54 protein-coding genes (2 of these 54 only partly in view) are annotated in these 57671 nt (G+C 61.7%); 17 read left to right on the forward strand and 37 right to left on the reverse strand.

Going from position 1 to position 57671, the window contains the following annotated elements:
* From AC5ZG5_RS04960 to AC5ZG5_RS04985, 6 genes are all read right to left on the reverse strand, one after another.
* Positions 1-185, reverse strand: partial view of a phage holin family protein gene (locus AC5ZG5_RS04960; RefSeq protein WP_456641251.1) — the 5' end (the start) only. 208 nt of this gene lie to the left of the window's left edge; only the first 185 of its 393 coding nucleotides appear in the window; the start codon lies at positions 183-185; the stop codon falls past the left edge of the window.
* Positions 169-792 (reverse strand): YtxH domain-containing protein, encoded by a 624-nt coding sequence (locus AC5ZG5_RS04965; protein ID WP_456641252.1) that lies wholly within the window; start codon positions 790-792, stop codon positions 169-171. The genes AC5ZG5_RS04960 and AC5ZG5_RS04965 overlap by 17 nt, the downstream gene beginning before the upstream one ends.
* Entirely contained in the window at positions 785-1999 is a 1215-nt protein-coding gene (locus AC5ZG5_RS04970) for a hypothetical protein (RefSeq protein ID WP_456641253.1), read from the reverse strand. The genes AC5ZG5_RS04965 and AC5ZG5_RS04970 overlap by 8 nt, the downstream gene beginning before the upstream one ends.
* 481 nt (positions 2000-2480) lie before the next feature.
* On the reverse strand, positions 2481-2948 hold the full coding sequence (locus AC5ZG5_RS04975; RefSeq protein ID WP_456641254.1) for a metallophosphoesterase family protein: 468 nt from the start codon (positions 2946-2948) through the stop codon (positions 2481-2483).
* Positions 2949-3157: 209 nt separating this feature from the next.
* Complete coding sequence (locus AC5ZG5_RS04980; RefSeq protein WP_456641255.1) at positions 3158-5113, reverse strand: APC family permease; 1956 nt, start codon at positions 5111-5113, stop codon at positions 3158-3160.
* A gap of 254 nt (positions 5114-5367) precedes the next feature.
* Positions 5368-5646 (reverse strand): hypothetical protein, encoded by a 279-nt coding sequence (locus AC5ZG5_RS04985; protein WP_456641256.1) that lies wholly within the window; start codon positions 5644-5646, stop codon positions 5368-5370.
* A gap of 315 nt (positions 5647-5961) precedes the next feature.
* On the opposite strand from AC5ZG5_RS04985, the gene AC5ZG5_RS04990 reads away from it, so the two are divergent.
* Positions 5962-6180: a hypothetical protein gene (locus AC5ZG5_RS04990; RefSeq protein ID WP_456641257.1), complete on the forward strand. Its 219-nt coding sequence runs from the start codon at positions 5962-5964 to the stop codon at positions 6178-6180.
* A 350-nt stretch (positions 6181-6530) separates the two neighbouring features.
* Here AC5ZG5_RS04990 and AC5ZG5_RS04995 read toward each other — a convergent pair whose 3' ends face one another.
* The 16 genes from AC5ZG5_RS04995 to hutI all read right to left on the reverse strand — a co-directional run bounded on the left by AC5ZG5_RS04995 (position 6531) and on the right by hutI (position 24631).
* Positions 6531-6743, reverse strand: coding sequence for a hypothetical protein (locus tag AC5ZG5_RS04995; protein ID WP_456641258.1), 213 nt, complete (start codon positions 6741-6743; stop codon positions 6531-6533).
* A 64-nt stretch (positions 6744-6807) separates the two neighbouring features.
* Positions 6808-7278, reverse strand: a complete 471-nt coding sequence (locus tag AC5ZG5_RS05000) for a hypothetical protein (RefSeq protein ID WP_456641259.1) — start codon at positions 7276-7278, stop codon at positions 6808-6810.
* 227 nt (positions 7279-7505) lie between these two features.
* Complete coding sequence (eutC, locus tag AC5ZG5_RS05005) at positions 7506-8264, reverse strand: ethanolamine ammonia-lyase subunit EutC (RefSeq protein ID WP_456641260.1); 759 nt, start codon at positions 8262-8264, stop codon at positions 7506-7508.
* A gap of 1 nt (position 8265) precedes the next feature.
* Positions 8266-9657, reverse strand: a complete 1392-nt coding sequence (locus AC5ZG5_RS05010; RefSeq protein WP_456641261.1) for an ethanolamine ammonia-lyase subunit EutB — start codon at positions 9655-9657, stop codon at positions 8266-8268.
* A gap of 9 nt (positions 9658-9666) precedes the next feature.
* Complete coding sequence (hisN, locus tag AC5ZG5_RS05015) at positions 9667-10455, reverse strand: histidinol-phosphatase (RefSeq protein ID WP_456641262.1); 789 nt, start codon at positions 10453-10455, stop codon at positions 9667-9669.
* On the reverse strand, positions 10455-11390 hold the full coding sequence (locus AC5ZG5_RS05020; protein ID WP_456641263.1) for a phosphotransferase: 936 nt from the start codon (positions 11388-11390) through the stop codon (positions 10455-10457). The genes hisN and AC5ZG5_RS05020 overlap by 1 nt, the downstream gene beginning before the upstream one ends.
* A gap of 34 nt (positions 11391-11424) precedes the next feature.
* Entirely contained in the window at positions 11425-12390 is a 966-nt protein-coding gene (locus tag AC5ZG5_RS05025) for a phosphotransferase family protein (RefSeq protein ID WP_456641264.1), read from the reverse strand.
* Positions 12387-13676 carry a Zn-dependent hydrolase gene (locus AC5ZG5_RS05030; RefSeq protein ID WP_456641265.1) on the reverse strand — a complete coding sequence of 430 codons (1290 nt, stop codon included), beginning with the start codon at positions 13674-13676 and terminating at the stop codon, positions 12387-12389. Before AC5ZG5_RS05030 ends, AC5ZG5_RS05025 begins: the two co-directional genes overlap by 4 nt.
* Entirely contained in the window at positions 13669-14430 is a 762-nt protein-coding gene (locus tag AC5ZG5_RS05035) for a DeoR/GlpR family DNA-binding transcription regulator (RefSeq protein ID WP_456641325.1), read from the reverse strand. Before AC5ZG5_RS05035 ends, AC5ZG5_RS05030 begins: the two co-directional genes overlap by 8 nt.
* Before the next feature lie 68 nt (positions 14431-14498).
* On the reverse strand, positions 14499-16340 hold the full coding sequence (locus tag AC5ZG5_RS05040) for an ABC transporter ATP-binding protein (protein WP_456641266.1): 1842 nt from the start codon (positions 16338-16340) through the stop codon (positions 14499-14501).
* Positions 16337-17257: an ABC transporter permease gene (locus tag AC5ZG5_RS05045; RefSeq protein WP_456641267.1), complete on the reverse strand. Its 921-nt coding sequence runs from the start codon at positions 17255-17257 to the stop codon at positions 16337-16339. Before AC5ZG5_RS05045 ends, AC5ZG5_RS05040 begins: the two co-directional genes overlap by 4 nt.
* On the reverse strand, positions 17257-18237 hold the full coding sequence (locus AC5ZG5_RS05050) for an ABC transporter permease (RefSeq protein WP_456641268.1): 981 nt from the start codon (positions 18235-18237) through the stop codon (positions 17257-17259). The genes AC5ZG5_RS05045 and AC5ZG5_RS05050 overlap by 1 nt, the downstream gene beginning before the upstream one ends.
* 72 nt (positions 18238-18309) lie before the next feature.
* Positions 18310-19893 carry an ABC transporter substrate-binding protein gene (locus AC5ZG5_RS05055; RefSeq protein WP_456641326.1) on the reverse strand — a complete coding sequence of 528 codons (1584 nt, stop codon included), beginning with the start codon at positions 19891-19893 and terminating at the stop codon, positions 18310-18312.
* A gap of 270 nt (positions 19894-20163) precedes the next feature.
* Complete coding sequence (gene hutU, locus AC5ZG5_RS05060) at positions 20164-21834, reverse strand: urocanate hydratase (RefSeq protein ID WP_456641269.1); 1671 nt, start codon at positions 21832-21834, stop codon at positions 20164-20166.
* A complete protein-coding gene (hutH, locus tag AC5ZG5_RS05065) occupies positions 21831-23420 on the reverse strand; it encodes a histidine ammonia-lyase (protein WP_456641270.1) in 1590 nt (529 codons plus the stop codon). Before hutH ends, hutU begins: the two co-directional genes overlap by 4 nt.
* Positions 23417-24631, reverse strand: a complete 1215-nt coding sequence (gene hutI / locus AC5ZG5_RS05070; RefSeq protein WP_456641271.1) for an imidazolonepropionase — start codon at positions 24629-24631, stop codon at positions 23417-23419. The genes hutH and hutI overlap by 4 nt, the downstream gene beginning before the upstream one ends.
* A gap of 83 nt (positions 24632-24714) precedes the next feature.
* Between hutI and AC5ZG5_RS05075 the strand changes: the two genes are divergently transcribed.
* The 5 genes from AC5ZG5_RS05075 (at position 24715) to AC5ZG5_RS05095 (ending at position 29529) form a co-directional block, all read left to right on the forward strand.
* Complete coding sequence (locus tag AC5ZG5_RS05075; protein WP_456641272.1) at positions 24715-26073, forward strand: formimidoylglutamate deiminase; 1359 nt, start codon at positions 24715-24717, stop codon at positions 26071-26073.
* Complete coding sequence (gene hutC, locus AC5ZG5_RS05080) at positions 26070-26813, forward strand: histidine utilization transcriptional repressor HutC (protein ID WP_456641273.1); 744 nt, start codon at positions 26070-26072, stop codon at positions 26811-26813. The genes AC5ZG5_RS05075 and hutC overlap by 4 nt, the downstream gene beginning before the upstream one ends.
* Positions 26814-26939: 126 nt before the next feature.
* On the forward strand, positions 26940-27884 hold the full coding sequence (locus AC5ZG5_RS05085) for an ABC transporter substrate-binding protein (RefSeq protein ID WP_456641274.1): 945 nt from the start codon (positions 26940-26942) through the stop codon (positions 27882-27884).
* An 89-nt stretch (positions 27885-27973) separates the two neighbouring features.
* Entirely contained in the window at positions 27974-28747 is a 774-nt protein-coding gene (locus AC5ZG5_RS05090; protein WP_456641327.1) for an ABC transporter permease, read from the forward strand.
* Complete coding sequence (locus AC5ZG5_RS05095) at positions 28744-29529, forward strand: ABC transporter ATP-binding protein (protein WP_456641275.1); 786 nt, start codon at positions 28744-28746, stop codon at positions 29527-29529. The genes AC5ZG5_RS05090 and AC5ZG5_RS05095 overlap by 4 nt, the downstream gene beginning before the upstream one ends.
* A 105-nt stretch (positions 29530-29634) precedes the next feature.
* On the opposite strand, the gene AC5ZG5_RS05100 is transcribed toward AC5ZG5_RS05095, so the two are convergent.
* The 5 genes from AC5ZG5_RS05100 to AC5ZG5_RS05120 are packed head-to-tail and all read right to left on the reverse strand — an operon-like array spanning position 29635 to position 34687.
* Positions 29635-30660 carry an aromatic ring-hydroxylating dioxygenase subunit alpha gene (locus AC5ZG5_RS05100; protein WP_456641276.1) on the reverse strand — a complete coding sequence of 342 codons (1026 nt, stop codon included), beginning with the start codon at positions 30658-30660 and terminating at the stop codon, positions 29635-29637.
* 14 nt (positions 30661-30674) lie between these two features.
* Positions 30675-32036, reverse strand: coding sequence for an amidohydrolase family protein (locus tag AC5ZG5_RS05105; protein ID WP_456641277.1), 1362 nt, complete (start codon positions 32034-32036; stop codon positions 30675-30677).
* Positions 32033-32833, reverse strand: a complete 801-nt coding sequence (locus tag AC5ZG5_RS05110) for an ABC transporter permease (RefSeq protein WP_456641278.1) — start codon at positions 32831-32833, stop codon at positions 32033-32035. Before AC5ZG5_RS05110 ends, AC5ZG5_RS05105 begins: the two co-directional genes overlap by 4 nt.
* A complete protein-coding gene (locus AC5ZG5_RS05115; RefSeq protein ID WP_456641328.1) occupies positions 32830-33636 on the reverse strand; it encodes an ABC transporter ATP-binding protein in 807 nt (268 codons plus the stop codon). The genes AC5ZG5_RS05110 and AC5ZG5_RS05115 overlap by 4 nt, the downstream gene beginning before the upstream one ends.
* Positions 33637-33691: 55 nt before the next feature.
* Positions 33692-34687: an ABC transporter substrate-binding protein gene (locus tag AC5ZG5_RS05120; RefSeq protein ID WP_456641279.1), complete on the reverse strand. Its 996-nt coding sequence runs from the start codon at positions 34685-34687 to the stop codon at positions 33692-33694.
* Positions 34688-34929: 242 nt separating this feature from the next.
* Between AC5ZG5_RS05120 and AC5ZG5_RS05125 the strand changes: the two genes are divergently transcribed.
* Entirely contained in the window at positions 34930-35328 is a 399-nt protein-coding gene (locus AC5ZG5_RS05125) for a RidA family protein (protein WP_456641280.1), read from the forward strand.
* On the opposite strand, the gene AC5ZG5_RS05130 is transcribed toward AC5ZG5_RS05125, so the two are convergent.
* The 5 genes from AC5ZG5_RS05130 to AC5ZG5_RS05150 are packed head-to-tail and all read right to left on the reverse strand — an operon-like array spanning position 35325 to position 39363.
* Positions 35325-35909, reverse strand: a complete 585-nt coding sequence (locus tag AC5ZG5_RS05130; RefSeq protein ID WP_456641281.1) for an NAD(P)H-dependent oxidoreductase — start codon at positions 35907-35909, stop codon at positions 35325-35327. The genes AC5ZG5_RS05125 and AC5ZG5_RS05130 overlap by 4 nt on opposite strands.
* 1 nt (position 35910) lies before the next feature.
* A complete protein-coding gene (locus tag AC5ZG5_RS05135; RefSeq protein WP_456641282.1) occupies positions 35911-37266 on the reverse strand; it encodes an FAD-binding oxidoreductase in 1356 nt (451 codons plus the stop codon).
* On the reverse strand, positions 37263-38093 hold the full coding sequence (locus AC5ZG5_RS05140; RefSeq protein WP_456641283.1) for a cysteine hydrolase family protein: 831 nt from the start codon (positions 38091-38093) through the stop codon (positions 37263-37265). Before AC5ZG5_RS05140 ends, AC5ZG5_RS05135 begins: the two co-directional genes overlap by 4 nt.
* Positions 38094-38096: 3 nt before the next feature.
* Positions 38097-38516, reverse strand: a complete 420-nt coding sequence (locus AC5ZG5_RS05145) for a cupin domain-containing protein (RefSeq protein ID WP_456641284.1) — start codon at positions 38514-38516, stop codon at positions 38097-38099.
* Between the two features lie 19 nt (positions 38517-38535).
* The gene (locus AC5ZG5_RS05150) at positions 38536-39363 is read right to left on the reverse strand and encodes a creatininase family protein (RefSeq protein WP_456641285.1); all 828 of its coding nucleotides are present in this window, start codon (positions 39361-39363) and stop codon (positions 38536-38538) included.
* A 189-nt stretch (positions 39364-39552) separates the two neighbouring features.
* Between AC5ZG5_RS05150 and AC5ZG5_RS05155 the strand changes: the two genes are divergently transcribed.
* Positions 39553-40455 carry a LysR family transcriptional regulator gene (locus AC5ZG5_RS05155; RefSeq protein WP_456641286.1) on the forward strand — a complete coding sequence of 301 codons (903 nt, stop codon included), beginning with the start codon at positions 39553-39555 and terminating at the stop codon, positions 40453-40455.
* A 132-nt stretch (positions 40456-40587) separates the two neighbouring features.
* Here the strand turns inward: AC5ZG5_RS05155 and AC5ZG5_RS05160 are convergent, their stop codons facing one another.
* From AC5ZG5_RS05160 to AC5ZG5_RS05175, 4 genes are all read right to left on the reverse strand, one after another.
* Positions 40588-41661, reverse strand: a complete 1074-nt coding sequence (locus AC5ZG5_RS05160; RefSeq protein WP_456641329.1) for a BMP family ABC transporter substrate-binding protein — start codon at positions 41659-41661, stop codon at positions 40588-40590.
* Positions 41662-41735: 74 nt separating this feature from the next.
* Positions 41736-42656: an ABC transporter permease gene (locus AC5ZG5_RS05165; protein ID WP_456641287.1), complete on the reverse strand. Its 921-nt coding sequence runs from the start codon at positions 42654-42656 to the stop codon at positions 41736-41738.
* Positions 42653-43759 (reverse strand): ABC transporter permease, encoded by a 1107-nt coding sequence (locus AC5ZG5_RS05170; RefSeq protein WP_456641288.1) that lies wholly within the window; start codon positions 43757-43759, stop codon positions 42653-42655. Before AC5ZG5_RS05170 ends, AC5ZG5_RS05165 begins: the two co-directional genes overlap by 4 nt.
* The gene (locus AC5ZG5_RS05175; protein WP_456641289.1) at positions 43746-45326 is read right to left on the reverse strand and encodes an ABC transporter ATP-binding protein; all 1581 of its coding nucleotides are present in this window, start codon (positions 45324-45326) and stop codon (positions 43746-43748) included. Before AC5ZG5_RS05175 ends, AC5ZG5_RS05170 begins: the two co-directional genes overlap by 14 nt.
* A 363-nt stretch (positions 45327-45689) precedes the next feature.
* Between AC5ZG5_RS05175 and AC5ZG5_RS05180 the strand changes: the two genes are divergently transcribed.
* From AC5ZG5_RS05180 to AC5ZG5_RS05215, 8 genes are all read left to right on the forward strand, one after another.
* Positions 45690-47030, forward strand: a complete 1341-nt coding sequence (locus AC5ZG5_RS05180; RefSeq protein ID WP_456641290.1) for an 8-oxoguanine deaminase — start codon at positions 45690-45692, stop codon at positions 47028-47030.
* A gap of 245 nt (positions 47031-47275) precedes the next feature.
* Positions 47276-48760: a 4-hydroxyphenylacetate 3-hydroxylase family protein gene (locus tag AC5ZG5_RS05185; RefSeq protein WP_456641291.1), complete on the forward strand. Its 1485-nt coding sequence runs from the start codon at positions 47276-47278 to the stop codon at positions 48758-48760.
* Positions 48761-48785: 25 nt separating this feature from the next.
* Entirely contained in the window at positions 48786-49970 is a 1185-nt protein-coding gene (locus AC5ZG5_RS05190; RefSeq protein WP_456641292.1) for an amidase, read from the forward strand.
* Positions 49967-50884 (forward strand): polysaccharide deacetylase family protein, encoded by a 918-nt coding sequence (locus AC5ZG5_RS05195; RefSeq protein ID WP_456641293.1) that lies wholly within the window; start codon positions 49967-49969, stop codon positions 50882-50884. Before AC5ZG5_RS05190 ends, AC5ZG5_RS05195 begins: the two co-directional genes overlap by 4 nt.
* Positions 50881-52386: an amidohydrolase family protein gene (locus tag AC5ZG5_RS05200; protein ID WP_456641294.1), complete on the forward strand. Its 1506-nt coding sequence runs from the start codon at positions 50881-50883 to the stop codon at positions 52384-52386. The genes AC5ZG5_RS05195 and AC5ZG5_RS05200 overlap by 4 nt, the downstream gene beginning before the upstream one ends.
* Positions 52387-52390: 4 nt before the next feature.
* Entirely contained in the window at positions 52391-53848 is a 1458-nt protein-coding gene (locus AC5ZG5_RS05205) for an FAD/NAD(P)-binding protein (RefSeq protein WP_456641295.1), read from the forward strand.
* Between the two features lie 40 nt (positions 53849-53888).
* Positions 53889-54950: a hypothetical protein gene (locus tag AC5ZG5_RS05210; protein ID WP_456641296.1), complete on the forward strand. Its 1062-nt coding sequence runs from the start codon at positions 53889-53891 to the stop codon at positions 54948-54950.
* Complete coding sequence (locus AC5ZG5_RS05215; RefSeq protein WP_456641297.1) at positions 54931-55908, forward strand: substrate-binding domain-containing protein; 978 nt, start codon at positions 54931-54933, stop codon at positions 55906-55908. The genes AC5ZG5_RS05210 and AC5ZG5_RS05215 overlap by 20 nt, the downstream gene beginning before the upstream one ends.
* 505 nt (positions 55909-56413) lie before the next feature.
* Here AC5ZG5_RS05215 and AC5ZG5_RS05220 read toward each other — a convergent pair.
* Positions 56414-56797 (reverse strand): winged helix-turn-helix transcriptional regulator, encoded by a 384-nt coding sequence (locus AC5ZG5_RS05220; protein WP_028161869.1) that lies wholly within the window; start codon positions 56795-56797, stop codon positions 56414-56416.
* Positions 56798-56900: 103 nt separating this feature from the next.
* On the opposite strand from AC5ZG5_RS05220, the gene AC5ZG5_RS05225 reads away from it, so the two are divergent.
* A protein-coding gene (locus AC5ZG5_RS05225; RefSeq protein ID WP_456641330.1) for a zinc-binding alcohol dehydrogenase family protein crosses the window boundary here: on the forward strand, positions 56901-57671 show its 5' portion. 252 nt of this gene lie beyond the right edge of the window; only the first 771 of its 1023 coding nucleotides appear in the window; the start codon lies at positions 56901-56903; the stop codon falls past the right edge of the window.

Raw genomic sequence — 57671 nt, forward strand, 5'->3', positions numbered from 1 at the left:
AACACCAGGGCTGGAATGAAAATGACCGCCCCGGCGCCGATCATCGCTCCTGCCCGACCCGCCTGGCTAATTTTTTCCGAGAATTCAGCCCGGGCAAGCTCGAACTCATTGCCGATCAACTTTGCAAGCTGGCTGACGGCATCACCGACAAGATCTGGAATCGAACGGCTAACTTGAGATGCCATCGCGATACCCTCGAGTTTCGGACTGACGGCTTATTCCATCCCGTTGACCAACCCCGGACGTTACGCGCGGGCCGGTGTCCCCTGAATGTTCGGCTGAGCTTTTCAGAAACCGCACCATGCCGAATCCCGCAAGCGCGGCTATTCCGAGGAATGCCGTCGGCTGCCGGCGTGCAAAAGTCCTCGCGTTGCGCAGGAGATCATCGAAATCGCCGTTCTTCAGCGAGGCCGACACGGTTTCGACCTGCGACGCCGCCTTGCGCATGTAGGTGCCGGCAACTGGCAGTTCGCCGTCAAATTCGCTGGCTGCCCTTCGCATCGCTTCGGCAATGTTGCTGACGTATTGAGCGCCGGCATCTTTCCGATCGTCAACCGTTTCCTTGACCCGATCGGCAGCCTGCGATCCCAAATCCTTGGCGGCCTCGACGAACTCCGAGGCCTGGTCCTTGATGGCATCCGCCGAGGAACTTGCCATCTCCGCTGCCCGATCCTTGAGGTCGCGCCCCGCAGAGGCAGCTTGCTCGCCCGCGCTCTTTGCGGCGCGACCTGCTTCCTGGAAATCCTGTTCCGCAGGATCGAAACTCTTTTCGGTAAAAACCTGGTCAGCCATGACTATCTTCTCCGTGGAAACCTGATGATTGACTGTCCTCTGGTGGTTCGAAGGCTGTGGTCACTGCAGCCTCTGCCACTCGGCGGACGCGTTGCCCCAAGTCATTCGCTCCCTCACGCACGCCATCCGCGCTGAGCCCCTCCGCTTCGGCCTGGTCCGCCGCGCGCCGGGCGGCTTCTCCGGCAGCGTCTTTTGCGGCTTCGAAACCGTGGGACGCAGCGGTTTGTACGCGACGCTTGACCGAGCTGCTGGTCTCACCGACCATGTCGTCCTCCAGCTCGGTTCGCGGAAGCGCGCTAGCGATCACGCCGCCGATGAGCAGCCCGATGCCAGCGACCAGAAGCGGATTCTGCTCAATCGTCTCGCGGAACGTTTTCGTTGCACGATCTCCCAAATCGGAGGCGGTCTCCCGTCCCGATCTCAACGTCTCGCTTGCCGAATCCTTGGCCGCCCCTGCAAGCCTCTGACCTGTCGAGGTCGCGCCGTCTGCAATGTCCCTCACGGAACCAGCAGCAGCGCCGATCTTTCCGGCCATGTGATCTCTCAGTTCGGCTCCGCTGCTCCTGACCGAGGCGCCGGTCGATTCTGCTGCCCCGCGTAGCCGCTCAGAGCCCGACATCAGCGCGGTCTGAGCGGAGCTGCCCGCCTCGCGTTCGTGCTCGGCTCCGGCGGAGGTCACCCGATCAAGACCGCCCATGACGGCTTCTTTAGCGCTATTAGTGGCATCGGCGATTTGGTCGCTGAAGCCGCGTGCGCGACGGACAACGTCGTCAGACAAATCAGCGGCGATGGCCGAAGCCTTCTGCGTCGCTGCCTTGCCGCTGTTGGAACTCGCCAGGTAGAGGCCGGCGCCGATCATCCACACCGGGAACGGCACCGTTCGAGCAAGGCGAAACAACGGATAGGCAAGACTGGCGCCTACGGCGACTGCCTGCATCGGGTTCTCCCGTGCCGTGGTGGTGACATCGCCGAGCAGTTGCTCACCGCGGGAGCGGACGAAGCCTGAAACCTCGGCTTTGATAGCGGCCGGACTGATGCGCCCCCGTATGTCCTGAGCCGTGTCCGTGACGCTATGGCGAAGCTGTTCGACCGTCTGCGTAAGGCTGGCCCGAGTCTGCTCGGTCTCCTGCCTGATCTGTTGAAGCGAACGCGCGTCAGTTTGAGTCATGTTTGTACACCTAAATTCATCTAGAAGCCGAACCTGCATTCACCGCGTTGGTTCCTCGATCCGCAGCTTCATCTCGTCGCAAGCGAAACGACGATGGACAGGCAGATGCTGCGGTACGAGGAAAAATCATTGACCAGCTCGCTTACCCCAGACAGTCCCGCCAAGGTGGCAGAGACTGTCTGGTCGGATAGACTCTTGGCAATAAGAATACCGAGAGAACGACCTTACTCGTTGCCGGCCCTTTCGTTCCTATGGGTACGATCGTGGGAGAGGATCACGTTGAGGGTGCCTGCGCGCAAGTTCGTCCAGCGCCTCGCAGGCTCTCCGTTGCTACGTCAGATCGGCCTGATGCTCCGTTGAGCCGCCGCAAGTGACAGCAGCGTTGTCCCAAGAGCGCACGGTCCTCTTTCCTAGGAACTCCGGATGGTCCTCACAAATTTGAACCTACGAGCTTGATTGGAGGAGAGGACCTCGTTGGAGGAGACGACAGTGACGTTTGGCAGAGGCGCTTTGCTGGCGATTAGTCCGCACAAGCGAGACGGTGAATCACAGGCCGAAGGCCACTTGCGGTCAGCTCAAGAATGGCCAGGGTCACAGGCAACTTAAAGCGCCGGGGCCCAGCGCTTCCGGGATTGAGATAAAGCACTCCGTCAATGGTCTCGATCTGCGGTCGATGCGAGTGGCCGAAAACGACCACGTCAATTCCGCACAAACCAGGATCGAGCCGTAATTCCTGGAGGTTGTGCAGGATGTAGATGGACCGCCCGCCGAGCCTTATCGTCTGGGTGTCAGGATAGCGCTCCGCCCAGTCGCCGGTATCGACGTTCCCTCTGATCGCAGTCACAGGCGCAATCCGGCGGAGCCGGGCGATCACGTCTGGGCGACCGATATCGCCGGCATGGATGATATGCGCGACCCCGGCGAGCCGTGGCTCAACCTCGGGACGCAGCAGGCCGTGGGTATCCGAGATGACTCCGATCCTGAGCAATGCGTCAGTGTCCTCGTGCGGTACCCCTGTTCGGGTCGAATGACGTGGCGCTATCCTTGCCGTTATAGAACAATGCGACGCCAACGACAGCCAACACAAAGCAACCGCCCGCCTCGCTCAGCTTCGTCGCCAGCCCATTATGATCGATCGGAACGAGCATCGCACCTGCCGTAAGAGTGCGAACGAAAAGCATCTTGCTTGCCGCATGCTCAAGCGGACCGATCACCTCTGGCGGCGCTTCGCTCCTTGCCGGGCTCATTGTCCAGGTCCAACCGCCACGGAAGGTTGATCACGGTCACATCAGGCTGTCCGAGTCCGATTAGTCGAGAGCGCAGCCGGAGGGCGCGATGCGTATGCAGCAGGTGTTGGTACCAACGTCGTTTAACCACTTCTGGGATCAGCACCGCGAGTCGCCTACCGGGAAATTTGTCTCTGATCTCATCGATCACCCTCAACATCGGCTGCTGAATCGCGCGGTATTGCGCCTGGAGAACGACAAGGCGTGGAGGCAGGAGTCCCGCTTGCTCTGCCGGCACCTCGACATCTCTTCGCCATTGGTCGCGAAGAATTCGCTGTTCATCCGCGACATCTGGACCCGATAGCTGTAGGAGATGAACGGCGACGACTTCCGGCGAGATGCTCAACGCAAATTTCAAAGCGTTGTCGCTCAGCCTGTTCCAACTCTCGAACGCGACAACGACAATAGGCGGAGCCAATCCGCTGAGATCCAAAGGGGCGGGATCGCGGAGCTGGGTGGCAAGCTCGTCATAGTAGGCGCGTATCGTTTTGAGCAGAACGATGACGAGCGGAAGCACCAAAATGGTGATCCAAGCTCCCTCTATGAACTTGGCCGCGATGATCACGATGAGAGCAGTACCTGTCGTGATCGCGCCGATCGCATTGATCACGAGATGGGCTTTCAGTTCCTTCTTGGGTGCTTCCTCCTCGGCAATGGCTCGGCGCCAATGCCATACCATGCCAGTTTGCGAGATGGTGAAGGTGAGAAATGCACCGATCGCAAACAGTGGGATGAGCCTGTCGGTTATGCCGCCAAAGACCGTCAGGAGAAATCCCGATGTGAACGCCAGATATAGGATGCCGACGTCGAAGACCAATCGTCGGCCCGCAACTGCGAAGGATTTGGGCAGGAAGCCGTCTTGGGCGACTACGCGGCAAAGGCGAGGGAAATCCACGAAGCTCGTATTGGCCGAAAGAGCCAGCACGCACAGCAGTGAACCGATCGCGACATAATAGAGAGCGCCGTTTCCCACAATGGCGGCCGCAAGCTGGGACAGAACACTGCGGTAGCCCTCCTGCTCCTGATCCATAGCGCCGATGCCATAGGCGCGAGTGAGAAAGGCGATGCCGATCAGCAGCGTGCCGAGGATGACGACGATCGCCGTCAACGTACGGTGACCGTACTTAATCGTCGGCTCACGAAAGGCGGTCATGCCGTTGGACACAGCCTCCACTCCCGTCATCGCCGTGCAGCCGCTTGCGAAGGCGCGCAGCAGTAGCCAGAGACTCGCGGTTTCGATTGCGTGTCCCATTGGGGGCGGCGGGACAGCCGGCTGGGGCGATCCGCTGGAGATCATGACTTTATACGCTCCGACAGCGAGAATGATGCCGAAGCTGGCCACGAACAGATAAGTAGGCAAAGCAAACATCCGGCCAGCATCGAGCGTGCCGCGGAGGTTCACAATCGTCACGAGCGCGAGAATACCGAGACACAGCGGGAGAATGTAGGCGTGCAAGGTCGGCGCCGCCGAAACCAGCGCGCCAACTCCCGCCGCGATGCCGACGGCAACGTTCAAGACGTAGTCGACCATCAGAGCCGCCGCGGCGAGCAGACTAGGACTGGTACCAAGGTTGTCCTTGGCAACGACATACGCACCACCGTTGTTCGGGTAGGCTCGGATGGTTTGCCAGTACGAGGCAAACAAGATCGCAAGGAGGACCACGATCGGCGCCATGACCCAGCCGATAAAGGACGTCGCGGCTGCTCCGAGCGGAATGAGGATGGTGAGGGCGGCTTCAGGACCGTAGGCGGATGAGCCAAGTCCATCGAGTCCCATTGCCGGAAGGCCCTCAAAGGCCCCGATCTTGCGCTCCTTGAACTCCCGGTTGGCCAAGCGTCGTCCGAGAAGAAGATCAAGCGCGCTCACACTCGCTATCCCGACCAACAAGATACATCCTACCATTCTTCAGCTTACCCACCGAGGGACACAGCCGAAGTCGAGGGCGCCCCACGGCCTGCCGTATTCGCAAGGTCAGGCGCTCCGAACACCAAGACTTGTAAATTCCGTAGGTTCCTAATGGGTGGAGTGTTGCTGACTCTGAGAAGAGCAGCGCACGAATCTCGAGATGGCGCTTTGCGGCCGTCGCAGGCGAAGACAGCGCTGCTTTTTCGAGGACTTGCTTAGCGAGATTTTTCGCCCGTTCCGGAGGGCGAAGTGCGGCTCGTGCCACTGCTGGATCCCGTCGTCGGCTGGTCGGCGGGTCGTCCAGGGGCGTGGGCGGAAGCACCCGGCTTCTCCTGCTCGCCGACATAGCCCGATTCGCCGGACTGACGGGTCTTGGCGCCCTTGTCCGCCTCCTCCTGCATCTGCGGGTTCGGCACGGTCTGCTGCTGCGCCATGGTCGGCAGCGCGATCACGGCTCCCAAACCGACGACTAGCGCGAGAATTGAGATTCTCATGAGATCTCCTCCCATACTGACTCCACGCTCAAACCCGCAAAGCGGCGATCGTTCCCGGGAGCTGGAGCTATTTGCGACGGCACGGCAGGCCATTTCGACGGCGAATGATCCGGCGTAAACTAGGACCGATCCGCGCCGGAGTTTCCGGACAAAAACCGCATCGCGGCGGGGATCCCGGATCACCTGTCGTCGTCATGTTCTTCAAGCCCAGCGCCGTTGGCCAGCCGCGCGGATGCTCTCAGGAACGGGCGAAACGCGGGTGTGTTGAGCTCCCGTTCTGGGAGTGACGCCCTCAATGGAGGATTGTAGTCGCCCTTGGTACAGGCCGAGAAGTTGATGCCGACGAAGTACGCCGCTGACCGCACTGACGATCCCGGAGAGCCGCTCAACTGGCTTTGCCCCCGGGCACCCACAACATCATTGGAAGAAAAATTAGCGCTGCTCGCTTCGCGCGCGATGCCAGCTAGGAGAGCCGGCGATATCGGCGCAGCATCAGGTCAGACGCTATTTCAGCTTGCCGAGCTTTGCGAATAAGCTGCTCTCTCTCGCTCCCAGCTGGCCTGCTTTCGGCCATTTTCCGCGGATGCTGCACCTCGCCCGCGAGCAACTCTTCCAAGGTGGTGTTCTTAAAACGACGCCGCTTTAACATGGCGCAACTCCCTCGTATGCAGGCGGGAGCGCGATCGGTCTTTCGACCACCGGCGCCCACCATGCGTAGTGTCATGCCAGTGATGGAGGATAACTCGCGAGCCGCCAGTTTGTTCGCATGGCGGTACGCCAAAAGACCGCGCGGCACATCAGCGCGTCGAGCTGGCAACTGAGAGACCCGGGCCCGATCGCGTCTCAACGGTCAAAGATCTCGTTCAACTTGCCCGCTCTTTCATTTACTGCGCCTCGAGCGCGCGCCGCTCATTCGGCGTCAGCTTCTGCGCCTGATCTGCAGTGAGCTTCCCGATGCCGACGAATTGAACCGGATTTCCAGGATCGTAAGCCGGCGACTGACCGCTGCGTTCGCGCGTCCAACGCGACCTCTTGTCATCGTCCTGCCGCCGCTCGCCGTCACCGCCGCCGTAGCCGAGAAACTCAACAATGATCACCGAAGGCCGATCTGAGGGCGTTTGCTGGGTCGCATCCTTGACCGCGTCCGCTGCCGCCTTGTCCTTAGTATCGAGGGTCAGTGGCGCGATCTTGACGTCGTCCTCGGCAAGATTGTCGATGCGGCACGATCTGGCCGTCGACGGTCGTGGTGAAATAGGCGGGCATTGCGGCGACCTTCGCCGGATCGAGATAGGCGGCGACGAACGCCGTGTAGTCCGGGGACTTGCCGTTCAGGCCGGCGATCACGTCGATTGAGGCGCCGTCGGCGGGAAGGCCGCGGATGTCCGTTCCCGTGATCGGGCGGTTGTTGCCGTCGAACCGGCGATTGCCGATGCTCACCGTTCGCGGATTGTAGACGTCGCGTCCGGCGGTCAGCAGCACCGAGCCGGGCCCCTCCACCGAGAGGTCGGCATTGATGATGTCGTTGCCGCCCTCCAGCCATGTCGTGTCGGTTCGGTGAAGGTTACGCAGGTCCAGCGTGACATTGCGGATGTCCTTGCCGGCACGTAGCCAGGTCTGCTCGTTGGCCCACATCGTCGCGCTTCGGGACGTCGTCGTGGTGGCAACCGGGCCGATGATCGAACCCGAGCGGGCACAGATCCGGCTCGGCTCGTAGTCGTTCTCGTTGGGAAGATGCGCCGGATTGCGGAAGCTGGCGAGGTAGAGGTCGTAGGCGCCTAGGCGATTCGATCACGTCATCAACTCGGATAAGATTTTCGGTACACACACCCAACCAAATCCGCACGGCAAGCCCGTCGGCGTTAGCTGGTCGGCAAGCGCGCCACGGCATCCTTCAAGGCGACTCCGCTGGTACCTGCCTTCAGCATATCCAAAACCAGCGACACCACGGCATCCGCGGCGTTGTCGGCGCTCAGCCCGCCGTTACGAATATTCGAGATGCAGTTCCTCCTTGAATCGGGCGTACCCGCCTTCGGCAAGCATGTCATGTAGGCGCCTAGACTATCCGCTGAGGAAAGGCCGGGTCGCTCTCCGATGAGCACAATCGAAACCCGAGCACGGATGATTTCCGCCACGGGATCACCGAGCGCGACGCGCGCGAGCGATGCCAAAATCAGCGGTGCCATGGAAAGCTGCCGAGATGAAAGACGTTCGACGATCGCTTGCACAAGCGGCACGGCATTGATGTTGATGGCGCTGGCCGACAATCCATCCGCCACCACGATCACGACATCACAACCCGGATGGATACCTGCGAGGCGCTCCGCGGACTCCGGAGAGAGTTTTCGGCCCAGATCAGGGCGTCGGATATAGGTGCCGCGATCGACGGCCTGGCTTTCGACATCGACCGTTCCCGGACTTAGATCAGCAAGGTTGGCTCGAAGTGAAGCCCAATCGACTGCAGACCAGACGGCCTGACGCGCGCGTGCATGATCGAGTAGAAACAACTGCGCGGCGCGCGTTGGCAGCCCGGCACCAAATCGACCCAGAAGCACGCGCGCTTCCGTCATGTGCCGCAAGTCGACCGACCCTGCCGTTTCCTTTGCCAGATCATCCTTCACGTCACGCTCCGAGCAGCCTGGCATCCGCAATGCGATCAGCGAGCCTCGGCGGGGCGTCCAAGAGGCGGCCGGCCATGTCGGTCAACCCGATATCCACCAGCCATCGCTCGAACTCCGGTGCCGGCGGACGCTTCAGGATTTCTCGGCAATAGACCGCGTCATGATGCGCGAGTGACTGGTAGTTCAGCATCACATCGTCCGCGCCGGGAACGGTGATGACGAAGTTGACGTTGGCCGCGCAAAGCAGGGTCAGCAGCGCGTCCATGTCTTCCTGATCGGCGTCGGCGTGGTTGGTGTAGCAGACGTCCACTCCCATCGGTAAGCCGAGCAGCTTACCGCAAAAATGATCTTCCAGGCCGGCACGAATGATCTGCTTTCCATTGAAGAGATATTCCGGGCCAATGAATCCAACCACGGTATTCACGAGCAAGGGCCTGAATTCGCGCGCAACCGCATAGGCGCGGGCTTCCATGGTCTGCTGATCGACGCCGAAGTTCGCCTCGGCCGAAAGTGCCGCCCCCTGTCCGGTCTCGAAGTACATCAAATTCGCATCGATCGCACCGCGCCCGAGGTCACGTACAGCCTCATGTGCCTCCTTGAGCAGCGCCAAACTGACGCCGAAACCGTCATTTGCCTTCTGCGATCCGGCGATCGACTGGAACACGAGATCCACCGGAGCCTTCGCAGCGGTTGCCTTGATGGCAGTCGTCACGTGACCCAGACAGCATGTTTGCGTCGGAATCGAAAGGCGCATGCGCAGTTCGTCGAGGAGCGAGACAATGCGCACGTAGTCATCCACGGTGTCGGTTGCCGGATTTACCCCGATCACCGCATCCCCCGACCCCATCAGGAGCCCATCGATTGCGGAGGCGGCAATGCCGTAGGAGTCATCGGTCGGATGGTTTGGCTGATTGCGCGTCGAAAGCCGCCCCTTCAGTCCAATTGTCGACCGGAAGCGGGTGACGACCTCCCGCTTGGACGCCACTGAGATCAGATCCTGCAAGCGCATGATCTTCGAGACCGCGGCCACCATCTCAGGCGTCAGGCCGAACGTCACCGCCTCAAGCTGCCGCTGGCCCGTTTCCGGCTTGAGAAGCCATTCGCGGAATTCACCAACGGTCAGCGACGAGATGATCTCGAAAGCCGCCGGGTCATGGCGATCGACAATCAGGCGCGAGACTTCGTCCCAGTCGGCGGGGATCAATTCCTCGTCGAGGAACGTCTTGAGGGGAACGTCCGCCAGCGTCATCTGCGCGGCAAGCCGCTCGACCGGTCCGTCCGCAGCGATGCCGGCAAGCTGGTCGCCCGATCGCTCGGGCGTCGCCTTGGCCAAGAGATCCTTGAGGTCAGCGAAACTGAAGACCGTTTGCTCGATCGTCGTCTTGTAGGGCATGATCGCTTGCTATCGGTTGATGAGGGCCAGCGCTTCCGCGTGAAGTTTCGGCGTGGCAGACGCCAACACGCGCCCCTCGGAATGAATTGAAAGCGGGCTTCCCTTCCAGTCAGTGATGCATCCCCCCGCCCCCTGCACGATCGGAACCAGGGCCATATAGTCATATGGCTGCAGTCCCGTTTCCAGAACGATGTCACAATGTCCCGACGCGAGCAGACCATAGATGTAGCAATCGCCCCCAAAACGCCGCAGCTTGGCGGATCTCGAAAGCCGCTCGAACACTTCTGCGTCCTCGTTCGCGAACATATCGGGTGACGTCGTATAGAAACGGGCATCTGCGATGGCTTCGCAGGCGCTCGTCCGGACCAATCTGCCGCCGAACAACGTCAGACCGGGCTTCGCCATCCACCGCTCGCCGGTGGCCGGGGCGTCGATCAAACCACAGAAGGGCTGCCCCTCATAAGTCAGCGAGATCAGCGTACCGAACAAGGGAAAGCCAGTGATGAAGCTCTTGGTGCCGTCGATCGGATCGATGACCCATGTGAAGGCGTTGCCGCGCTTGACCCCAATCTCCTCACCGATGATGCCGTGGTCGGGATAACGCGCCTCGATCCGTTCCCTGAGGTGCAGTTCGACGGTTCGATCGGCAATCGTCACCGGACTCGCATCGGGCTTGGAAATGACATCCAGTGGGGTGCGGAAATAGGACAGCACGATGGGCCTGACCGCGTCAGCGAGCTCGGCGGCGAAGGAAAGGTAGACATCCGCATCGTCTACCGCCACGGCAAGTTTGACCATCACAGCGCCTTCAGGAATGACGGCCAGCGCGGGTCATAGATGATGGAACGCGCGCGCATGTGCTTCCATATGCCATATTTGTAGAAATCAAAATCCAACGTCGACATCCGGTTCTGCACCAGCGCCCAGGTGCTCCACTTGATGTCGGCGAGCGCCTTGTGGACGATGAAGCGCGCGTGCCATCGCTTGTCATAGCGGCCGAAATATTCCTCGATGATTTCCTGCTCGACATCCTCCGAGAAGAAGTGCTCGCTGCTCCAGATGGCCAAGTCATAAAGCCGTTCGTTGTTGGATGCATATTCGAAGTCGATTAGCTTGATCGACTTGTCGACCCCGACCAGGAAATTCCCTGGCATTGGATCGTTGAAGCAAGGCACGAGATCGAGCCCGGACGCCTCGAGAGCCGCCCGGGCCTGCTTATACTGACGGTAGAGCCAGGCATGGTCCTCGGGCCAGTAGCCGCCGAGCTGCTTCACCTGCTCATAGTGCTCCTCAATCATGTCGAATACGGTCTTGGTCAGCGGAAGTGGCGGCGCCTCGTGCAAGCGGCGATACATGCTCACCACGGTGGCGCGAAAGGCGGGATCGACGAAGTCGCGATGGGTGGAGGCTCGCCGGTCATCAAGGAATTCGGAAATCTCGATGTCCAGGTGGTCGAGAAAGTCAAACGTCCTCGGCCCGACATCCATTGCCTCGGCCTGCTTGCTTGCCGCCCGCGCCGCGCTGCGATCGATGAACATCTCGGTGCCGCGCCCCGGTATCTTCACAAAGTATCCAACCGGATCGCCATCGACCCGCACAAGAAAATTGGTGTTGCTGATGCCGCCGGAGACCGGCCGATAGGACAGGCGGCAGGGCTTCCAGGCCTCCACCTGAACAATGGCCGCCTCGAGCGTTCGCTCGGCATCTGACCTGGCCGCACCGATTTCAAGCATAACCTTGTCTCACTTTCTCTGGCTCGAAAACGCTCTAGAGAGATCGGACCCGTTCCTCGAAGCCGGGGTGCCCGAGCAGCATCCGGCAGCGCAGGAAACGCCATCCCGCATATTTCAGGAATTCGAGGCCCTGGCGGGGTGACCGTGCATCCTGCAGCAGGCTGCGGAGCGCCCAATAAAAGTCGTCGGCAGCGGCGTAGATCCTGCACCGGTTGAATGCCCTCTCACTGAAGCTGCCGTCATGCATCTCCAAAAGTGGCTTCATCTGGCTTTCGAACTGGTAGAGCTCATTCATCTGCACGCCGAGCTGGTAGTAGGGATCGATGTCACCGGCCATGTCGAAGTCGACCAACATCATCGCTTCGTTCGGACCGAGCATGACATTGGACGAATGGGGGTCTCCGTGCGCTGGTTTTAGTTCGACGCCCGCCGCAGCGATCGCGTCACGCATCGGAGCCATCCATGCCAGCATCCATTCCACATCGCCCGGGAGCATGCTGCCGGCCTCCGAAACCAGCGGCCAAAGCCGATCGATGCCATCGAAGACAGACCAACGTCGCCCGAATGGCTCGCCTGTGGCGATCGTCTTCTGCATCTCGATGAGACGGGCAGCCGCACTCTCGTGCATCAGGTCGTCGATCTTGGCAGTTCGCCAGCCTTCGCCGAGCCGCGCGAACAGCACGGCCCTTTCGTCCGGTACTCGTGCGATAGGCTCCGGCGACAGACCGAGTCTGTGAAGACGACGCGCCGCTGCAAACGCCGCGTCGTCGTCGACCAGCTCTGCGACCTCGTCACCTCCCAGCCGAAGAAAGAAGCTTGCCTCCTGGCCATCAGGCGCTACGTCGAACGAGGTCGATTCGACCGCGTGATAGGACGGCGACGCAACCGGCGACGCAGATGCTGCATAGGTCGCGCTCGCGGCATCGATTATCGGAAAGCTCTGGATGGCTCGCTCGGCGCGCGCCTCCAGGGCCGTCTGCGGCTTCCCGAGCGCTTTCATGCTGCAGCTCCTTTTGGATTAGCCGCCTGCAGCCCTTCGCTGGCAATCGCGTAGAGCATGTCCGCCAGCACCTGCGTCCCAAAAGCCTGATCCTCGGCACTGGTGAACTCGGTCGGATGATGGATCACGCCGTCGCGCGAACGCACTGCCAGGACAATTGAGGGGCAGACACTGGACATTGCCACTGCATCATGGCCACCGATCGTATCCAGATGGCGCGCCGTTTCGCCGTAGTTCGCGACCATTCGTTCGGCCAGCGAAATCAGTCCCGGGAAGAAGCGGCCCGCCTTGCGCCGATCAATCGCCCTGATTTCATAGGTCACACCGGCTTTCTTGGCCGCCGCCTCCATCCTGATCTTCATCATCCGCTCAGCTTCGGCGAGGACGTCCGGCGAGCCCGAACGCAACTCGATGAAGAGAACGGCTTCCGATGGAACGGTGTTTGGGGAGTTGGGAAAGACCTCCAGCCGACCGACCGATGTGTGCAAATCCGACCCGTGCTCGCCGGCAATCTCCTTCAAATCGGCGATCAGGTAGGCGGCGCCGAGCAGCGCGTCCTTGCGCTCAGCCATCGGTGTAGGCCCAGTATGCGCCTGGCGGCCGACGAAAGCGAGACGGTACTTCGTTGCGCCCCAGAAACGGGTGAAGATGCCAAATTTTTCACTCGCCTCAAACAGCACCTTGTCGCCTTCGATATGAAGTTCGATAAGAGCGTCGGGCAGCGCAATTTTATCTCCGCCCGCATAACCGATCTGCTCAAGCGACTGGCGAACGGTGACGCCATCTCCATCCGCCCGGTCGAGCGCCCATTCAAGCTCGGCCGCTCCGGCGAACACGCTGCTGCCCAACAGGCTTGGCTGGAAACGCGCGCCCTCTTCGTTGGTCCAGTTCACCACCCGAAAATTGCAGGCCGCTAGCTTGTTCTCTGCCTTCAGACGCTCTGAGACGGCAAGCACGGCCTCACAGGCCGAGACGACCCCGAGAGCGCCGTCGAAGCGACCACCATTGGGCTGGCTGTCGACATGTGAGCCGACCATGATGACCGGCGCATTCGCGCCGGCAAGCGACAAGCTGCCGAACTGATTGCCTATGGCGTCGACGGCCTGGACAAACCCGTTGCTCGCGAACCAGCGGCCAAGCCAATTACGCGCTGCGCCGTCCTCTTTCGAGAGGGTCAAGCGGTTCATGGATCCATCCGGTCCACCGCCGAACGCCGACAATTCCTCCATCATTGCCTGAAGACGCGATGGATTGATGGGAGCGTGCTTGGAGACAACGTCAGGCATAGATGATTTCCAAGTTGGATTTGAGGAATTGGTCGGAAAAGTCCTTGGTCAGGACGGCCCCGGTGATGACAGCATGTACGTCGCCCAACCCGAATGTATGGATCGAACCGAGGCGGCCGAATTTGGAGCTGTCGGCGACGATTATCGATCGCTTAGCTTGTGCGCGCGCAACGCGCCGCGCGATCGCTTCGTCCTCGCCATAATCCATAAAACCGCGTTCGACATGGACGGCACTGATTGCGATGATCGCGAGATCGAAAAAGTGCTCCTTCATCGCAGTCACGGTTTCTGGCCCAAACGTCGCCTGATAATCAGGGCGCAGCCGTCCTCCAAGCACGCGCACGCTGGGCGTTGACAGATAATAGAAGTGCGCCGCCACCGCGAGCGAGTTGCTCACAATCGTAAGATCCTTGCGAGCCTCAAGGTGCTTCACGCAGGCAAGGGCCGTCGTCCCCTCGTCAACAAAGATCTTCATGCCATCCTTGACCAGAGCCGCGGCTGCTTCACCGATCCGCGCCTTCTCCCTCGCGCCAACGCGCAAACGCTCGGCAAAAGGCTGATCGCTCTCCTGCCGGTCGATCACCGCACCGCCATAGACACGGCGGGCGAAACCTTGCGTCTCGAGCTCCCGGAGATCCCGCCGTATCGACTCCTGACTGACCTTGAGGTGGTCGACCAATTCCCTGACGTGGACCCGCTGCTTCTGGCGCAGCATGTCGCGGATCAATTCAAGACGATGCTCCGTGAAGCTCATGAACGTTCCCCGATTCCCACGGCACTGCTGGCCGCTTCCAAAGCCGACTTGTTGTTCACGACCCCTCATCACACGCTGGCGTGCATCCCTTCGGCAGCGCCGCAGACACCGAGCGACGGCATCACCAGATGACACGCAGCGAAGTCCTGCCGCTCCCGCACCGTCAGGCTCGGATGAAGGCGGCTGCATTTGTCGATGGCCTGCGGACAGCGCGACCTGAAGCTGCAGCCCGCGGGAACGTCGAGCGGGCTTGGCGGCTCCCCCTCCAGCAGACACTCGTCCGGTTCATAGCGACGCCGCTCAAGCGTCGGCATGGCGCTCAGAAGTGCCCTCGTGTACGGGTGTCCCGGGTCGAAGAATAGTCGCTCATTGTCAGCGAGCTCGAAGACCTCGCCGAGATACATCACCGCCACGCGATTGCAGGCTTTCCTCACCATCGCCAGATCGTGCGAGATGAAGATGTAGGTCAGATCGTATTCCTTCTGGAGCGTCTGGAACAAGTCGAGCAGCTTGAACTGCTCGGTTTGATCGAGGGCGGACAGCGTTTCATCCATGATGAGAATTTCCGGCTCCAGCACCAACGCACGGGCGACGTTGACGCGTTGTCGTTGTCCAGCGCTCAATCCCAGCGGAAGCTCCTCGTAAAGTTCGGCCGGCACCCCCACTTCGCCCATCACCTTCAGGACGCGTTCGCGAATCCTGCCTTTGTCGCGCCAGCCATGCGTACGCAACGGATCCTCCAGCATCCTCCCGATCGAGGTCCGGGGCGGCAGCGAGCCGAACGGATCCTGGAGCACCATCTGCAGCTTGCTCCGGAACTCGAGCAGCGCCCGGCCCTTGAGCGTTGCGATGTCCTTGTCCGCGCAGAGGATTTGTCCTGAGCTCGGCAATTCGAGCCTCGACAGAAGCCGCATCAGGGTCGACTTTCCGCAGCCGGACTCGCCGACAATGGCAAAGCTGTCGCCGCGGCGCACGTCGAAGGTGACGTTGCGAACGGCGCGAACCAGGTTGAAGCCACCAAAACCGCTTTTCTTTCTAACCTTGTAGGTCTGCGAGGCGTCGCGCAAGCTGAGAACCACCTCCCGCTGGTCGTCAAGGCGGGGCGTTGCGGCCGCCTCGACCCATATTTTCGGGGTCTGGCGCACCAGTTCGCGTGTATAGGGATATACGGGCCTGCTGATCAGATCTTCTGTCGACTGCTCCTCGACGATGCGCCCTTCATCCATCACCAGGATCCGCGAGCAGGCTTCACGCGCCACTGGCAGGGACGATGAGACGAACAGCACCGCGGTGTTGAAGGTGACCGTCAGCTCCTTCATCAGCCGGATCACCTGAGCAGCGACCGTCACATCGAGCGGCTGCGTGACGTTGTCGGCGACCAGAAGTGCGGGATTGGTCACCAATGCATCCACGATCAGCGCTCGCTGCATCATGCCGCCCGAGAACTGGGAGGGATAGTCGTGAAAGCGATTTCGCGCCGATGGGATGCGAACCGCATCGAGGAGTTCGATGACACGACGTTCGGCATCCCGACGTAATGTTCTGGGCACGACGGCCCGCATCTTCTCGACAATCTGGGCGCCGACCGGCAGGGTTGGATCGAGCGCACCCATGGGATTGGCGCCGACATAGGATATCCGCTGGCGCAACAGGCGCATCTCCGCGCCGCGCATGGCATAGATGTCGCGTCCCTCGAACAGCACCTGACCCGATCGCTTCGTGAGCGGCGGCTCGAGCCAGTTGACCACGGCCTTGGAAAGTACGGTCTTTCCGGAACCGCTGGCGCCCACCACGCCGACGATCTCGCGGGGAGCGAGGCTGAGGGACACATTGTCGAGAATGACTTTGGCCGTGCCGCCGCTACCCGCGGCGACCGTCAGGTTCTTGAGGTCAAGAAGCGGCTGCGTCATGCTTCGGAGCCTCCGTGAATCGCATTCCGTGCACGTTCGAGGGAAGCGCCGATCAGGTTGACGCTGGTGAGTGTCAGGCCGAGGAAGAGACCCGGCATGGTGGCGATCCACCACGCGTTCAGCAGATATTTCCGTCCGTCCGCTATGATATTGCCGAACGTAGGCGTCGGTGGCTGCACGCCGAGGCCCAGGAAACCGAGCGTGGATTCGAAGATCATCATGCGCGCAACGTCGAGCACCGACGTGAACAGGACCGGCGGCAGCAGCAACGGCAGCAGCAGCGCGAGGATGATCCGAAGATCGGTCGAACCGCCGATCTTTGCGGCGCGGACATATTCGCGCTGCCGCTCGGTCATCACGATGCTGCGCATGATGCGGGCATAGACCGGCCAGTTCGAAACTCCGAGCACCAAAACGATCGCGGGGATGGTCGGCCGCGAAACGCCGAGCACGGAAATGGCGAGGATAATCATTGGGATCGATAGCTGGGCATCCGTCAGCCTCATGACGATGGCATCGGTTCGTCCGCCGAAGTAGCCCGAAATCGTGCCAAGCGCGCATCCGATCGCCAACATGACGAAGACGGAGGCGACGCCGATCAGGAAGGAGTAACGCAGACCGACCAGTGAGCGGACGAGCATGTCGCGGCCGATCTGATCCGTGCCGAGCGGGTGCGCCCAGCTCCAGTTTCCGCCCAGAAACAGCGGTGGCAGAAGGCGCGCCTTGACGTCCATCTTCGTCGGGTCGATGCCGCTCAGTTCAGGATAGAAGGCGGTCGCCAGGGCAAGGACAACGAACAGTCCGAGGCCGACGCGAAATCCCGGCGTCGATGCAGCCTTGTCGAAGATGCGTCGGATGACGGAGCGTTGGGCCGGCGTGTGCGCCATTGGTGCGCCGGTGGCGGTAGCGAGAGACATCAATATTCGAGCCTTGGATCCATCGTGGTGGCAATAAGATCGACAATGATGTTGATCAGCACAAAGATGGCGCTGGTTACGATGGCGATCCCTTGAATCAACGGGAAGTCGCGCTGCAACACCGCGTTGATGGTCAACAGACCAAGCCCGGGATAGTCGAAGATGTATTCGACGATGATCACCCCGCCGAGCAGGCTCGAAAACTGCACCCCGAGCAGATTGAGCAGCGGCACCGAGGCATTGCGAAGGGCATGGTTTGCAATGATGCGGCTGCGGCCGAGGCCACGGACATGCCCCACCGCCACGTAAGGCTCCATCATCTGCGCCGAGACGGAACTGACGAGCGTCCGGATCAGGACCGGCGACAATTCGACCGCAAGCACGATGGCTGGGAGAATCGTGTAGGCAAACCCCTGATATCCGATCGCCGGCAGCCAACCGAGCTTGACTGAAAACAGCAGCGCGAGAACGATTCCCAGCCAGAAATTCGGCAACGATATGAACACCGACGAGGTGTAGAATGCCAGCTTGTCCGGCCAACGCCCGACCGCGAGGCCGCCAGCAATCCCTACGATCCCGGAGAAAACGAGGGCAATCGCCAACGTCACTGCGGCAAGCTGCAGCGTCATAGGCAAGGCTTCGAGGATCAGGCTTAGCACCTTGGCCCGTTCACCGCGCGTCGTATCGTTGAAGTTCGCGCCGCCTGTCGCAGCGCCGTTCGCGGGACGAACGAAGGACTGCCCGAGATTGCCCCGAACGACGCTGCTCATATAGCGACCGAACTGAACGATGATCGGGTCTCGCAACCCCATGTCGGTCGCGATCTTCTCGATCAGGGCCTCGGGAGCCATGCCGCCGGCCATCAGTCGCACCGGATCTCCCGGCACCACCCTCAGCAAGGTGAAGATCAGCAGCGAGACAAGGAATATGATGATGACGCCTTGAATCAGGCGCCGCATCAGGAAGTTCAGGACGAACATTCTTCAGCTCCGCGTCGGAGGACATGTCGGACCGCGCACCGCCTGCTCGCGGCGCGCGGTGACCGTCCATGGTCAGGCAACGGGCCTCGAAGCATCCATCGAACCATCCGGATAGATATAGAGACCTTCGAAATTCTTCTGCATCGCGTGAATCATGACGGACGTGAAGAGCGAGAGCGCCGGCATCTTGGAGGCGATCAGGGGCATCGTCTCGGTCTGGAGGATCTTCTTCCGTTCCTCAAGCGTCGGTGCGCTACGCTCCTTGTCGAGACTTGCGTCGATCGCGGTATCCTCGATGCCGCAAATGCGATGCGACGAGGAGTGGAAATGCGTGCGGAGAATCAAATCGGGCTCGGGCGAGCCGGTAGACCATCCGCAGTCCACCATATGACCGGGTCCGCCGCCGGGACGATGGTACAGGCGTTCATTCCAGGCGGCTGGCTCGAGCACGGTCAGGCTGACATTGAAGCCCTGCTCGTTGAGCATCGCGGTGATGATCTCGCCGTATTCCTTGGTCTTGGGATAGAAGCCCACGGACGTGATGTATTCGAGCGGCGGCAACCCCTTGCCGTTCGGGAAGCCGGCCTCGGCGAGCAACGCCTGGCACTTCTTTGGGTCGAACTTCGGATAATTCTCGAGATCGATGTAACCGAACTTGACCGGCGACACGAAGTTGGACGACGCGTGCCCCGCGGATCCAAGCACTTCGAGGATGACGTCACGGTTGATGGCGTGACAGGCGGCGAGGCGGATACGGGGATCATTGAACGGCGGCTTCGAGCAGCGAAACCAAAGATACTTATTCTCGACCGAAACGACCTGGTTGATGCGGATGTTGGGATTGCCCTTGACCGCATCCACCTGCTCTGGCTCAAGGCGTTCGACGATCGAAGCCTGACCATTCATGAGGGAGAGCATGCGCGTCGTGGAGTCGCCGGTGAAAGTGAAATTGATCCCCGCAATGGCCGGCTTGCCCTTGAAGTAGCCATCGAACGCCTTCATCACGGTGTCGTTGCCGCGCTGCTCGACGAATTTGAAGGGACCAGTGCCATTCAGCCGCTGCGAGAGCACGCCCCCAGGTCCGCCCGCGATATCCTTTGCCGACATGATCGGCAGGAACGCCGCAAGGAACATGAAGAGGTGCGCCGGGTAACCGCCTTTCGACGTATCGACGATCACCGTGTAGTCATCAGGCGTCTCGATCTTCAGGGTTTCGGTGGGACCAGGATACCATTGCGCGGGGCGATCCGGCTTGGATCCATATTCGAAAGTGGCCTTGACGTCCTCCGCCTTGAACGGTTTGCCATCATGGAAGACGACGCCTTGACGCAGCTTGATTTGCAGGCGGTTCGGATCGAGCAGCTTGATGTCGGTTGCCAGTTCATAGACGACCTCGCTCGGGTTATCGAGCTTCATCGGTGTGCGGGTCAGAAAACCCATCGCGAAGCCTTCGATGTTTTTCTGCGAAAGCGTGGTGTGAGCGGTTGGATCCCAATTGCCCGTGATGTTCTCGGCCGACAGGAAGGTCATGGTCTTCCCGGCCTGCGCGCGCGCCTGTGAGATGAAAAAGTCTGGACTGATCTGCATGTAGCCTGCGGCGACCGCGGCTCCCGCCGCCCCCTTTAGAAAGTGGCGACGGTCAAATTTCGGATGCATCGACATTCCCCTTTTCCACATGAACCGACAGATCGGTCACAACGGTCATGCAGGAGGCGTGCCATGCGCTTTTCGAGCTATTTTTGACTATCCATGTGTGGATTTTGACCGATTTGACAGCAGATACGTCTCGGCTGCGATGAGCCTGGACGAGATACTTGCCTCTTGGTGAGCGGTTCGCCTACGGCGCAGGCAAGCGGATTTGCCACCTAGCGTGAGGTGCACGACGGCTGCGGTCGCGCTGACTGTTCAGTCAGCACCGATGATGCCTTATGGCGTCACGCTCGGCAGATCGAGCCCATTCGAGCGGGCACATGCAATCGCACGCTCATAGCCCGCGTCCGCGTGCCGCATGACGCCGCTCGCCGGATCGTTCCAGAGCACGCGTTCAATGCGGTGGGCGGCCTGCGGGGTTCCGTCTGCAACAATCACCATTCCGGCGTGTTGCGAATAACCGATGCCGACGCCCCCGCCGTGATGCAGTGAGACCCATGTCGCGCCGCTGGCACAATTCAGAAGCGCATTGAGCAGCGGCCAGTCTGATACCGCATCGGAACCGTCGCGCATCGCTTCCGTTTCGCGGTTCGGACTTGCAACCGAGCCGCTGTCGAGATGGTCGCGGCCGATCACGATCGGCGCCTTCAGTTCGCCGCGCGCCACCATCTCGTTGAAGGCGAGACCCAGCCGGTGGCGGTCGCCGAGACCTACCCAGCAAATCCGCGCCGGCAGCCCCTGAAACTTGATCCGGGCTCTCGCCATATCGAGCCAGTTGTGCAGGTGTTTATCGTCGGGCATCAGCTCCTTGACTTTGGCATCCGTCCTGAAGATGTCATCCGGATCGCCTGACAGCGCGGCCCACCGAAACGGCCCAACGCCTCTGCAAAACAGTGGACGGATATAGGCGGGGACGAAGCCCGGAAAATCGAATGCGTTATCCAGTCCCATATCTTTCGCCATCTGGCGAATGTTGTTGCCATAATCCAGCGTGGGAATACCCTGGGCGTGGAAATCCAGCATGGCCTGAACGTGATCGACCATCGACGTCTTGGCCGCGGCTTCAACCGCCTTCGGATCGCTGGCGCGTCTTGTCTCCCACTCGGCAAACGACCACCCCTTGGGCAGGTAGCCATTGATGGGATCGTGCGCGCTGGTCTGGTCGGTGACGATGTCCGGCCTCACGCCACGCCGCACCAGTTCCGGAAAAATCTCAGCCGCGTTGCCGAGCAAGCCGACCGAGACCGGCTTGTTACCCTGCGCGCTCGCCGCCACGATCGAAAGTGCCTCATCAAGCGTGTTCGCTTGTCGATCAAGATAACCCGTGCGCAGCCGCATCTCGATGCGGCTCGGCTGGCATTCGATCGCCAGCAGCGAGGCGCCCGCCATGGTCGCGGCGAGCGGCTGCGCGCCGCCCATGCCGCCGAGCCCCGCCGTAAGGATCCACTTGCCTGCAAGACTGCCGCCGTAGTGTCGTCGTCCGACCTCGACAAACGTCTCATAGGTTCCCTGCACGATGCCCTGGCTGCCGATATAGATCCAGGACCCGGCCGTCATTTGCCCGAACATCATCAGGCCTTGCCGGTCGAGCGCGTTGAAGTGATCGAGCGTCGCCCAATGCGGCACCAGGTTCGAGTTCGCGATCAGAACGCGCGGCGCGTCCGGATGCGTGCGGAAGATCCCGACCGGTTTGCCCGACTGGACCAGCAAGGTCTGGTCGGCTTCCAGCTTGCGCAAGGAGGTGACGATCCGGTCGAAGCTATCCCAGTCGCGCGCGGCACGACCGATTCCGCCGTAGACGACGAGTTCGCTTGGACGTTCCGCGACTTCCGGATCGAGATTGTTCATGAGCATGCGGAGCGGTGCCTCCGTCAACCAGCTCTTGGCACTGATCTCGCCGCCCCGGGGCGCGCGGATCGTACGGTCGTTGTCTACTCGACGGTTCATGACAGATCGCCCTTATCGGCAAGATTCGAAACAAGGATCGGGAACGGGATGTCCGGCAGCGCGGAGAGCGCCGCAGCCGGCAACGCACCGGATTCGACCAGCGCGGTCGCCTTCGCAAGATCATCGGCCATGTAACGATCAGCGCTCAAAGCCGGCACATGCGCGCGCAATTCAGCAATGACCGCCGCGAGCGGGGCGCTGGTCGAATGCGGCGTGCGAAGCGTGATGCCTTGCGCTGCGACCGAGAGCTCGATACCTAAGATCGTCGCCAAATTGTCCGCCATATCGGACAGCCGGCGCGCGGCGTGCGCAGCCATCGAGACGTGATCTTCCTGATTGGCGCTGGTGGGGGTTGAGTCGATCGAGCAGGCCGACGCACGCTGCTTGTTCTCGGCATAGAGCGCGGCCGCCGTCACTTCGGCGATCATGAAGCCGGAGTTGATACCCGGCTCCGGCGTGAGGAACGGCGGCAAGCCGAAATTCAGCGCGGGATCGACCAGCGTCGCAATTCGCCGTTCGCTGATCGCGCCGATCTCCGAAAGCGCGAGCGCAATTTGGTCCGCGGCAAAGGCCACCGGTTCGGCGTGGAAGTTGCCGCCCGAGACGATCTCGCCAGTCTCGACCAATACCAACGGATTGTCGGTGACGGCATTGGCCTCGATCTGCAACGTTCGCGCCGCTTGCGTAAGCAAGTCGAGCGCGGCGCCAGCAACCTGCGGCTGACAGCGCAGACAATAGGGATCCTGCACCCGCTCATCGCCCTCGAGATGCGACTGGCGAATGTCGCTGCCGGCAAGCAGCGCCGTCAGGGCGGCGCCGGCAGCAGTTTGGCCGGCATGTCCGCGCAACTGCTGCACCTCCGGCCGGAACGGCGCGGTCGAGGCCATGGCGGCATCGACCGAAAGAGCGCCTGTCACCAAAGCCGCGCAGGCGAGGCGATGGGCGCGCAGCACGCCGGAGATGGCGTAAGCCGTCGAGAACTGGGTGCCGTTGATGAGGGCGAGCCCCTCCTTCGGCCCGAGCGTCAGCGGCGCAAGACCGGCGGCGGCGAGCGCGTCGCGGCCCGGAACAAGCCGTCCATCGAGGATCGCCTGCCCCTCCCCGATCATGACGGCCGTCATATGCGCAAGTGGCGCCAGATCGCCGGATGCGCCGACCGAACCCTGCTGCGGCACCAGCGGACAAACGCTGCGTGCCAGCATCATCTGCAATTGTTCGATGACCTCGCGGCGCACGCCCGAAGCACCTCGCCCGAGCGAGACGATCTTCAAGGCCATCATCAGACGAACGATCGGCTCGGACGTGGGTCGCCCTACCCCGCAGCAATGAGAGACGATGAGATTGCGCTGAAGCAGCGCCGTCTGATCGGGCGCAATGCGTGTCGATGCCAGTTTTCCAAATCCGGTGTTGATGCCGTACGCCGGCACGTCCGCGCGAGCGGCCCGCGCAACAATAGCGGACGCTGCTTCGACCCGCGCCCAGAACGATGGCTCGAGCACGACTGCGGAACCTGCGAGCACCTCTGCGCAATCATCGAGCGTGACCTTTCCGGGCGTAACGACGATCGGCGCAGCAGGATCGCTCATTGCCCCCTCCAGACCCGGCCATGCAGCGGGTTAAAGCCGATCCGGTAGACGAGCTCGGCAGGCCGTTCGATGTCCCAGATCGCGAGATCACACCATTTGCCAGCCTCGAGCGTGCCCGTTTCACCCAGGAGGTGCAGCGCGCGCGCTCCCTCCCGCGTCACGCCGGCAAGACATTCGGCAACGGTCATCCGGAACAGCGTCGCACCCATGTTCATCGTGAGCAGGAGCGACGTCAGCGGCGAGCTGCCGGGATTGCAATCGGTCGCCAAGGCCATTTTGACTCCGTGGGCACGGAAATGCTCGATTGGTGGTTTCGTTGTCTCGCGAATGAAATAGAAGGCCCCTGGCAACAGGACCGCGACCGTGCCCGCCGCCGCCATCGCTTGAGCGCCGGCCTCATCGGCATGCTCCAGATGATCGGCGGACATAGCTGAATACTCGGCCGCAAGCGATGCACCGCCGAGATTCGACAATTGATCGGCGTGAAGCTTGATCGGCAAACCCAGGGCTTTGGCCGCCTCGAAGACGCGCGCCGTTTGATCGCGCGAGAACGCGATGCCTTCCATGAAAGCATCCACGGCGTCTGCAAGCCCCGCCTCCGCCACCGCAGGCAGCATTTCCTGGCACACGAGATCGATGTAACGATCCTTGTCGCCGGAAGCTTCCGGCGGAAGTGCATGTGCACCAAGAAAAGACGTCCGGACCGCGATCGGTCGGACACGGCCAAGCGCACGCGCGGCCAAAAGCTGCCGCATCTCGGTCTCGGTGTTGAGGCCGTAGCCGGACTTGATTTCGATCGTCGTGACACCCTCGCGGATCAGCGCGTCGAGCCTCGGCAGCGCACCGGCGACAAGCTCGGCCTCGCTCGCGTTGCGAGTCGCCGCCACGGTGGACACGATGCCGCCGCCGGCACGCGCGATCTCTTCATAGCTTGCGCCCTTAAGCCGCAATTCGAATTCGTGGGCGCGGTTGCCGCCGAAAACGAGGTGGGTGTGACAATCCACCAACCCCGGCGTGATCCATCGACCGGCGCAGTCGATCCGCTCGGTCGCGTCGGCATCACGCGGGAAATCGGATTGCGTGCCGGCATAGACGATCCGGCCATCGCGAGCCGCGATCAGGCCGTGCTCGATGACGCCGAGATCCGGCAGATCCTCGCGCATCGTGGCGAGCCGCGCATTGTGCCAGATACGATCGTAGCGCTCTGCCATGTGCCTTCCCCCGGGTGCCGGAAGCTTGACATATATGTCTAGACATATAATCGTGTTGACGCTCTGTCCAGCCGGCACGAAACATGACAAATCTGCACTTCGCATCCGCGCTGCTGCCGTCGGGCTGGGCCGATGACGTGCAGGTGGTCATCACGGATGGGCTCGTCGCCAAGATTGCGGTCGGCGTGGCGCCGGGAGCGCGGGATGAGCAGCATCGGCTGGCAGTTCCGGGGATAGCGAGCCTGCACAGTCACGCGTTCCAGCGCGCCATGGCGGGGCTTGCCGAGACGCGTGGCAACACGTCGGATACCTTCTGGACATGGCGTGAGACGATGTATCGCTTTGCGCTCGAAATGACTCCGGAAGACGTCGAGAGCGTCGCGACCCTGCTTTATGTCGAGATGCTCGAGCAGGGCTATACGCGGGTCGGCGAGTTCCACTATCTTCATCATGATCGTGACGGCACGCCCTATGCCGACCTCTCCGAGATGGCGACACGAATTGCTCAGGCTGCCGAGGGCGCAGGCATCGGCCTCACGCTCTTGCCGAGTTTCTATGCGCACAGCGCCTTTGGCGGCGCCGCGCCGCATGCAGGCCAGCGCCGATTCATCTGTTCAATCGACCAGTTTGCTACGCTGCTTGACGCCACGCGCAAGGCGGTCAGTACGTTACCCGGAGCTAATGTCGGCATTGCCCCGCACAGCCTGCGCGCCGTGACCCCAACCGAACTATCTGCGATTGTGCCGATGGCCCAAGGCGCGCCGATCCATATCCACGCCGCCGAGCAAGTCAGGGAGGTCGAGGATTGTGTTGCCTGGTCGGGCCAGCGGCCGGTCGAATGGCTGCTTGACCACGCGCCCGTCGATCGACGCTGGTGCCTGATCCATGCGACCCACACATCGCCGACGGAAGTCGCCTCGCTCGCGAGTATCGGCGCAGTCGCCGGCCTCTGCCCGGTGACCGAAGCGAGCCTCGGCGACGGCATTTTCCCCGCGCGCGAATTTGTCGATTCCGGGGGCCGGTTCGGCGTCGGCACCGATTCCAATGTCCTGGTTGGCGTTACCGATGAATTGCGCCAGCTCGAATATGGTCAGCGCCTGAAGCACCGCGAACGCAATGTGCTCTCCGGCGGACTCGGCAACTCGACTGGCCGTGCGTTATTCGAGAGCGCGCTCGCGGGCGGTGCGCAGGCGCTGGCGCAGACCGGCGCGGGAATAGAACGAGGCGCGCGCGCCGATATCGTGACCCTCGACATCACGCATCCATCTCTGGCCGGACGCCGCGGCGATGCCATCCTCGACGGCTGGATTTTTGCGACCGGCGGCGGAGCCATCGATTGTGTCTGGGCAGGAGGAAACAAGCTCGTCGAGGGCGGACGTCATCGGCTCCGCGAGCGAGCGCGCGCGCAGTTCAACGCGACCGTTCGGAGGCTTCTGGCATGAGTCTCCACGCTCACGACAACGAGCTTCCGGCCGCGGACAAGCTAACACTCTACAGGCAGATCCGACACGATATAGAACGTCGGATCCTGACTGGTGAATGGCCTCCGGGTCATCGCATTCCCTTCGAGCACGAGCTGATGGCGCGTTATCGCTGCTCGCGAATGACCGTGAACAAGGCGCTGTCGGAATTGGCGCAAGCCGATCTGATCGAGCGAAGACGGCGGGCCGGCACATTTGTACGTCGCCCGCAGCATCTGTCGGCGGTGCTCAAGATCGCCGACATTCGCGCGGAGATTACCGCGCTTGGCCGCAGCTATGCTTATCAGCTTATCCATTGCTCCCGCCGCGCCGCGAACGCCGCCGATCGCGCGCGTCTTGGCGTTCGTAGGACCGGCAAGGTGATCGCGATCGCTTGTCGTCACAGCGCCGACGACGTGCCGTTTGCCATTGAAGACAGGCTGATCGATCTCGACACAGTGCCGGAAGCCGCCGCGGCGGACTTTACGACCGAGCCACCCGGCTCATGGCTGTTGCACCATGTTCCTTGGACCGAAGCCGAGCACACCATCAGCGCCACGGTGGCCGATAAGGGCACTGCAGCCGAACTGGACATTGCCGTCGGCGCGCCCTGCTTAGTGATCGATCGATACACATGGCGCAGCGCACGAACGGTCACCGCCGTGCGCCTGCTCTATCCGGGGGATACCCATCGGCTGGTAGCCCGTTTCAAGGGCGGCTGAAAGAATGTCCGGCACGGCACAATTCATGCAACGCGATGCACACGTGACTGGTGCGGGAGCTCGTCGCAGCGGACGTGAAGCAACCAACGGGACGCAATCCATAGTACGGCAGGAGGGAAGAGCATCATGCGTAGTTTAAGAGCATTCACAGCAGTTTTTGCCCTGCTGGTATCCGCACCGGCGGTTGCCGACGATGTGAAGGTCGGCATCGGCATCTCGGGATGGACCGGCTTTGCGCCGCTCACGCTTGCAAGCCAGGCCGGCATTTTCAAGAAAAACGGGCTCGACGTCACGCTGAGGAAAATTCCGCAGAAGGATCGGCATCTCGCCATCGCGTCCGGAGACATTCAATGTGCGGCGACCACAGTCGAGACCTGGATCTCCTGGAATGCGAACGGCGTCGCGACCAAGCAGATCTTTCAGCTTGACAAGAGCTTTGGCGCCGACGGCATGGCCGTGCGCAACGACATTGCCTCGATCAAGGATCTGAAAGGCAAGACAGTCGCGGCGTCCGCGCCGGGCACCTCACCCTACTTCGCACTGGCTTGGATGCTTCGAAAGAACGGCCTCTCGGTCAAGGACGTCACGATCGTGAATCTGGAGCCAGCCGCGGCGGCACAGGCGTTCGTTTCCGGCCAGAACGATGCGGCAATGACCTATGAACCCTACCTCTCGACGGTGCGTGCCGCGCCGGATAAGGGCAAGATCATCGCCACCACGCTCGACTACCCGATGGTGATGGACACGTTCGGCTGCACACCGAAATTCCTGACCGACAATCCGAAAGCCGCACAGGCCCTGGCCGACAGCTATTTCGAAGCCCTCGACATGATCGCAAGGGATCAAGCGAAGGCGTACGAGATCATGGGGGCCGACGTGAAACAATCGGGCGAGCAGTTCGGCAACTCGGCAAAATATCTGCGCTGGCAGGACAAAGCAGCGAACCAGAAATTCTTCACGGGCGAGTTCCTGACCTTCAACAAAGAGGCGGCAGACCTGCTGCTCGAGATCGGCATCATCAAGTCTGCCCCGAAGATCGAAGATCTTTTTGACGCGAGCTTCATCAAATAGAACCGCTGCGCGCCCGCGCCAGTTCCGCTTCGTCGCTTGTGGAGCAAAACTGGCGCAGGATCGACACGTCGCCTGGAAATACCGCCGTGATGCGTCCTCTAAGTCCTGTAACGTCGAAGCAACGCGTGGCCTATGGCCTGGCATTCTTCGTGCTGTTCGTTGCCCTGTGGGCCTGGGCGACCTTCGGCGGCTATGTTTCGAAGACATTTCTCGCCAACCCACTGATCATGGTGCAGGAAGGCTTCGAGCTGCTCACCAGGCATGGATTTCTGTTTGATATCGGCATGACGATCTGGCGTGTTGTCGGTGGCTTCGTGCTGGCGGCTCTCGTTGCCGTGCCGCTAGGTGTTCTCATGGGCGCTTACAAGCCGATTGAAGCCTTTCTCGAGCCGTTCGTTTCGTTCGCGCGTTATCTCCCAGCCTCTGCCTTCATTCCCCTTTTGATCCTGTGGGCCGGCATCGGCGAACTGCAGAAGCTCATGGTGATTTTCATCGGCTCGGTGTTCCAGATCATCCTGATGATCGCCGTGACCGTGGGCAGCACGAGACGCGATCTGGTCGAAGCGGCGTACACGCTGGGAGCCGGCGACGGCGGCATCATCCGCCGCGTGCTGCTGCCCTCATCCGCTCCCGAGATCGCGGAAATTCTTCGATTGGTTCTAGGGTGGGCATGGACCTATGTCATCGTCGCCGAACTCATCGGGTCCTCGTCAGGGATCGGCCACATGATTACGGACAGCCAGGCCTTGCTCAACACAGGCCAGATCATCTTCGGCATCATCGTTATCGGGCTCATCGGCCTGATCTCCGATTTCCTCTTCAAGGCCTTCAACGCATGGCTGTTTCCCTGGAAATTGGCATGACCGCGCTGAAGATCGATCAGGTTTCACGTATCTTTCCTGCGCGCCCGGGCCATGCGCCGACGCGGGCTCTCGAACCGACCGATCTCAGTGTCGGCGACAATGATTTTGTCACCATCCTTGGTCCCTCGGGCTGCGGAAAGTCCACCCTGCTCCGCATCATCGCCGGGCTCGATCGGCCGACCAGCGGGCGCGTCATGCTCGACGGGTGCGAGGTCACCGGACCTGGCGCGGATCGCGGCATGGTGTTCCAGTCCTATACGCTCTTTCCCTGGCTGACGGTGCGGGAGAACATCGCATTCGGCCTGCGCGAGCGCGGAATTTCTCAAGCGGATCGGTACAAGATCGCGGACGGTTTCATCCACCGAGTCGGACTGTCGGGCTTTGAAAATCATTGGCCGAAACAGCTCTCCGGTGGCATGCAACAGCGCACGGCGATCGCACGTGCCCTCGCCAACGATCCGAAGATCCTGTTGCTGGATGAGCCGTTCGGCGCCCTGGACAACCAGACCCGGGCGCTGATGCAGGAGATGCTGCTTGCGATTTGGGAACGCGACCAGAAGACCGTGCTGTTTGTCACGCACGATATCGAGGAGGCGATCTTTCTCGGCAGTCGAGTCATCGTCATGAGCGCGCGTCCCGGCCGCATCAAGGCAGCGATTGCGATCGACCTGCCCCACCCGCGTTCCTACAAAATCAAAACCACGCCCGAATTCATCAGACTGAAGGAACGGCTCGTGGAAGAGATACGCACCGAGGCCCTGAAGGTCGCTGCTGACGCCTGACAAACACGGGCTGGCCGCTAGTTTAAGCCCGTCGTAGCGATGGGGAGCCCGGCACTTATGTCATGCACGGACAGCGGTAAATACCCGTGCCTTCCGAGTCTTGCTCTAAGACAGTTGGGTCTTAGGCTGCTCCTCCTCATCATGCGCGCGGAGGAGTTCAAGTAGTCGCTTGCGCATGATCATGCCTGGCCGGTCCGACGGCATGTGCATCTCGATCTTCCGGCTCATGTCCACGATGGCATCAGGATCGGTCGATTCGAGCATGTCGCGGTCCTCGGCGATGATCGCGGCGTCCCAGTCGATCAATTCCTGGGTTGAGCAGTCGGTCTCGGTATCGTTACGGAAGAGGATCTGAATGACCTGTATTTGGCCGTCGGAGATCGGCGTCGCGCAATTAAAGATAATATGCCGGATGCCCGATGGATACTCCATGTCGAGCCGCCGACAGAACGGCATGAACCATTTGTTGCGCTGGTGCCGCTTCGTGCTCGGATCGGTCGTGCCGCTGATCCGATACGCATTCGGCGGATTGCGGACGGTGATGATGGTCTCGGCGTCGAAACCGTCGTCGGTCTCGACGATCTCGTATTTCTCCGGCTTCGGCTGATTGATGTCGCCGAAAGTACCCTTATGCACGAAGGCGAAATGGGCGTTATCGAACGAGTTTTCCATTAACCTGAGCGCGGCTGTGTTCCATTTTTCGTAGAATTGATGGATACGGCGATAGCCCGGCCGGGTCTCCTCGGGGATTTCCGGGATGTCGCGCAATGGTTCGTCGAGCGCGACCCAGACATAGCCGTATTTTGCCTGGGCCCGGAATGAGCGCGCCTTAGCGTCGGGTACGGGTTGCTCGAACGGAAATTGCGGGATCATCACGAGCTTGCCGTCACGATCATACTCCCAACCATGATAGCCGCAGACGATGTTGCCGTTGTTGCACCAGCCCTTCGATAGTTTCGCGGTGCGATGACAGCAGCGGTCTTCAAGCGCCGCCGGCTGTCCCTCTGCATCGAGGAACAGCACGATCGGTTCACCGAGCAGGGTGAATGGTCTTGGACCATCCTTCAGATGCTCGAGCGGCACGGTCGCATACCAGAAGCGGCGAAGTACCGGTTGTTTGGTGCTAAGCACGATTTCCTCCGCTGTCAGGCCGCCATCCGCTCGACCACGCGGAGCGCATCGGATCTGAGTTTTGCGATATCGAGGCCCGGAATACCGCCGTCCTCGACCACGATGCGACCGCCGACCAAAAGGTAGCGCAAATGCACGCTGCCGGCGCATGTGACCGGCGCGATCAGCGGATCGTGCATGCCGAAGTGCCGCGGCTGGTTCAGGTCGAAGATCGCGATGTCGGCCTGCTGTCCAGGCGCAAGCGTGCCGATCTCGGGGAAACCGAGAACGCGGGCACCGCCGGCCGTTGCCCAGTGCACGACGTCTTCGGCTGTCACCGCATGCGCGCCCTTTACGGCGCGATGGGTGTGCCAGCAGCTATGCATCTCGCTGATCATGTCAGCCGCCTCGTTGGAGGCCGCGCCGTCGACACCGAGCGACACCGCGCCGCCGAGCCGCGCCATGTGATCGGCCGGCGCGACACCGGAGCCGAGGCGGCAGTTGGATTGCGGGCAATGCGCCATGCCGGTACCCGTGCTTGCGAGTATCTCGACCTCCCCCGGATCGAGATGGACGAGATGCGCAAACCAGATGTCGGGCCCGAGCCAGTCGTGGTCGGCGAGCCATTCCACCGGTCGCTTGCCGTGGACCGAGAGGCAGAAATCGACATAGTCAGCGGTCTCGGAGAGATGGCTGTGCAGCCTGAGCTTCATCCGCCGCGCTGCCGCGATCACTTCCTTCAACTCGCCCGGGTCGAGCGACCAGGTCGGCGTGGTCGGCGCCAGCGCAACACGTGTCAGGCTTCTTGGCGACGGATCATGGAAGCGCTGCGCGCTGGCCTCGACCGACTTCAGCATGGAGTCGAGCGTTTCCACCGGCATCGGCGGAAAGTCGTCAGCGTTCATGTGACGGTCCTTGGTGGCGCCGCCGCGGCAGAACACCAGGCGGATGCCCAGGCTGCGCGCGACCTCGAAGATCACATGCGCGGGATCGAACCTGAAGGTGTCGCTGAAGAGATAGTGGTGATCGGCGGCCGTCGTCGTTCCCGACAGCAGCAGTTCGGACAGCGCAATTCTTGCGGCGACCGCCAGCGCCTCCTCGTCAAGCTTCGACCAGAGCCTGTAAGGCGCCGCGCGCAGCCAGCCCGCGAGCGGAAGGTTGATGCCGGCGGTGACGCCCTTCATCACGCTCTGGAACATGTGATGATGGGTGGAGATCAGGCCCGGATAGATGACGCAACCGCGCGCGTCGATCCGCTGCTCATCCGGCTGCGGCTCGAGCGCGCCGATCTCGGCAATAACGCCGTCGCGGATGCGGACGGCGCCCGTCGCGCGCATCGCGGCACCCGGCAAGCCGGTGAAGATCCCGACGGCGTTCTCGATCAGCATCGCAGTCATGTCTCGGTCCTTATTTCGCTTTCGTGCCAGTTCGACAAAGCGAGCCTGGAGAGCACCACCATCGCGGCGAACAGCGCAACGCCGGTCAGCGTGATCAGGAACAGCGCCGCGAACATGCGGGGAATATCGAGCGTGAAGCCGGCATCGAGGATTTCGTAAGCAAGCCCCGACGAGCGGCCGCCGGTGCCGGCGACGAATTCGGCGACCACGGCGCCGATCAAGGCGAGCCCGCTGGAAATCCGCAGGCCGCCAAAGAAATAGGGCAAGGCCCCGGGGATTCGCAGCTTGACCAGGGTCTTGAGCCGGCTCGCGCGGTTCATCCGGAAATAATTGGCGAGCCCTGGATCGACGCTGCGCAAGCCGAGCGTGGTGTTGGAGATGATCGGAAACAGTGCCACCAGCGTGGCGCAGATCGTAAGCGAGAGCTGCGTGTTCTTGACGAGAATGATGATGAGCGGCGCGATCGCGACGACCGGCGTCACCTGCAGCAGCACCGCATAGGGAAACAGGCTGATCTCGATCGCGCGGCTTTGCACGAACATGAACGCAACCAGCGTTCCGATGATGACCGCCGCGGCAAACGCCTGCAATGTCACGCGCAACGTGACCAGCAATGCGCGGAACAGCGACGGTCCATTGTTGACGAAGCTTGTGAAGATGTCGCTCGGCTTCGGAAACAGATAGACCGGCACCGAGGCCAGCCGAAAACCGACCTCCCACAATACGAACAGCGCGATCCCCACCCCAAGCGGAGCGGCGATCCGCACAAAAGCCTCCGACTGCAGCAACGGCTTCATGAGACACCTGCCGATGCGGAAGGCAGCGACGCCTCCGCGAGCCAGGTCGAAAGCTCCCGACAATACGCCGCAAATTTCGGGCTGTCGCGAAAGCCATCGCCGCGCGGCTGCGGCTCGTCGATGGTCATGGTGCGAAAGATGCGGCCGGGGTTTGCCGCCATCACGATGATACGCGTCGACAGGAACACGGCTTCATAGATCGAGTGGGTGACGAACACCGTCGTCAACTTGCCTTCCCACCACAGGCGGATCAGGTCGGCGTCGAGCTTGTTGCGCGTGAACTCATCCAGTGCGCCGAACGGCTCATCCATCAGCAGCAGATTTGGCTTCGTCACCAGCGCACGCGCGATCGAGACCCGCATCTTCATGCCGCCGGAGAGCTGGCGCGGGAAATGCCTGCTGAAAGCGGACAGGCCCACCCGTTCGAGCGCCTCGGCCACCCGCGGCCCCGCCTTGGTCTTAGCAATGTTGGACAGCTCCAGCGGAAGCCGGACATTGGCCTCGACCCGCGCCCAGGGCATCAAGGTCGGCTCCTGAAAGACAAAGGCGAACCGCCTGCCCTCCTGCCCGACCTGCGAGAAATCTCCGCGCCACCACAACAGCCGGCCGTCCGATGGCTCGATCAGGTTCGCGATCAGTTTCAGCAGCGTACTCTTGCCGCAACCGGATGGGCCGATCAGCGTCAGGAACTCGCCGTCGGCGATCGACAGATTGATCGGCGCCAGTCCGCGCGTGCCGTTCGAGAACACTTTCTCGGCCGACAACACTTCGACCGCCGGCGGACGTTCGCCGCCCGTCACCATCCGCTGTCCGCCTTCATCAAGCGGGGTGCCCGGCAAGAGAGCGTTCATCGGCCCGCTATTGCACTCCGATCTTCAGGTCCTTGACGAAGCGATCATCGTAGGCCTTGTGCCAGTTCACCTTCGGATCGAGCAGACCACCCGCGACCAGGAAGTCGTAGATCTGCTTGTAGCGATCCTCCGTGATCACGCCGATGCCGCGCTTTGCGGCGTCACCGCCGTCGACCGCCTTGTTCTCCTTCAGCTTCTCGATCGCGAACGCGATCTGCCCGTCAGTCATCTTCGGGTTGTCGGCCTTGATCAGCGCATTGGCCGGCGCCGGATTCTTCAGATAGTCGCGCCAGCCCTCGAGCGAGGCCTTGACGAAGCGCGCTACGACGTCGGGCTTCTCGGCGATCATCTTCTCGGTGGTGACGATTGTCGAACCATAGGGCGGATAGCCGCCGTCGGCGAGCAAGAAGAACTTCACCTTCTCGTGCTGCTGCTCGGCCTGGTAGGGCTCGGAGGACGGATAGGCCTGCTGGGCCATGCTCTTGTCGGCGAAGAAAGGCTGCAGGTTGAACGTGTAAGGTCGGATCTGGTCGTCGGCGAATCCGTATTTGGCCTTGAGCCAAGGCCAGAACGTAACGCGGGAGGAACCTGCAATCAGGATCGGCCTGCCCTTGAGCGCCGCGATGTTGGCGACATCGTCGTGAGTCATCAACCCCTGCAGGTCGAACTGGAAGGACGAGGCGACTGTGACCAACGGCAGGTTCTGCTCCCGCCCCTTCAGCACCTGGATGTCGTAGCCCATCAGGAAATCGGTCTCGCCGGCGAGCAGGAGCTGCGAGCCGTTGACCTGCGGACCACCCATCTTGATGGTCACGTCGAGGCCGGCCTTCTCGTACAGCCCAGTCGCCTTTGCCTCATAGAAGCCGCCATGTTCGGCCTGCGCGAACCAGCTCGTCAGGAACGTCACCTTATCGGCAGCGAACGTCGACGCCATTGAACAGAGCAGCGCACCGACGCTGACCAGGGTCACCGCGATCGTTCGCGGCAGGAATTTGGTGGCCATTGCGGCTTCCCCGTTATGGCCGGCGTTGCGCCCGGCCCCACAATCCGGGAACGGAATTGCAAGGTGACAATTCGTCCCCAGTAGCACCAAGGATGCACACCGCCTTGTCGCCTGAAAGCATTTTTATTCGAGCAATCCGTTGCCTTTGAAGCAACAGCAGCGATCCGAATTTTTCCAGTGTGTGTAGTGGAAGTGGCGGACGATCGGCGTTACGTTTTGCGTTTTCATATCAGTCGTCGGGGGTGACGTTGCGTGCGCTTTCTCCAGCTTCGATCAGGGCGCCCTTTGCGCGCTACAGCCACGGCATCGCGGTTCCGGCGAATCACCGGCTCGTCGTGACCTCGGGGCAGCTCGGCATCGCTGCCGATGAAACGATCCCCGAGCAATGCGAGCAGCAGGCCGATCTGTGCTTTGCCAGTATCGCCGCCATCCTCGCCGAAGACGGCATGACGCTCGCAAATGTCATTCGGCTCAATGCTTACGTGACTGCCCGCGAGCATATGCAGGGCTATATGCGCTCACGCGACCGGCACTTTCAGGGAACCCCGCCGGCTTCAACGCTGGTGATCGTGTCCGGCTTCACGCGTCCGGAATTCTTCGTCGAGATCGAGGCGATGGCCGCGGCGCCCGAGCGCGGTTAAAACCGCGCCATCTCACGCCGTATCTTGGCGAGGAACCGGCCGCGCTGTGCATCCGTCGCGACATTCATGTGATAGAGCGCGTAGTAATTGACCGACGCTTTCGAGCCAGTGAACCAGCGCAGGTAGCGCTTGATGATCCGCCGCGGCGGGTCAGCCATGCCGATCGCCTGCCAGCGCGGGCGGCCATAGGTCGAGATGCCGGTGATACGGCGGATATGCATCAGCATTGGTTTGGCATGCGACGGATCCGACAGATCCAGCGCAATGCCGGGGCCGAACATCCGGTCGAACCATCCCTTCAGCATCGCCGGCGGACCGAAGGACCAGGTGGGGAACTGCACGACCAGCGCGTCCGCGGCCATCAGCCGGTCGGCATAGGCCTGGTTGTTGGCGCGGTTGCGCGCGGGGTCGTGATAGTCGCGCCGGCGCTCGGCCGTCAGCACCGGATCGAAGCCCTCCGCGTAGAGATCGAGCAGGTCGACGGTGTGCCCCGCTTCAGCCAGCCCGGCCAGCGCCTCTTTCCGGATCGCGGCGTGAAAGCTTTCGCTCAGCGGATGGCAATAGACATAGAGCACCCGCATCTCACGGTCGCTCCGGCACGAAGCTGCGCATTTTGCCGGGGTTGAGCAGCCCGTACGGATCGACCTCGTGCTTGAAACCGAGCTGATCGGCATCGGCGCGCTTATAGCGGCTGCCGTCCTCCACCGTGAAGACATGCGGATTGGCGATATGGACGCCGTGCGCCTCGTGCAGGCTGATGATCTCGTTCAGCCTGTCTGCATTGGTATAGCGCACGACGGGCAGCCCGCTGCAGGTGACGCGGCCGCCGAAGCGGATGAACTCCAGATGCTGCAACACTTCGTCTGGAAACAACTTGCGCATCTCGACCACCTTCTCCATCAGCCGGTCATCCGGATAGAGGCATTGCAGATAGGTGACCGAACGGTCGGTCTTCAGGACCTGCAGCGTGGTGTGGTTCCAGGTGTACTCGTAGAGCGGCACCTGGCCCGGGCTCTCGTCGGTCGGCGTCTCCAGCGTGATGGTGCCGCGGCCGGCCAGCAGCGACTTGAAACTCTCGAGCGAGGGCTCTGCGATCATCGCGATCAGGATGCTCTTGCCGTCGGGACAGTACGGCTTCAGCGCACCGAAATAGGACGGCAACGGAGCGGTAATCGGCGACAGCAGCTTCTTGACGATCCCGTCCGCCAGCGCGGCCTCGTAGCCGAACGCCGCAGCGTCGACGAAATCGTCGAACGCCACGACGACATCGATCCATCGCCAGGCGGGCGCGAGCGGCATTTCGAGTTCGGTGATGATGCCGGTGGTGCCGTAGGCGCGGTTGATCTTCTGCGCCGCGTCGCCACGCAACTCGATGACGCGCGGCTCTTCCTCGACCGTGACCACGCGCGCGGCGAGGATATTGCCGGGCTCGCGCAGGCCGCCATGAACGACCGAGCCGATGCCGCCCGATCCGCCCGCCACGAAGCCGCCGATCGTCGCCGTGCGCTTGGTGGAGGGGTGCATGCGCAGCTCCCAGCCGCGGGGCTGCAGCTCGGCATCTATCGTGTTTAGCTTCGCGCCGACACCGACCCGGATCAGGCCGGGCTTGACCCATTTGGTACTGTCGAGCGCCAGAACGTCCAGCAGCACGCCACCGCGCAGCGGCACAGCCTGGCCGTAATTGCCGGTGCCACCCGCGCGCACTGTGATCGGCACGCGATGCCGCGCGCAGGCGGCGGCAACGCGGATGACGTCGGCTTCGTCCCGCGGCGAGGCGACGAGATCGGCCGACATGCCGTTCAACTGCTCGTTCAGCACCGGGCTGTACCAGAAGAAATCGCGCGAGCGCCGGCGCACGACCTTGGGATCGGTAACGACAGGAACGTCGCCCAAATCGTCGATGAGCCGTGCGAGGGTTTCGGACGAAAGCTCGTTCATGGCATAATCTTCGCTGCTTGCTGCCCGCCTTCGCCGAGCCCCGCGACGATCGTCTGCGAGCTCAGGACGAAGCCGAAGCATTGGCGCACATTGTAGAGGGTCGCCGCGAGGCAATAGTCCGGCGATGTGGTGGCCACGCAATCTCCCAGCAGCAGGCAGTCATAGCCGCGGAAGTTGGCGTCCTGTAGGGTACACAACACGCACTGGTCGGCATTGACGCCGGCGAACATCACCGTGGTGACGCCGAGATTGCGGAGGATACTCTCAAGCTCGGTGTCCTGGAAACCTGACATCCGATACTTGGCAACCTGGATATCGGACGGATCGACCTTGAGCTCGTCGACGATCGCGGCCGACCAGCTTCCGCGCTCGAGCACCCTTGCGCCGGAGCCAGGCAAGGGATCGCCGAGACCGACGCTGCGGCCATCGGGATTATAAACGTGCAGAAGCGCCGGGCTGAGATTGAGTCTATCTGGTCGGTTACCCCAGTTCACCCAGATGACCGGTACACTATGAGCCCGCAGCACGGGAAGCAGCCGACGTAGCGGCGCGATCGGCCGCCGTGCCGGCGCGACATCCACGCCAACATGTGCGAGCCAGCCGTTCGGATGGCAGAAGTCGTTCTGCATATCGATCACGATCATCGCCGTGCGAGCGAGATCGACAGTGATCAGCTTGCCGTCTGCCTGCAGGGTGACCGGCTCTGGCGGTATCGGATCGCGCACCAGGTCGGCGCGGGCCGCTGACACGCGCCAGCGATTGCGCGCGCTCGATCCGAGCGGCCAAAGCGCGTCGTCCTCGCCGGTGTGGCGTGGCACCGAACTCATCGGCTATTGCCCCTGCAGGATGCAGATATCGTCGGGCTCGAGTGCAACGCGCTCGCCGCCACGGATCAGTTCGGCGAAGCCCTCGTTCGGGGTCATCACCGTGAGCGTGTACAGCTTTCCGGCGCCGGTGTTCTCGATCACGTGCTCGGAGCCCGGATGCAGCAGCAGCGAGTCGCCCTTCTTGATCGGCAGCCTCTTGCCGTCGCAATACGCGACGCCCTCCCCGTGCAGGACGTGGAAGAATTCGTGCGCCCGGCTGTGCTCGTTCGGCGGCGTCGCTCCACCGACCTTGAATATCTCGATGACGAAAATGTTGTCGATCCGGTCGGTCTCCTGATCGAACAGCATTACGAAGTAATTGGTGTCCTTCGGTGAAATCCGGAAAGCTGTCGCCTGTGCAAGGTCTACGGCACTGAATGCCATATGTTAGAGCTCCTTATCGTCATCCGCGCCGCGATCCATCGAACGCCGTGTGGGTCGCGATACGCGACAATGGATAGCGGCTGATCTCCTCGATCAGCTTGATAAGCCGCGCGGCAGAGCGCTCGACGGCGAGCCGGCCAAGCTCGGCAGTAGCCTTGGTGGCGTCGCCGCAGGCGCCCTTTGGATGCAGATCCTGCGCCTGCCAGCCGAACCTGGCGCCAGCTTCCGGACCGAGCATTTGTGACTCGCGTTCGATCTCGACCGACAGCGGGACGAAGTTCTCAGCGTGATGCATCTCCACGAGCTCGGGATGCAGATGCAGCATCACACTGGTCTCGCTCTGACCGCCATGAATGCCATGCCGATTTTCCTCGGGCGGAAACAACGCATCCAGATCGATCAGCCGCGGCCACATCACGCTGACGGCGAACATGCCGAGCTTGACGCGCAGATCGCGGCAGACGATCTCGAGTAGCTGCGGCTGACCGCCATGCGAATTCAGGAACAGAATCTTGCGGACGCCAGCGCGATGGACGCACTCGCCCAGTTCGTACCAGACGCGCCCGAGCGTTTCGTGCGACAATGTCAGCGTGCCCGGAAATGCCAGATGCTCGTCGGATTTGCCGACCGGCATCATCGGCAACACCAGCGCCATCAGATCCGGCGGCATCAGTCCAACGGTTCGGGCCACGATGCCCGCATTGATGGCGGCATCGACCCTGACGGGCAGATGCGGCCCATGCTGCTCGACGGCGCCGACGGGCAGGATCGCAACCACCCTCTCCGCGTCCAGCTCGGCGAAATCCTTCGTGCTCAGATCCCACCACCAATGCGACTTCAGCTCCATTCTTTCATTCGGCTCCAACGGCTGATTGCGCCGGCGGCCTGCAAAAGAGCCCGGCGCCGTTTGCCTGCTATTCAGGCTTGCGATTGTGCACGCGCCACGATCACTTGAAAGCGCTTTAATTCGGCAAGTCCGTTGCCTTTTGGGCAACGCGAGTCATCTGCTCCGAAGGCGCAACAAGGTAGAAGGGAAATGCTTCACGGTCGGCTGTTGAACTATATCGACGAGGTTGCGCGGACGGGCTCGATCCGGAAGGCCGCCAATCATCTGAACGTTGCCGCTTCCGCCATCAGCCGCCAGATCCTGGCGCTGGAAAGCCAATTGGGAACGCCAATTTTTCAACGGCTCCCAAAGAAGCTGGTCCTGACCGCTGCCGGAGAGATTCTGATCGGCCACGTCAGGCAGACCCTGAAAGAACTGACGCGCGCGCAAACCAAGATCGAGGAGCTCAAGGGGCTGCGGCGCGGCGAGATCACCATGGCGATGATGAGCGGGCTCGCGTCGAACCTGGTCCCCGGAACGGTAAAGGCGTTTCGGATCGCCAACCCAAGGGTCAAGCTCAACCTGACGCTGTTCAACACGGGCGAGGAGATTCAGTTCGCTGTCGCCAACGGCGAAGCCGATCTCGGCATCGGATTCGACTTTACCAAGGACGGCAATCTGAAGGTCCTGGCGCGCGCCGGCGCCAAGCTCGGTGCCGTCATGGCGCCGAACCATCCGCTTGCGAAGCGAACCGGCATCCGGCTGAGCGACTGCATTGACTATCCACTTGTCGTTGCCGACGACACGAGCGCGATCAGGCCTTACTTGAACACCGCGTTTACGCGCGTCTCACTGGATCTGCAGCCGATCATCGAGACCAATGCCATCGAGATCATGAGGCACTCCGCGATGGTCGACAACGGGATTACCTTTCTCACGCCGTTCGATATCGAGTTTGAGCGGCGGGCGGGACGCCTCGTCTACCTGCCGGTCCGCGAACTGTCGCATGAATCCCAGACCTTGATGCTGATCGGTCACGAACGGGGAAGCAGCGCGATCGCAAGCGTGCTGGCGGAATTGCTCAAGACGATGATGCGCGAGGCGAGCGGATGAAGGCTGTCTACGCCGGCCCATCGAGGACGAGTTGGCCCTATCGGCCGCCCTACAGCGCGAAGTGCAGGTGGTCTCGCCGCGAGACACCTGCACTTCGTTCGCTGACCTCTCGCCCGACCGATGGCTAAGGCCTTATTTTGGAACGGTACCCTCGACCCCTTCAACGTACCAATTGAGCGAGCTGAAAGTGGCCTCGGACATCTTGCCGCCGGCGGGAACCATCTCCTTGCCGGTGTTGTCCTTGATCGGTCCGGCAAATGGATTAAGCGTGCCCGCGATGATCGCCGCCTTCTTTTCCTCAAACACCTTGACGACTTCTGGCGGGATATTGGGATTGAGCGGAGCCATCACCACCAATCCTTCCTTGAGTCCCCAACGGATGCGCCGATTACCGGTCCAGGTGCCATCGAGCACCTTCTTGGTCTCGTCGATGTAATAACCGCTCCAGTCCTCCGTCGAACCAGAGAGCTGGGCTTTCTTGCCGAAGCTCGACATATCGGCATCGATGCTGAACGCATAGGTGCCCTTCTCCTGCGCCGCCTGGATCGAGGCCGGCGAGTCCGTGTTCTGGGCAACGTTGTCCGCACCCTGCGCAATCAACGTGTCTGCCGCCTGGCGCTCCTTGCCGGGATCATACCAGGTGTTGACCCAGATCGGCTTCACCTTGATCTTCGGATTCACGGCTTGAGCACCAAGGGCCATCGCGTTGATATTGCGCATGACGCTCGGGATCGGGAACGAACCGATGAAGCCAAGCGTGTTCGTCTTCGTCATCAGCCCGGCGATCGTGCCGATCAGGTAGAAGCCTTCCTCGAAGCGCGGCTCGTAGACCGTGATATTGGCCGCTGTCTTGAAGCCGTTGACGTGCTCGAACTTGACGTCCGGAAACAGCTTGGCGACCTTCTGAAGCGGCTCCATGTAGCCGAACGAAGTCGCAAAGATCAGCTTGTTGCCGTCGGCTGCGAGCTGACGGAAGACGCGTTCGGAGTCCGCGGTTTCCGGGACGTTTTCCACGAAGGTGGTCTTGATCGCAGAGCCCATCGCCTTCTCAAGCGCCAGCCGGGCCAGATCGTGCTGCTGCGTCCAGCCTCCGTCGCTACGCGGTCCCAAATAGACGAAAGCGACCTTCAGCGGCTCGGCAGCAGGAGCCGCGGCCGGTGCGGCCACTCCCAAGCCCACCGCGATCGACATGGACCACACTTTCAGAAACGTTCTTCGTTGCATAACGCCTACCTATGTCTGGAGCTTGAATTGTTGAAACCGCACCGCGAGGCCCCTGATCACGCGGCCGAATGGAAACTCCGGCCAAGGGAAGCCGGTTGGTTCAACAAGATGGTCTTGGGATCGCGGCAGATGATCACCAGCACGATGATCGTCGCCGCGTAAGGCAGCATCGACAGGAACTCGGTCGGGATCGGCAGACCGAAGCCCTGCGCGAACAGTTGGAATTGCGTGACACCACCAAAGAGATACGCACCGACAACGATGCGTGTCGGCTTCCACGTGCCGAAAACCACGAGCGCAAGCGCGATCCAGCCCTTGCCGGCGGACATGCCCTCGACCCACATCGGGGTCTGGACCAGCGACAGATACGCACCCGCGATGCCAGCCATCGCTCCGCCGAACATCACAGCTAGGTAGCGAGTCTTCAGGACGGACTTGCCGATCGAATGCGCGACACTCGGCGACTCGCCGATCGCCCGCAGCGTCAGGCCGGTGCGCGACTTCGTCAGAAACCACTGCACGCCCACGAACAGTGCAATGGAGAGATAGACCATGATGTCGTAGTGAAACAGGAGATCGCCCACCACGGGAATGGCGCTCAGCCCGGGAATGGTGATCGGCGTCAGCCGGTTCACCGGCAGGCCGGCGTAGTTGTAACCAACGAAGGCCGACAGGCCGATGCCGAACAAGGTGAGCGCGAGGCCGGTAGCGACCTGATTGGTCTGCAGGTTGAGCGTGAGAAAGCCGAAAAGCAGGGACAACGCGACAGCAGCGCAGGCCGCAGCGAGGAAACCAAGCGCAGCGCTGCCGGTCGCATATGTCGTGGCGAAGCCGGTCACCGCACCGATCAGCATCATGCCCTCGATGCCGAGATTGAGGACGCCGGACCGTTCGACGACGGTTTCGCCAAGAGCCGCGTAGATCAGCGGCGTGGCCGCGACCACGGTGCTGGCGATCATCGGGACAATGGGATTCATGCGGCGGTCTCCGCCTGTACCGGTGGTTTCAAGGTATTGGCCTCGACCGGCGCAACGCGTTTCAGCCGGAACGTGATGAACAGATCGGCGGCCAGGAGGTAGAACAGCAACAAGCCTTGGAACAGCCCGGTGATCGCGGACGGCAAGCCCATGCCCATCTGTGCCGCCTCGCCGCCGAGATAAAGCAGCGACATGAGCAGCGCGCCGAACACTACGCCGATCGGATGCAGGCGGCCGATCCAGGCCACGATGATGGCGGCGAAGCCGTAGCCGGGCGATATCTGCTGTTGCAGCCGGCCGATGGGACCGGCGACTTCGCACACGCCGGCGAGCCCGGCGGTGGCGCCACAGATCATCAGCGCAATCCAGATGTTGCGCTTTTCCGAGAAGCCGGCATAGGCCGCCGCGGCAGGAGCCAGCCCCGCGACCTGCATGCGGAAGCCGGCAAAGGTCTTCTGCGAGAATATCCAGGCCACCAGTGCCAGACCGAGCGCATAGACAATGCCCCAGGTCACCCGCGTTCCGCTGATGAGGATCGACATCGTCTCGGCATCGCCGAAGCCTTGCGATTGCGGATAGTTCAGCCCCTGCGGATCGCGCCATGGCCCGTGCACGAGCCACGACAGCACCAACTGGGAAATGTAGACCAGCATCAACGTGACGAGAATTTCGTTGGTGTTGAACCGGGTTCGAAGAAAGGCGGGAATCGCGGCCCAGGCCATCCCGCCGAGCACTCCGGCCAGTAGCATCAATGGCAACGCAAACGCAGATTCGCTGTCGCCGAACCAGAGCGCGACGCCGCCGCCGGCGATCGCCCCCATGGTGAGCTGTCCTTCGGCGCCGATGTTCCAGACATTGGCCCTGAAGCCCAAGGCGAGGCCCAATCCGCAGAGCAGCAAGGGCGTCGTTTTCAGGAGCAATTCCCCGATGCCGTAGGTGGTCGACACCGGCTTGACGAAGAACAGATAGAATGCCTCCACCGGATCCTTGCCTAACACCTTGAACAGCACGAATCCGGTTATGAGCATACCGACCGCCGCCAGCAGCGGCGAAGCGACGCTCATGATGGACGACGGCGTCGCGCGCCGCTCAAGCTTGAGCATTGGCCGTCTCCAGATGTGCGTTTGCGGAAGCCGCGCGGTCGTCCGCCCGATCGCCGAACTTGCCGCTCATCCATGTCCCGATCTGCTCGATCGATGTCTCCGCAGGCTTGACCGACGGCGAAAGACGTCCGCCGGCGATCACCGCGAGGCGATCGCTGATGGCGAAGAGCTCATCGAGTTCCTCTGAAATCACCAGAATCGCGACGCCCTGATCGCGCAGATCGATCAGGGCCTGCCTGATCAATTGCGCCGCGCCGACATCCACGCCCCAGGTCGGTTGCGCCACGATCATCATCTTGGGCTGCAGCATCGTCTCCCTGCCGACGATGAATTTCTGCAGATTGCCGCCGGACAGGCTGGAGGCGACCGATTGGTCGCCGCCGCATTTGACCTTGAAACGCTCGATCACGTTCTTTGAAAAAGTCTTCATGACCGACGGATGGATGATGCCCCTCTGCACCATGCCCTTTCGCGCTCCGGTCAGGAGCGCGTTCTGAGCCAAGCTCATCGGAGGCACAGCGCCGCGTCCAAGCCGCTCTTCCGGAACAAAGGTCAGACCAACCGCGCGCCGCTGCGCCGGATTGAGATTGCCGGCCGGCTGCCCCAACAGCTTGATCATGGAAGCCGGGCTCAAGCGCTCGCCCGAGAGCGCCGTCATCAATTCCTTCTGGCCGTTGCCTGAGACACCCGCGATCCCGAGGATCTCACCGCTGCGCACCGTCAGGCTGACATCCTTGAGCGACGTCCCGAAAGGATCCGGCGAAGTCAGCGACAGATGTTCGACCTTCAGCCTTTCTTCTTTGGCTTCGCGCGGCGCAAGGCGACATTCCGCCAGCTCGCCGCCGATCATCATTCGCGCCAAGCTTTCATTGGTCTCGTTGCGCGGAATGGCCGTGCCGCTGACCCGTCCGCCGCGCAGCACAGTTGCGGTATCACAGAGGGCGCGGATTTCATCGAGCTTGTGGCTGATATAGAGGATGCTGCATCCTTCCGCCGCCAGACGGCGAAGCGTCTTGAACAGGATGAGGACGGCCTGCGGCGTCAACACTGAAGTCGGCTCGTCCATGATCAGGAGCTTCGGCTCCTGAAGCAGGCAGCGAACGATCTCAACCCGCTGTCTTTCGCCCACCGACATGCTGTGAACCAGCCGGTAGGGGTCGATGGGCAGTCCGTATTTCTCCGATACTTCTGTTATCTGCGACGCCAGCTTCGCGGTCGGAACGGCCTCATCCAGCGCAAGCGCGATGTTTTCCCAGACCGTCAGCGTCTCGAACAGCGAGAAATGCTGGAACACCATGCCGATGCCCATCCGCCGCGCCTGCGCCGGCGCGGCGATGGTTTCATACTGCCCGTTCCACATGATGGTGCCGGCGTCCGGCTTGGTGACGCCGTAGATCATCTTCATGAGCGTGCTTTTACCGGCACCGTTCTCGCCGAGCACGGCGTGGATCTCGCCGGGACGGATGCTTAGCGAGACATCGTCGTTGGCGACGACACTGGGATAGCGCTTGGTGATACCAGTCAGCACCAGACGCGGCTTCAGATCGGCAAATCCAGACTGGTCCATGTCTCCAATGAGCCTCGATCCGGTAAAAGCACGGGGGTGGCCGCGCTCCTAGTGAGCACAAGCAAGCCGCGCGCCAAGTCGCCGCAAGGGGCAGTCCGGAGAACGGCGGATCGACAACCGACAGGCGCCTCGCTTACCCACCGCCGCCGCGAGGTTGACGGCCGGCACCACATTTCGCTGAGCGATGTCGCGGCGGTGCCTTACCGCGGAATGAGCTCGATAGTGTCTGGCATCCGTCTTGCTCTCCGACCAATCGGATTTGCGGAGGTCAAGAATGCCCTGTGTCGAACGCCGAGCTGTTTCTCGTAACGGAATCAAACCGCTCGCTCGCGCACAAGAAGCCGGTCTAGCGGTGCAGACCCGATGAAAACCTGGATTCGCGATCCGATTGCCATGCTGGCGGATGGCGGCAAGCGCGGGCTTGTCATTGAGGACGGAAAGATCATCGAACTGGTCGGACCGGACGGCCCGACAACGCTATGCGATGAGATATTCGATGCACGCCGGCACGTGATCATTCCTGGCCTCGTCAATGCGCACCACCACTTCTTCCAGACACTGACGCGCGCCCATCCTCAGGCGATCAACAGGCCGCTGTTTCCGTGGCTGAAGCAGCTCTATCCGATCTGGGGGTCCTATCTCGACCGCGACCGCTTCCGGCTCGCGGTTCGTGTGGCGCTGACCGAACTGTTGATCTCCGGCTGCACCACCGCGTCCGACCATCTGTTCGTTTTCCCGCAAGACATGGCTGACGCCGTCGACATCGAAGCGGAAGAAGCCTCCCGGCTTGGAATGCGGATGACGCTGACGCGCGGCGCCATCAATCTCGGCTTTGCGAACGGAGGCATCGCCGACGAACGATTGATGCAGGATCACGATACGGCGATCGCCGATTGCGAACGGGTGCTGGCGAAGTATCACGATCCTCGCGAAGGCTCCCTGCTGCGCGTTGCGTTGGCGCCGTGCGCGCCGTTCAACGTTACGCGCCAGATGATGATCGACACGGCAGCACTTGCTTCGAAGCATCACTGCCTGCTCCATACTCATCTCGGCGAAACGCATGATGAGGATGATTACTGCCTCCACCATTATGGCTGCCGTCCGCTCGATTATCTCGAACAGGTCGGCTGGATGAATGAACGCGTCTGGCTCGCACACGGCATCCACTTCAATGACGCCGAAATCTCGCGACTGGGCGCACACGCCATGGGCATCTGTCACTGCCCGACCTCCAACATGGTGCTGTCATCAGGCATTTGCCGGACCAGGGATCTCGAAGCTGCGGGCGCGACCGTCGGCCTCGGCGTCGACGGCTCTGCCTCGAACGACAGCTCAAACCTGATGGAGTCGGTGCGCCACGCATTCCTGCTTGGACGGCTCGCCTACGACGCATCCGCGGTCACCCACCTCGATGCGTTCAGGTGGGCGACAGAAGGCTCCGCCCGATGCCTTGGACGCAGTGATATCGGCAAGATCGAAGTTGGCCGTCAGGCCGACCTTGCCTGCTTCACGCTCGAAGAACTGAGATTTTCAGGAGCCGGCGACCCGATCGCGGCTCTGGTTCTCTGCGGCGCGCATCGGGCGGATCGCGTCATGATCAAGGGCAAATGGCGCGTCACGGACGGAGCACCGGTCGGGACCGATATCGCACAGCTGAGATACGAGCATGGCAGGGCTGCGGCGGCATTTCTGACCAAAATCTAGCTGTGGAATAGCGACGCATGAAGGAGCTGGCCGCACGCAACTGCACACAATTTCGCGTCTTCATGCTCAATTCCTGACCACACCATTCGATAGCGCGCGAAAAACTCTGGAAGAGTCGGCTATCGCACTGCCCAACCGTTCAGCTTGACCACCGATCTTCGCGAACACTAGTGTCAACGACGCTTCCGGCTGCAATGGGTAAATGCCTGGCGTCGGATTCCAGCACAATTTTGCGGAGTCCTTGCATGGCCAAAGACGGAAACGCTTATCTTTCTAGTTTGCGCGACGATCGCTCGATCTACATCGACGGACGAAAGGTCGCGGATATCACGACCGACCTCAGCTTTCGCAACGTCATCGAGACGGTCGCCGGACTGTACGATTTCCAGGCCGCGCCGGAGAACCTTGATCTGATGACGTTCCAGTCACCGACCAGCGGCGAGCGGGTGAATCTGGCGTGGCAGCTTCCGAAGACCTATGGCGACCTCGTGAGGCGGCGACACGCCATCGAGACTTGGTCGACACTGTCGTGCGGCATGATCGGCCGATCGCCCGACCACGTGGCGTCCACGCTCGCAGGCTTCCGGATGGGACTTGCCGCCTTCCGCGATCATCATCCCGCCCGCGCAGCCGCACTGGAATCCTATTTCCAGCACGCCCGGGACAACGATCTCTTCCTGTCCTACGTCATCATCAATCCGCAATCGGACAAAGGCAGATCAGCGGGCGAGCAGCCGGATCCACATCTCGTGGCTTCCGTCGTCGACGAGGACAGCGGAGGCATCACCATCCGTGGCGCCAAGATGCTGGCGACCAGCGGCGTGATGGCGAACGAGCTTCTGATCTCGGGCTTTCAGGCGTTGCAGGCCGGCGACGAAGCCTACGCTTTCACGGCTGTCGTGCCATTGGGCGTCAAGGGATTGACGCTGATGTCCCGCCGCAGCTACGAGCAGAATGCCACTTCGACGTTCGACTATCCACTCTCTTCCAGGTTCGACGAGAATGACGCCGTCGTCCATTTCGACGACGTCAAGATACCCTGGGACCGCGTCTTCGTGTTCAAGGACCTGAAGATGGCCCAAGCCCAGTGGCACGACACCCGCGCGCATGTCTTCCAGAACTATCAATGCATGGTCCGCCTGATGGTGAAGCTGCGGTTCCTGCTGGGAGTGGCGCGCAAGATCGCCGAGACCAACAACATCATCAACTTTCCGCAGGTGCGCGACACGTTGGGTTCGATGGCGGCCAAGGTGAGTAACATCGAAGCGCTCGTGATCGCGATGGAGATGAAGGGTGAGACCTTCGGGGAGTTCTACGTGCCGGACCGCTCCCTGCTCTGCACGGCCCAGGTCATCGCGCAGAACACTTATCCGGAGATCGTGGAAGCGATCCGTTCGCTCTCGGGCGGCGGCTTGATCATGGTACCTTCATCCTATGCCGATTTCGTAACCCCTGAAACCAATGCCATCATTCACAAGACGCAGCGTTCGCCCATCACGACGTCGGAGCAGCGCGTCAAGCTGATGAAGCTTGCCTGGGATGCGGTCGGGTCCGAATTCGGCTCGCGCCATCTGCAATATGAAATGTTCTATTCCGGCGCGCCGTTCGTGACGCGCGGAAACAGCTTCCGGTTTTTCGACTGGGATAGTGTCAAGGGCCCCGTCGACCGGTTCATGAGTTCCTATGATCTGCCGAAAGGCGATTTGAAGCTTTCGGATGCCGCAGAGTAGCCGGGCAGTGCGATCGATGGTCAGCATGGAAGAGATCAGGCATCTGGCATTCGTGGAGCATGGCCCCTCTTCGCTCAGGCTGGTCCAGCATGGACCGCTCTCGGACCTGTCTTTTGCGGCCAAGGATCTGATGGATGTCGCCGGATACAAGACGGCGTGGGGAAATCCGGATCGGCTGCGGGACGCCGATCCGGCCGTCGCGACCGCGCCGGCCGTGCTGGCCCCGTTGATGGCTGGCGCGCACCTCGTTGGAAAGACCCACACCGACGAACTCGCCTGCGGCATGTTCGGAATGAATCCGCATTTCGGGATACCGATCAATCCAAAGGCACCGGCGCGCGTACCCGGCGGATCTTCCAGTGGTTCGGCGTCTGCCGTCGCAGCCGGCTTTTGCGACTTCGCGCTTGGCACCGACACGGGCGGTTCGATCCGTGTGCCCGCAAGCTTCTGCGGCCTCTATGGCCTGCGGACAACTTACGGCCGTTTGTCGGTCGCCGGCATCATGGCGATGGCGCCGAGTTTTGATTCCGTCGGCTGGCTCGCGCGCGATGCGGCGACGATAAAACGCGTCGGCGAGATCTACTTCGGAGCGAGCGGACCGTTCAAGCCGGCCCGCCTGCTGCTCGCGCGCGACGCGTTCGACGTCCCCGTGCGCGAGATCGGCGAGGCGCTTCTGCCCGTGGCAAAGTCGCTTGGCGAGGCGACTGAAGTTACGTTGTTCGAGGAAGGTGCCGAGTTCTGGCTTGACACGTTCAGGCCACTGCAACTCCAAGATCTCTGGTCGACGCTCGGCGCGTGGGCCACAATGCCGCGCCGAGCCTTGAGTCCCGCAGTGGCCGACCGGATCGAGCTTTCATCGCGCGTCGATTCCGCAAAGTTCGCAGTCGCGGTGGCGCGCCGCGAACAACTGACGGACCGGCTGGTATCGCTGCTCGGAAACGACGGCGTGCTGATGATTCCGACCGCGCACGCTCTTCCGCCACTTCGCGAGGCGCCCGTTTCGGCACAGATCGAATTCCGGGAAAGGACGCTGGCCCTCACCTGTGTCGCCAGCCTGTGCCGGCTGCCACAGCTCAACATCCCGGCGATCACCGTCGATGGCTGTCCGGTCGGACTATCGTTCATCGCAGGTCCGCGCGGTGATCAGTTCTTGCTCGATCTTGCCGCCAAGATCGGCGATGCCTTGCCGGCAGCTTCGGGCGGACAATGAAAGCCCACGACGACCGGGATTTCGTCGGTTACGGCAGAGGGCCGCCGAGGCCGCGTTGGCCCAACGACGCACGGCTGGCAATCGTCATCGTCCTCAACATCGAAGAAGGCGCCGAACCATCGATTCCCGATGGCGACGGCGCAACGGAACTGGCGCTGACCGACGGCATCGCGCAGGAGGTCCCGACAGGAATGCGGGATTTTGTCGCCGAATCGCTGTTCGAATATGGTTCGAGGGTCGGCTTCTGGCGGATCGTCGACACCATGGCCGAACGCAGCATCCCGCTCACCGTCAACGCATGCGCGCTGGCCTTGTTGCGCAACCCCGAGGCCGCGGAGACGATCAAGGCAAACGGCTTCGACCTGTGCTGCCATGGCAACCGTTTCGTCCGGCATTTTCTGATGAGCGAAGCCGAAGAACGAAGCGCCATTGGCCGGGCCGTGGCCGGCTTCGAGCAGGCGGTCGGACGCCGTCCGCTCGGCTGGCAAAGCCGCTATTCGCCGAGCCGGCATACCCGCGCGCTTCTGGTCGAGCATGGCGGCTTTCTCTACGATTCCGACAGCTATGCTGACGACTGGCCCTACTGGGTGAAAGTCGGGGAACGTCCCCATCTCGTCATTCCACACAGCTTCACCAACAACGACAATCGGCTTGCGACCGCAAAGCTCGGAACGGCGAACGATTTCTTCGACCATCTTTCGTCGGCCATGCGCGTGCTCCATGAAGAGGGCCGCCGCCATCCGCGCATGATGACGATCAGCCTGCACAGCAGAATTTCCGGCCAGCCGGCCCGGTTCGAGGCCATCACCCGGTTTCTCGATTTTGCGGCGAAGCATGAATCCGTCTGGTTCGCCGGCCGTAGCGACATCGCCCGGCACTGGATTGCGACCCATCCCCCAGGACAAGGTCAATGACGGCGCAGGAACGTCTCTTGCTATCGGGAGGCCTCGTCGTCGATCCGGCATCCGGAACGGTCGATCGAAAGGATCTGCTGATCGAAGACGGCAGGCTTGCCTGGATCGGAACAACCGGCGCGACACCTGCGCGTTCAGCAACGCGGCGCGATGTCAGCGATCGGCTGATCGTCCCCGGTCTCGTCAACTCCCACACGCATGGCCACGCCAATCTGATGAAGGGCATCGCCGAAAGGTGGACACTCGAGGCGTCGCTGACGAACGGACCATGGCTCGCCGGCCCGCGCGATCCGGAGACGATCTATCTGTCGACGCTGGTCGGCGCCATCGACATGCTGACAAAGGGCTGCACCGCCTGTTTCGATCTCGTCTACGAGTTTCCGCGGCCGACCGTGGAAGGCTTCACGGCGGTGGCGCGCGCCTACGCCGATGCCGGGATGCGCGCCGCGCTCGCGCCGATGATCGCCGACCAGACCTTGTTCCAGTCGATCCCGGGGCTAGCGGACGCGCTGCCGCCGGATTTACGCGCGTCGGTCGGCAACTTCTCGCTTGCAAGCGGCGATAGGACGCTTGCGGCCATGGAAGAAATCGTGGCCGCGCAAGCGCAGCTCCCCAACGGCATCTCGATCGCCATCGCACCGACGATCCCGCATCACTGCTCGGAGCCTTTCCTGCAACGCTGCATGGAGATCGCCGAACGCCACGGGCTGCCAATCCACATGCATATCGCAGAGTCGCGGCTGCAGGCGGTCGCCGCCCGCAAGATCTATGGCCGCTCCCAAGTCCGCTATCTTGCCGACCTCGGCATGCTCAGGCCCAAATTCACGGCCGCGCACGGCGTCTGGCTCGACGATGACGACCTCGATCTGCTCGCGGAGCACGGCTGCTCGGTTGCGCACATTCCCGCAAGCAATTTCCGACTCGGATCTGGCATCGCCCATGTCAGGCCGATGCTGGCGCGCGGCATCAATGTCGGGCTGGCGACCGATGGCGCAAACTCCTCCGACTCCCTGAGCATGCTGCACGCGATGCGGCTTGCCTCCTTCTCAGCCCAGGTTTTCGCCGGCCCACGTGACGAGTGGCTGCTAGCCAGCGAAGTCGTCCGGCTCGCGACCCGGGGTGGCGCGCAGATCCTGGGCCTCGAGGCATGTGGGCGGATGGAACAGGGAGCGTGCGCAGACCTCGCCCTGCTTGATCTGAACCACATCGATTTCATTCCCGCCACCGCCCCCCTCAACCAGTTGGTGACGAGCGCGGACTCCGCCGCGGTGACGGACGTCATGGTCGGCGGCGAATTCAAGGTCGTCGATCGGAAGATCGTTTCGGTCGACACGCGGGAACTGCGCAGCCGGGTCGCCGAAAGCCTCGCGAAGCTCTCGGCCGCGACGCGCGACGCCCGAACCCTTGCCAGCAGGCTCGAACCCCATGTCGTGGCCTTCGCCCAATCGAAGGCGCAGGAGCCGCTTCCGATCGAACGGCGTATTCCACTGAAGACGAGATAGCCTGATGCTTGCAACGAATAAAGCAAGTGACGCCCTGATCGAGCTCGAACGGCGCGTTCGCTTTGAGCTAGATTGCCTCGGATACCCGGCCCGGCAATGGACGATTCCCCATAACCACGAGGGCGAGCCCGTGCACGACGCCGTCATCGTCGGCGGCGGCCAAAGTGGAACGTCGATCGCGTTCCGCCTCCTGCGCGAGCGGGTGACCACCGTTCGCGTGCTCGACAGGAATCCTGCCGGTCTCGAAGGTCCGTGGCTGACATTCGCCCGCATGCACACGCTGCGAACGCCAAAGACCGTGACCGGCCCGGATCTCGGTCTTCCCAGCCTCTCGGTCCGTGCCTGGTGGGAAGCGCGCTACGGCGAGACTTCCTGGGCGGAATTGAACAAGATCCCGCGCGAACTCTGGCAGGCCTATCTGAGCTGGGTACGCAACACCATCGGTATGGAAGTGAGCAACGGGGCCGAGGTAACCGATATCGAACCACTTGCCAACGGCCTGCTCGCGGTGCACGCGCGCGTCAACGGGGCGGCCGAGAGGCTGTTTGCCCGCAACGTCGTGCTCGCCACCGGGATCGAAGGGTCTGGCCGATGGGCCGTGCCCGACGTGATCGCGAAGGCATTGCCGCGAGAGCGTTATGCTCATACCGCAGAGCCGATCGATTTTGCCGCACTGGTCGGAAAGAAGGTCGCCGTGATTGGCGCCGGCGCTTCGGCCTTCGACAACGCAGCCATGGCGCTCGAAAATGGCGCGACGTCGGTCCATCTGTTCGCTCGGCGAAACAAGCTTCCAACCGTCAATCCCAATCGCTGGATGGAGTTCGCGGGCTTCCTGCGCCATTTCGGCGACCTCGATGACGCCCACAAATGGCGCTTCATGAAGATCATCTTCGACATGAATCAGCCACCTCCGCAGGACACGTTCGACCGCTGCGTTCGTCACGGCAATTTCTTCGTGCAGCTCGGCTATCAGCTTGAGCGCGTCGGCTTCGATGCCGGGAAGATTTCGCTGAACAATTCGGGGCGAACGGAGAGCTTTGATTTCCTGATCGTTGGCACCGGATTCACCGTCGATCTCGCCACGCGGCCGGAATTGGCCCGCTTCCATGACAAGATCGCGCGCTGGTCCGATCGCTATCAGCCGCCGGCCGGCGACGAGCATCCGCAACTCGGCGCCTACCCTTATCTGTCACCCAGTTTCCAATTCACCGAGAAGGTCACGGGATCGGCGCCGTATCTCGCCAACATCTTCAGCTACACGTTTGCGGCGATGCCGAGCCTTGCCTGCTCCGCCGGTATCTCCGCCCTCAAATTCGGCCTCGATCGTATCGCTGCGGGCGTCAGCCGCAACCTGTTCGTTGAGGACGCCGACGCCTATCTCCAGTCGCTTCTCGACTACGACGAACAAGAGCTTGACCCCGCTGCTCTGCTTAAGCGCGAAACTCGGGGAAACGTCGCATGAGTGATACCCGCCCCTGCAAGGCTGCAAGGAATACATTGCCATGGTGAGCGTCGAGGACCGATCCAAGCGCATTCTGGAGTCAACGCTGAAGATACAGAGCCCCTTCGAGCTCGACCGAACGCTTTGTCTTTACAGTCCGCAGGACAATGTCGATTCGCTGAAGCATCCACGTATCGCCGAATGGCTGCAATTCATTCAGAACGAATATGAGCCCAAGCTGCCGTCGGCGCGCCGTCACGTGCTGCTGTTCATGCCCTGCACCAAGACCAAGCCGTATCCATTTTCGACCGAACATATGGCGATCAACCAGCGGCTGCTGGATGAAGGCTTCCGTCCGACGAAGCGTACATACCTTCCACAGGAACTGCAGGCTCGCCTCGAACCTCCATTTTCGCCGGAGGTCTTGAATCTCTCGCCGCTCGCCAATGACAGCGGCACGGTGCTGCACCGAATGGTGATCTCGGAGCCCATGGCCGTCGTCCCCTACGAGCATATCGTCGAATATCGCGGAAAACCTTCGCCGGCGGTAGCCTATGACGATCCCGGCCTGTTCGAGAACAGGGGCAACGCCGTGTCGCCCTGGAGGGCGGACTCGACCGCAGTGCAAGTCACGGCGACCCGCTGGAAATGGGGCGACGAAGAGCGCCGGCACTATGTCATGATGCACAACGAAATGGCACGCATCCTGGCTGACGTCGTCGCGCGGATCGGCCATCACTATAGCGACATTATTTCATGGGTTGCGCCGGGCCTCACCCATCGCAGCTTCGTTCTGTCGCGCGGCGAGCGCGCCGCTCACCGCGTCACGTCCTCGCGCAAGGTCGGAAGCAGGCGCCTCGAACTGATCGGTGCCAACGATCATCTTGCCGCAGGGCAGAAGATCGCCTGCCTGCCGATGCCGGACGACTGCAAGCTGGCCGTTCAGCGCCTGTCGCAGCGGCTGGGGATCGACATCTCGAAGGCAACCGCCATCTACGCACGCGGCGGCGCCAATGCGACGCCGCTCGCATTGCCGGAGCTGCTCGACGTTCTCGTCAAACGGCTGGCCTCCAACCACCTCGACATCGAAGAAAGCAAAAAATATGGCAGCCTTGTCTCTTAAAATAGGGCTCAGCGATTCCGATCGCACCCGACCGATCGCGAACGGTGAAGTATCGATCGCCGGCGTCGAAGCCGACGTGACGTTGATGGGCGTGCAAGCGCTATTCAACAAGCAGTTGACGGAACACACCTTCGACTGCTGCGAATTTCCGATCACTTCCTATCTGAGGTCGCTCGAACGCCCGGAGCGGCCTTATGTGGCGGTGCCGGTGTTTCCCTCGCGACACTTCCGCTTCTCGAACGTCTTCGTCAACACGTCAAAGCGGATCAGGACACCAGCCGATCTCGCCGGCAAGCGCATCGGCGTGCCCGTGTTCGACATGGCCGCCGCCGTCTGGCTGCGCGGCATCTTTCAGGATTATTTCGGACTGCCGCGCACCTCGCCGATCTACGTGTCGGGTGGCCTGGAAAGCGCCCGCAGTGGCGACGAGCATCCGCAATTCTATCCCGACCGCTTCAAGCACGAGCAAAGGAACGACAAGAGCCTCGCCGTCTTGCTGGCGGAGGGCGAGATCGACGCTTTATACACCGCGCGGGCACCGAGCACCTGGCGCACTCCTATGGTGACCCGCCTGTTCGAAAATCCCATGGAGGCAGAGCTCGCGTATTTCTCCAAGACCGGGATTTTTCCACCTATGCACCTCATCGCCATCAAGCGAACCATCGCCGAGTCCAACCCGGGCCTGGCGATGGCCGTGTTCGATGGTTTCGCCAAGGCTCAAGCGATCGCCAGGGAGCGACTGTTCGATTCGGCGGCGCTGAGTACGATGCTGCCGTGGCAGCTCGAGAACCTGATGTTCGCTGAGCAGCAGCTCGGCAGCGACTACTGGCCGGCTGGCCTCGCAAAGAATCGCTCAACGCTCGACGTTGTCAGCCGCTACATGTTCGAGGATGGCCTGATCTCCAGACAGCTTTCGCCCGAGGAATTCTTTCCGCAACCAGATATCCTTACCACTTAGTAATTCGTAGAGGGACGCATCGGGATATTGCCCGCGCCACTCGCCTCGGAGCACGCCTTGCACTGAGCACGCCGGATGGCAGAACATCGTCGTTTGGCAGAGGATGTAGCAGAGGTCCGTCCGCCACGTCGCTAAACCCACTATTTCGGAAGCCTGTTTTCCTACCGGAGGGTAGCTTTGCTCGCGAGGCGGCGCGTTGAAAGACCGCCAAGAGCCTCCGTTCCTGCGCGATTCATCGCCGCTCAAGATAGTTCGCGGGTCCGAATCCCGGACAGGCAACCACCGCCACCGACATTCGATCATGACGCGATTTGAGGCGTGATTTCGCCCGGAGCGTATCGTCGCGGCTGGAAGAAGCCGGGCGGATGACCTGCTGATCTCGCGCGCGCGTCAGTTCTGCGATGAGCTCGAAGCAAATCCCGCGAGCGCTGATTCGTGTGGTAAGTGACTGATTGACGCAATCCATGCTCAAAGATGACCCTCGCTCGGGACTTATGCCCTGCATTTACGAGCGAGCTTTGTTCGAGCAAAGTAGCGGCGCGCGGGCTTGTTTCGCGCGTTGCCGGTTCAGTCTTTCTTGTCCCCATTTCGAGAGCATTTCGACGAGGGGCCTCAGGCTTTCGCCTTCCTCAGTCAAGCGATACTCCACTCGTGGAGGGACCTCGGCATAGACGGTCCGTAGAACCAGCCCGACCTCCTCGAGCTCACGAAGCTGCTTGGTCAGGAGCCGCTGCGTAATGCCTGGCAGGCGACGATGAAGCGCGTTGAACCGCAGGCATCCCGCATCAAGCAGATGGAAGAGCATGACGCCTTTCCAGCGCCCGTCGATGAGATCGAGGGTCACCTCCACCGGGCACCCCGGCACGTCTGAATAGTGCTTGATCTTCATACCGACAGTTCCCTTTCGGAAACCTAGTACGCCAAATGACCGTACTAGCAAAGACGAGCTACGTAACGATTTCTCCGACAGATCAGCGTCGAGGGAAAATCACATGCAAGCTATCACTTACCGTCCAGGCGCCGCCCTGTCCGATCCTCAGTGCTTCACGATCGCCGACAAGAAGGATCCTGTCCCGGGTCCTCGTGACCTCCTGGTCTCAGTACGCGGCGTCTCCGTCAACCCTGTCGACACCAAGATCCGTCTCGGTCAGGTCTTGATGGGCGATGCCGTCGATATCCTTGGCTGGGACGTTGCTGGTATCGTCGTCGATGTCGGAAGCGAGGTCACAATTTTTCGCCCTGGCGACGAGGTCTTCTATTCCGGCAGTCTGAGCCGGCCCGGCGGTAATGCCGAGCTCCACGCCGTCGACGAACGCCTCGTCGGCCGCAAGCCGGCGCGGCTCAGCTTTGCGCAGGCGGCGGCTCTGCCCCTCACGTCGCTCACGGCGTGGGAATTGCTGTTTCACCGCCTTGGCGTTGGCTTGGGAAAGCAACACGATGCGGGCGGATTGCTGATCATTGGTGGCGCCGGTGGCGTCGGATCGATGCTGATCCAGCTCGCACGGCGCCTCTCCGGACTAACCGTGATCGCCACTGCCTCACGTCCCGAGAGCCGTGACTGGTGCCTCTCGCTTGGCGCCCACCACGTGATCGATCATTCGCAGTCGATGACAGACGAGCTCGCGAGAATTAACGCGCCGGATATCACCTACATCGCCGCCCTCAATCAGACGGACCTGCACTGGACTGCGATCACCAAGATCATTGCACCAGGGGGCAAGATCGGCGTGATCACCAATCACGCATCCCTCGACGCCGCGCCT

The sequence above is a fragment of the Bradyrhizobium sp. Ses1 genome (assembly GCF_059512365.1).

Bases quoted from the DNA above. Each gene is read 5' to 3' on its own strand.
- AC5ZG5_RS04965 (WP_456641252.1), bottom strand. From the start codon at position 792: ATGGCTGACCAGGTTTTTACCGAAAAGAGTTTCGATCCTGCGGAACAG.
- AC5ZG5_RS04970 (WP_456641253.1), bottom strand. From the start codon at position 1,999: ATGCAGGTTCGGCTTCTAGATGAATTTAGGTGTACAAACATGACTCAA.
- AC5ZG5_RS04985 (WP_456641256.1), bottom strand. From the start codon at position 5,646: ATGAGAATCTCAATTCTCGCGCTAGTCGTCGGTTTGGGAGCCGTGATC.
- AC5ZG5_RS05000 (WP_456641259.1), bottom strand. From the start codon at position 7,278: ATGTGGGCCAACGAGCAGACCTGGCTACGTGCCGGCAAGGACATCCGC.
- AC5ZG5_RS05010 (WP_456641261.1), bottom strand. From the start codon at position 9,657: ATGCCCTACAAGACGACGATCGAGCAAACGGTCTTCAGTTTCGCTGAC.
- hisN (WP_456641262.1), bottom strand. From the start codon at position 10,455: ATGGTCAAACTTGCCGTGGCGGTAGACGATGCGGATGTCTACCTTTCC.
- AC5ZG5_RS05020 (WP_456641263.1), bottom strand. From the start codon at position 11,390: ATGCTTGAAATCGGTGCGGCCAGGTCAGATGCCGAGCGAACGCTCGAG.
- AC5ZG5_RS05025 (WP_456641264.1), bottom strand. From the start codon at position 12,390: ATGAAAGCGCTCGGGAAGCCGCAGACGGCCCTGGAGGCGCGCGCCGAG.
- AC5ZG5_RS05030 (WP_456641265.1), bottom strand. From the start codon at position 13,676: ATGCCTGACGTTGTCTCCAAGCACGCTCCCATCAATCCATCGCGTCTT.
- AC5ZG5_RS05035 (WP_456641325.1), bottom strand. From the start codon at position 14,430: ATGAGCTTCACGGAGCATCGTCTTGAATTGATCCGCGACATGCTGCGC.
- AC5ZG5_RS05040 (WP_456641266.1), bottom strand. From the start codon at position 16,340: ATGACGCAGCCGCTTCTTGACCTCAAGAACCTGACGGTCGCCGCGGGT.
- AC5ZG5_RS05045 (WP_456641267.1), bottom strand. From the start codon at position 17,257: ATGTCTCTCGCTACCGCCACCGGCGCACCAATGGCGCACACGCCGGCC.
- AC5ZG5_RS05050 (WP_456641268.1), bottom strand. From the start codon at position 18,237: ATGTTCGTCCTGAACTTCCTGATGCGGCGCCTGATTCAAGGCGTCATC.
- AC5ZG5_RS05055 (WP_456641326.1), bottom strand. From the start codon at position 19,893: ATGCATCCGAAATTTGACCGTCGCCACTTTCTAAAGGGGGCGGCGGGA.
- hutU (WP_456641269.1), bottom strand. From the start codon at position 21,834: ATGAACCGTCGAGTAGACAACGACCGTACGATCCGCGCGCCCCGGGGC.
- hutH (WP_456641270.1), bottom strand. From the start codon at position 23,420: ATGAGCGATCCTGCTGCGCCGATCGTCGTTACGCCCGGAAAGGTCACG.
- hutI (WP_456641271.1), bottom strand. From the start codon at position 24,631: ATGGCAGAGCGCTACGATCGTATCTGGCACAATGCGCGGCTCGCCACG.
- AC5ZG5_RS05075 (WP_456641272.1), top strand. From the start codon at position 24,715: ATGACAAATCTGCACTTCGCATCCGCGCTGCTGCCGTCGGGCTGGGCC.
- hutC (WP_456641273.1), top strand. From the start codon at position 26,070: ATGAGTCTCCACGCTCACGACAACGAGCTTCCGGCCGCGGACAAGCTA.
- AC5ZG5_RS05085 (WP_456641274.1), top strand. From the start codon at position 26,940: ATGCGTAGTTTAAGAGCATTCACAGCAGTTTTTGCCCTGCTGGTATCC.
- AC5ZG5_RS05090 (WP_456641327.1), top strand. From the start codon at position 27,974: ATGCGTCCTCTAAGTCCTGTAACGTCGAAGCAACGCGTGGCCTATGGC.
- AC5ZG5_RS05095 (WP_456641275.1), top strand. From the start codon at position 28,744: ATGACCGCGCTGAAGATCGATCAGGTTTCACGTATCTTTCCTGCGCGC.
- AC5ZG5_RS05105 (WP_456641277.1), bottom strand. From the start codon at position 32,036: ATGACTGCGATGCTGATCGAGAACGCCGTCGGGATCTTCACCGGCTTG.
- AC5ZG5_RS05110 (WP_456641278.1), bottom strand. From the start codon at position 32,833: ATGAAGCCGTTGCTGCAGTCGGAGGCTTTTGTGCGGATCGCCGCTCCG.
- AC5ZG5_RS05115 (WP_456641328.1), bottom strand. From the start codon at position 33,636: ATGGTGACGGGCGGCGAACGTCCGCCGGCGGTCGAAGTGTTGTCGGCC.
- AC5ZG5_RS05120 (WP_456641279.1), bottom strand. From the start codon at position 34,687: ATGGCCACCAAATTCCTGCCGCGAACGATCGCGGTGACCCTGGTCAGC.
- AC5ZG5_RS05130 (WP_456641281.1), bottom strand. From the start codon at position 35,909: ATGCGGGTGCTCTATGTCTATTGCCATCCGCTGAGCGAAAGCTTTCAC.
- AC5ZG5_RS05135 (WP_456641282.1), bottom strand. From the start codon at position 37,266: ATGAACGAGCTTTCGTCCGAAACCCTCGCACGGCTCATCGACGATTTG.
- AC5ZG5_RS05140 (WP_456641283.1), bottom strand. From the start codon at position 38,093: ATGAGTTCGGTGCCACGCCACACCGGCGAGGACGACGCGCTTTGGCCG.
- AC5ZG5_RS05145 (WP_456641284.1), bottom strand. From the start codon at position 38,516: ATGGCATTCAGTGCCGTAGACCTTGCACAGGCGACAGCTTTCCGGATT.
- AC5ZG5_RS05150 (WP_456641285.1), bottom strand. From the start codon at position 39,363: ATGGAGCTGAAGTCGCATTGGTGGTGGGATCTGAGCACGAAGGATTTC.
- AC5ZG5_RS05155 (WP_456641286.1), top strand. From the start codon at position 39,553: ATGCTTCACGGTCGGCTGTTGAACTATATCGACGAGGTTGCGCGGACG.
- AC5ZG5_RS05165 (WP_456641287.1), bottom strand. From the start codon at position 42,656: ATGAATCCCATTGTCCCGATGATCGCCAGCACCGTGGTCGCGGCCACG.
- AC5ZG5_RS05170 (WP_456641288.1), bottom strand. From the start codon at position 43,759: ATGCTCAAGCTTGAGCGGCGCGCGACGCCGTCGTCCATCATGAGCGTC.
- AC5ZG5_RS05175 (WP_456641289.1), bottom strand. From the start codon at position 45,326: ATGGACCAGTCTGGATTTGCCGATCTGAAGCCGCGTCTGGTGCTGACT.
- AC5ZG5_RS05180 (WP_456641290.1), top strand. From the start codon at position 45,690: ATGAAAACCTGGATTCGCGATCCGATTGCCATGCTGGCGGATGGCGGC.
- AC5ZG5_RS05185 (WP_456641291.1), top strand. From the start codon at position 47,276: ATGGCCAAAGACGGAAACGCTTATCTTTCTAGTTTGCGCGACGATCGC.
- AC5ZG5_RS05190 (WP_456641292.1), top strand. From the start codon at position 48,786: ATGGAAGAGATCAGGCATCTGGCATTCGTGGAGCATGGCCCCTCTTCG.
- AC5ZG5_RS05195 (WP_456641293.1), top strand. From the start codon at position 49,967: ATGAAAGCCCACGACGACCGGGATTTCGTCGGTTACGGCAGAGGGCCG.
- AC5ZG5_RS05200 (WP_456641294.1), top strand. From the start codon at position 50,881: ATGACGGCGCAGGAACGTCTCTTGCTATCGGGAGGCCTCGTCGTCGAT.
- AC5ZG5_RS05205 (WP_456641295.1), top strand. From the start codon at position 52,391: ATGCTTGCAACGAATAAAGCAAGTGACGCCCTGATCGAGCTCGAACGG.
- AC5ZG5_RS05210 (WP_456641296.1), top strand. From the start codon at position 53,889: ATGGTGAGCGTCGAGGACCGATCCAAGCGCATTCTGGAGTCAACGCTG.
- AC5ZG5_RS05215 (WP_456641297.1), top strand. From the start codon at position 54,931: ATGGCAGCCTTGTCTCTTAAAATAGGGCTCAGCGATTCCGATCGCACC.
- AC5ZG5_RS05220 (WP_028161869.1), bottom strand. From the start codon at position 56,797: ATGAAGATCAAGCACTATTCAGACGTGCCGGGGTGCCCGGTGGAGGTG.